This window comes from Nitratireductor sp. ATLC21 (assembly GCF_057196525.1).
Window position 1 is genome coordinate 553,064 of sequence record NZ_JBXUOU010000003.1, and the last position, 57,085, is coordinate 610,148.

Annotated in this window: 50 protein-coding genes, 1 tRNA gene and 1 pseudogene (2 of these 52 cut by a window edge); 33 read left to right on the forward strand and 19 right to left on the reverse strand. The window is 61.2% G+C overall.

The genetic code is table 11. The features are described 5' to 3' along the window. From AC2CHD_RS17195 to AC2CHD_RS17205, 3 genes and pseudogenes are all read left to right on the forward strand, one after another. On the forward strand, window positions 1-220 hold the end of the coding sequence (locus AC2CHD_RS17195) for a dihydroxyacetone kinase subunit L (protein WP_484554643.1). The gene continues 389 nt to the left of window position 1, outside the view; the window shows 220 of its 609 coding nt (coding positions 390-609); its start codon lies beyond the left edge, outside the window; the stop codon is at window positions 218-220. A gap of 167 nt (window positions 221-387) precedes the next feature. Further along, complete coding sequence (locus AC2CHD_RS17200) at window positions 388-1,836, forward strand: SLC13 family permease (protein WP_484554644.1); 1,449 nt, start codon at window positions 388-390, stop codon at window positions 1,834-1,836. Window positions 1,837-1,869: 33 nt separating this feature from the next. Further along, window positions 1,870-2,745: pseudogene (locus AC2CHD_RS17205) on the forward strand (LysR family transcriptional regulator). 12 nt (window positions 2,746-2,757) lie between these two features. Here the strand turns inward: AC2CHD_RS17205 and AC2CHD_RS17210 are convergent. The 8 genes from AC2CHD_RS17210 to AC2CHD_RS17245 are packed head-to-tail and all read right to left on the reverse strand — an operon-like array spanning window position 2,758 to window position 11,204. Beyond that, window positions 2,758-3,486, reverse strand: a complete 729-nt coding sequence (locus tag AC2CHD_RS17210; RefSeq protein WP_484554645.1) for an SDR family NAD(P)-dependent oxidoreductase — start codon at window positions 3,484-3,486, stop codon at window positions 2,758-2,760. 4 nt (window positions 3,487-3,490) lie between these two features. Continuing rightward, window positions 3,491-4,294 carry a cyclase family protein gene (locus AC2CHD_RS17215; protein ID WP_484554646.1) on the reverse strand — a complete coding sequence of 268 codons (804 nt, stop codon included), beginning with the start codon at window positions 4,292-4,294 and terminating at the stop codon, window positions 3,491-3,493. Then, entirely contained in the window at window positions 4,291-5,550 is a 1,260-nt protein-coding gene (locus AC2CHD_RS17220) for an SDR family NAD(P)-dependent oxidoreductase (protein WP_484554647.1), read from the reverse strand. The genes AC2CHD_RS17215 and AC2CHD_RS17220 overlap by 4 nt, the downstream gene beginning before the upstream one ends. Next, window positions 5,547-6,731, reverse strand: a complete 1,185-nt coding sequence (locus AC2CHD_RS17225) for a thiolase family protein (protein WP_484554648.1) — start codon at window positions 6,729-6,731, stop codon at window positions 5,547-5,549. The genes AC2CHD_RS17220 and AC2CHD_RS17225 overlap by 4 nt, the downstream gene beginning before the upstream one ends. Next, window positions 6,731-8,371: an AMP-binding protein gene (locus AC2CHD_RS17230; RefSeq protein WP_484554649.1), complete on the reverse strand. Its 1,641-nt coding sequence runs from the start codon at window positions 8,369-8,371 to the stop codon at window positions 6,731-6,733. The genes AC2CHD_RS17225 and AC2CHD_RS17230 overlap by 1 nt, the downstream gene beginning before the upstream one ends. Before the next feature lie 13 nt (window positions 8,372-8,384). Further along, window positions 8,385-8,867, reverse strand: coding sequence for an aromatic-ring-hydroxylating dioxygenase subunit beta (locus AC2CHD_RS17235; RefSeq protein ID WP_292897927.1), 483 nt, complete (start codon window positions 8,865-8,867; stop codon window positions 8,385-8,387). Further along, a complete protein-coding gene (locus tag AC2CHD_RS17240; RefSeq protein ID WP_484554650.1) occupies window positions 8,867-10,198 on the reverse strand; it encodes an aromatic ring-hydroxylating dioxygenase subunit alpha in 1,332 nt (443 codons plus the stop codon). Before AC2CHD_RS17240 ends, AC2CHD_RS17235 begins: the two co-directional genes overlap by 1 nt. Before the next feature lie 40 nt (window positions 10,199-10,238). Beyond that, the gene (locus AC2CHD_RS17245) at window positions 10,239-11,204 is read right to left on the reverse strand and encodes a PDR/VanB family oxidoreductase (protein ID WP_484554651.1); all 966 of its coding nucleotides are present in this window, start codon (window positions 11,202-11,204) and stop codon (window positions 10,239-10,241) included. A 207-nt stretch (window positions 11,205-11,411) separates the two neighbouring features. On the opposite strand from AC2CHD_RS17245, the gene AC2CHD_RS17250 reads away from it, so the two are divergent. The 13 genes from AC2CHD_RS17250 to pbpC all read left to right on the forward strand — a co-directional run bounded on the left by AC2CHD_RS17250 (window position 11,412) and on the right by pbpC (window position 28,686). After that, complete coding sequence (locus tag AC2CHD_RS17250; protein WP_484554652.1) at window positions 11,412-12,437, forward strand: TRAP transporter substrate-binding protein; 1,026 nt, start codon at window positions 11,412-11,414, stop codon at window positions 12,435-12,437. Further along, the gene (locus AC2CHD_RS17255; RefSeq protein WP_007009257.1) at window positions 12,437-12,946 is read left to right on the forward strand and encodes a TRAP transporter small permease; all 510 of its coding nucleotides are present in this window, start codon (window positions 12,437-12,439) and stop codon (window positions 12,944-12,946) included. The genes AC2CHD_RS17250 and AC2CHD_RS17255 overlap by 1 nt, the downstream gene beginning before the upstream one ends. Beyond that, window positions 12,946-14,232: a TRAP transporter large permease gene (locus tag AC2CHD_RS17260; RefSeq protein ID WP_484554653.1), complete on the forward strand. Its 1,287-nt coding sequence runs from the start codon at window positions 12,946-12,948 to the stop codon at window positions 14,230-14,232. Before AC2CHD_RS17255 ends, AC2CHD_RS17260 begins: the two co-directional genes overlap by 1 nt. 12 nt (window positions 14,233-14,244) lie before the next feature. After that, on the forward strand, window positions 14,245-14,781 hold the full coding sequence (locus AC2CHD_RS17265) for a MarR family winged helix-turn-helix transcriptional regulator (RefSeq protein ID WP_484554654.1): 537 nt from the start codon (window positions 14,245-14,247) through the stop codon (window positions 14,779-14,781). Beyond that, window positions 14,778-15,203, forward strand: coding sequence for a RidA family protein (locus tag AC2CHD_RS17270; protein WP_229449724.1), 426 nt, complete (start codon window positions 14,778-14,780; stop codon window positions 15,201-15,203). Before AC2CHD_RS17265 ends, AC2CHD_RS17270 begins: the two co-directional genes overlap by 4 nt. A gap of 46 nt (window positions 15,204-15,249) precedes the next feature. Further along, window positions 15,250-16,326: an NAD/NADP-dependent octopine/nopaline dehydrogenase family protein gene (locus tag AC2CHD_RS17275; protein WP_229449725.1), complete on the forward strand. Its 1,077-nt coding sequence runs from the start codon at window positions 15,250-15,252 to the stop codon at window positions 16,324-16,326. Further along, window positions 16,326-17,309 (forward strand): 3-hydroxybutyryl-CoA dehydrogenase, encoded by a 984-nt coding sequence (locus AC2CHD_RS17280; RefSeq protein WP_484554655.1) that lies wholly within the window; start codon window positions 16,326-16,328, stop codon window positions 17,307-17,309. The genes AC2CHD_RS17275 and AC2CHD_RS17280 overlap by 1 nt, the downstream gene beginning before the upstream one ends. Before the next feature lie 59 nt (window positions 17,310-17,368). Beyond that, window positions 17,369-18,382, forward strand: a complete 1,014-nt coding sequence (gene dctP, locus AC2CHD_RS17285; RefSeq protein WP_484554656.1) for a TRAP transporter substrate-binding protein DctP — start codon at window positions 17,369-17,371, stop codon at window positions 18,380-18,382. A gap of 61 nt (window positions 18,383-18,443) precedes the next feature. Then, on the forward strand, window positions 18,444-18,941 hold the full coding sequence (locus tag AC2CHD_RS17290; protein WP_484554657.1) for a TRAP transporter small permease: 498 nt from the start codon (window positions 18,444-18,446) through the stop codon (window positions 18,939-18,941). Further along, entirely contained in the window at window positions 18,941-20,257 is a 1,317-nt protein-coding gene (locus AC2CHD_RS17295) for a TRAP transporter large permease (RefSeq protein ID WP_223005484.1), read from the forward strand. Before AC2CHD_RS17290 ends, AC2CHD_RS17295 begins: the two co-directional genes overlap by 1 nt. A 4-nt stretch (window positions 20,258-20,261) precedes the next feature. Next, window positions 20,262-21,035, forward strand: coding sequence for an aspartate/glutamate racemase family protein (locus AC2CHD_RS17300; protein ID WP_484554658.1), 774 nt, complete (start codon window positions 20,262-20,264; stop codon window positions 21,033-21,035). A 91-nt stretch (window positions 21,036-21,126) separates the two neighbouring features. Next, a complete protein-coding gene (locus AC2CHD_RS17305; RefSeq protein WP_484554659.1) occupies window positions 21,127-26,589 on the forward strand; it encodes an alpha-2-macroglobulin family protein in 5,463 nt (1,820 codons plus the stop codon). Window positions 26,590-26,616: 27 nt separating this feature from the next. Next, entirely contained in the window at window positions 26,617-28,686 is a 2,070-nt protein-coding gene (pbpC, locus tag AC2CHD_RS17310; protein WP_484554747.1) for a penicillin-binding protein 1C, read from the forward strand. Window position 28,687: 1 nt separating this feature from the next. Here the strand turns inward: pbpC and AC2CHD_RS17315 are convergent, their stop codons facing one another. Together AC2CHD_RS17315 and AC2CHD_RS17320 are read right to left on the reverse strand one after the other, a co-directional pair. Continuing rightward, the gene (locus AC2CHD_RS17315) at window positions 28,688-29,611 is read right to left on the reverse strand and encodes a sugar kinase (RefSeq protein ID WP_484554660.1); all 924 of its coding nucleotides are present in this window, start codon (window positions 29,609-29,611) and stop codon (window positions 28,688-28,690) included. Between the two features lie 99 nt (window positions 29,612-29,710). Then, a complete protein-coding gene (locus tag AC2CHD_RS17320) occupies window positions 29,711-31,072 on the reverse strand; it encodes a sugar transferase (protein WP_484554661.1) in 1,362 nt (453 codons plus the stop codon). Between the two features lie 298 nt (window positions 31,073-31,370). Here AC2CHD_RS17320 and AC2CHD_RS17325 point away from each other — a divergent pair, with 298 nt between their 5' ends. Then, entirely contained in the window at window positions 31,371-32,282 is a 912-nt protein-coding gene (locus tag AC2CHD_RS17325; protein WP_229449733.1) for a DMT family transporter, read from the forward strand. Between the two features lie 35 nt (window positions 32,283-32,317). Here the strand turns inward: AC2CHD_RS17325 and serA are convergent, their stop codons facing one another. Both serA and AC2CHD_RS17335 read right to left on the reverse strand, forming a co-directional pair. Continuing rightward, a complete protein-coding gene (gene serA, locus AC2CHD_RS17330) occupies window positions 32,318-33,916 on the reverse strand; it encodes a phosphoglycerate dehydrogenase (protein ID WP_484554662.1) in 1,599 nt (532 codons plus the stop codon). 65 nt (window positions 33,917-33,981) lie between these two features. Continuing rightward, window positions 33,982-35,157: a phosphoserine transaminase gene (locus AC2CHD_RS17335; protein ID WP_484554663.1), complete on the reverse strand. Its 1,176-nt coding sequence runs from the start codon at window positions 35,155-35,157 to the stop codon at window positions 33,982-33,984. Window positions 35,158-35,395: 238 nt separating this feature from the next. On the opposite strand from AC2CHD_RS17335, the gene AC2CHD_RS17340 reads away from it, so the two are divergent. After that, window positions 35,396-36,694, forward strand: coding sequence for an adenylosuccinate synthase (locus AC2CHD_RS17340; RefSeq protein WP_223021876.1), 1,299 nt, complete (start codon window positions 35,396-35,398; stop codon window positions 36,692-36,694). A gap of 74 nt (window positions 36,695-36,768) precedes the next feature. Then, complete coding sequence (locus AC2CHD_RS17345) at window positions 36,769-38,253, forward strand: hypothetical protein (RefSeq protein WP_484554664.1); 1,485 nt, start codon at window positions 36,769-36,771, stop codon at window positions 38,251-38,253. A 118-nt stretch (window positions 38,254-38,371) separates the two neighbouring features. Here AC2CHD_RS17345 and rpoH read toward each other — a convergent pair whose 3' ends face one another. After that, entirely contained in the window at window positions 38,372-39,295 is a 924-nt protein-coding gene (gene rpoH, locus AC2CHD_RS17350; protein ID WP_229449738.1) for an RNA polymerase sigma factor RpoH, read from the reverse strand. Window positions 39,296-39,493: 198 nt separating this feature from the next. Next, complete coding sequence (locus tag AC2CHD_RS17355; RefSeq protein WP_484554748.1) at window positions 39,494-40,501, reverse strand: RluA family pseudouridine synthase; 1,008 nt, start codon at window positions 40,499-40,501, stop codon at window positions 39,494-39,496. Window positions 40,502-40,569: 68 nt separating this feature from the next. Between AC2CHD_RS17355 and AC2CHD_RS17360 the strand changes: the two genes are divergently transcribed. The 10 genes from AC2CHD_RS17360 (at window position 40,570) to phoB (ending at window position 51,726) form a co-directional block, all read left to right on the forward strand. Beyond that, window positions 40,570-40,944 (forward strand): fimbrial protein, encoded by a 375-nt coding sequence (locus AC2CHD_RS17360; RefSeq protein WP_229449739.1) that lies wholly within the window; start codon window positions 40,570-40,572, stop codon window positions 40,942-40,944. Further along, a complete protein-coding gene (locus AC2CHD_RS17365; protein ID WP_484554665.1) occupies window positions 40,941-41,351 on the forward strand; it encodes a VOC family protein in 411 nt (136 codons plus the stop codon). The genes AC2CHD_RS17360 and AC2CHD_RS17365 overlap by 4 nt, the downstream gene beginning before the upstream one ends. 51 nt (window positions 41,352-41,402) lie before the next feature. Continuing rightward, window positions 41,403-41,478: transfer RNA gene (locus AC2CHD_RS17370), tRNA-Glu, on the forward strand. Window positions 41,479-41,718: 240 nt separating this feature from the next. After that, window positions 41,719-44,988 (forward strand): response regulator, encoded by a 3,270-nt coding sequence (locus AC2CHD_RS17375; RefSeq protein ID WP_484554666.1) that lies wholly within the window; start codon window positions 41,719-41,721, stop codon window positions 44,986-44,988. 523 nt (window positions 44,989-45,511) lie between these two features. Further along, window positions 45,512-46,549: a substrate-binding domain-containing protein gene (locus AC2CHD_RS17380; protein ID WP_229449742.1), complete on the forward strand. Its 1,038-nt coding sequence runs from the start codon at window positions 45,512-45,514 to the stop codon at window positions 46,547-46,549. Window positions 46,550-46,653: 104 nt separating this feature from the next. Then, on the forward strand, window positions 46,654-48,126 hold the full coding sequence (gene pstC / locus AC2CHD_RS17385; protein ID WP_484554667.1) for a phosphate ABC transporter permease subunit PstC: 1,473 nt from the start codon (window positions 46,654-46,656) through the stop codon (window positions 48,124-48,126). Next, window positions 48,123-49,439, forward strand: a complete 1,317-nt coding sequence (gene pstA, locus AC2CHD_RS17390) for a phosphate ABC transporter permease PstA (protein WP_484554668.1) — start codon at window positions 48,123-48,125, stop codon at window positions 49,437-49,439. The genes pstC and pstA overlap by 4 nt, the downstream gene beginning before the upstream one ends. A 14-nt stretch (window positions 49,440-49,453) precedes the next feature. Next, window positions 49,454-50,269 (forward strand): phosphate ABC transporter ATP-binding protein PstB, encoded by an 816-nt coding sequence (gene pstB / locus AC2CHD_RS17395; protein WP_484554669.1) that lies wholly within the window; start codon window positions 49,454-49,456, stop codon window positions 50,267-50,269. Window positions 50,270-50,291: 22 nt separating this feature from the next. Beyond that, the gene (gene phoU, locus AC2CHD_RS17400; protein ID WP_229449746.1) at window positions 50,292-51,002 is read left to right on the forward strand and encodes a phosphate signaling complex protein PhoU; all 711 of its coding nucleotides are present in this window, start codon (window positions 50,292-50,294) and stop codon (window positions 51,000-51,002) included. 37 nt (window positions 51,003-51,039) lie between these two features. Then, window positions 51,040-51,726, forward strand: coding sequence for a phosphate regulon transcriptional regulator PhoB (phoB, locus tag AC2CHD_RS17405; protein WP_025030226.1), 687 nt, complete (start codon window positions 51,040-51,042; stop codon window positions 51,724-51,726). Window positions 51,727-51,776: 50 nt separating this feature from the next. Here the strand turns inward: phoB and AC2CHD_RS17410 are convergent, their stop codons facing one another. The 3 genes from AC2CHD_RS17410 to AC2CHD_RS17420 form a co-directional block, all read right to left on the reverse strand. Then, entirely contained in the window at window positions 51,777-52,103 is a 327-nt protein-coding gene (locus AC2CHD_RS17410; RefSeq protein WP_229449747.1) for a hypothetical protein, read from the reverse strand. 90 nt (window positions 52,104-52,193) lie between these two features. Further along, window positions 52,194-52,361, reverse strand: coding sequence for a DUF1328 domain-containing protein (locus tag AC2CHD_RS17415; protein WP_229449748.1), 168 nt, complete (start codon window positions 52,359-52,361; stop codon window positions 52,194-52,196). 127 nt (window positions 52,362-52,488) lie between these two features. Next, entirely contained in the window at window positions 52,489-53,283 is a 795-nt protein-coding gene (locus AC2CHD_RS17420) for a response regulator (protein ID WP_229449749.1), read from the reverse strand. Between the two features lie 202 nt (window positions 53,284-53,485). Between AC2CHD_RS17420 and AC2CHD_RS17425 the strand changes: the two genes are divergently transcribed. Next, window positions 53,486-53,689, forward strand: coding sequence for a NepR family anti-sigma factor (locus tag AC2CHD_RS17425; protein WP_484554670.1), 204 nt, complete (start codon window positions 53,486-53,488; stop codon window positions 53,687-53,689). 5 nt (window positions 53,690-53,694) lie between these two features. Further along, window positions 53,695-54,246, forward strand: a complete 552-nt coding sequence (locus AC2CHD_RS17430) for a sigma-70 family RNA polymerase sigma factor (protein ID WP_229450089.1) — start codon at window positions 53,695-53,697, stop codon at window positions 54,244-54,246. Here AC2CHD_RS17430 and AC2CHD_RS17435 read toward each other — a convergent pair. Further along, window positions 54,243-54,641, reverse strand: a complete 399-nt coding sequence (locus AC2CHD_RS17435) for a response regulator (protein WP_484554671.1) — start codon at window positions 54,639-54,641, stop codon at window positions 54,243-54,245. The genes AC2CHD_RS17430 and AC2CHD_RS17435 overlap by 4 nt on opposite strands. A gap of 140 nt (window positions 54,642-54,781) precedes the next feature. On the opposite strand from AC2CHD_RS17435, the gene AC2CHD_RS17440 reads away from it, so the two are divergent. After that, on the forward strand, window positions 54,782-55,531 hold the full coding sequence (locus tag AC2CHD_RS17440) for a Crp/Fnr family transcriptional regulator (protein ID WP_229449752.1): 750 nt from the start codon (window positions 54,782-54,784) through the stop codon (window positions 55,529-55,531). Here AC2CHD_RS17440 and AC2CHD_RS17445 read toward each other — a convergent pair. Further along, window positions 55,461-56,654 carry an AI-2E family transporter gene (locus AC2CHD_RS17445; RefSeq protein ID WP_229449753.1) on the reverse strand — a complete coding sequence of 398 codons (1,194 nt, stop codon included), beginning with the start codon at window positions 56,652-56,654 and terminating at the stop codon, window positions 55,461-55,463. The genes AC2CHD_RS17440 and AC2CHD_RS17445 overlap by 71 nt on opposite strands. A 152-nt stretch (window positions 56,655-56,806) precedes the next feature. On the opposite strand from AC2CHD_RS17445, the gene AC2CHD_RS17450 reads away from it, so the two are divergent. Continuing rightward, window positions 56,807-57,085, forward strand: the 5' portion of a protein-coding gene (locus AC2CHD_RS17450) for an ElaB/YgaM/YqjD family protein (protein WP_229449754.1). 60 nt of this gene lie beyond the right edge of the window; only the first 279 of its 339 coding nucleotides appear in the window; it begins with the start codon at window positions 56,807-56,809; the stop codon falls past the right edge of the window.

Sequence of the window (57,085 nt, forward strand, 5' to 3'; positions counted from 1 at the left end):
CGATGCCGTTGCCAGTGCGCTTGAGGGAACTTCACCGCAAGTGATGGTCGAGACGACGATCAAAGCAGCCGGGGACACTGTGGAGCGCTATCGGGATCTGCCGAACAAGCTGGGGCGCGCGCGCATGTTCGGTGAAAAGAGCGTCGGTTTGCCGGATCCCGGACAACTCGCATTTCTCCGTATTGTGGAAGGACTGCGCAACGAGGCTCACGGGAGCTAGATCCGGATTTCTTCGTCACCCGCGTCCTTACAGGGGAAGCTGCCATATCCGTGGCGCTTCCCTCTGTTTTTCTGAGGGCACACATTTCAACAAACGATTGGATCGGAGAAGGGGGAAGAGAGCAATGTCTCCCACAAGACATTGCTTCCCGGAGGTCTCCTCATCTCATGAACGAACAATCGCCCCTGCCACTCCCGCGTTCTCTCGCGGGGCTTTCCAGGTTGGCCCCGCAAGGGGATGGGCAAGCGGGGAATATTCTGAAATCGGCGGGTGTTTTTGCTGTCGCCGGTGCTGTCGGATTGGGCACCAGCCTGTTGTTACCGGCGCAAATGGCGCTTGCGGCGGGGCTTGCCGTCTTCTGCATCGGCATGTGGGCGACAGCCGCGGTCCCCGAATACTGGACCGCGCTGATGTTCTTTCTCATCGCCATGCTTTCCGGTATCGCCCCGGCGCAGGCGGTATTTTCCGGCTTCTATTCATCGACCTTCTGGCTGCTCTTCGGGGGCATCATTCTGGGGGTGTCGATCCGTTACACCGGCCTTGGCAAACGCATGGCGGCAGTGCTCGCGGGCATGCTCGGCACGCGCTATTTCACCGTTATTGCGGGCGTGACCGGCTTCAGCCTGGCGCTGGCCTTCGTCATGCCGTCGTCTATCGGGCGCATCGTGCTGCTTCTGCCGATCGTCGTCGCGCTCGCCGATCACATGGGATATGGCAAGGAGAGCAACGGGCGGACCGGCATGATTCTGGCCGCAGCCTTCGGAACCTGCCTGCCGGCCTTCACCATCCTGCCGGCGAACGCACCCAACATGATCCTGGCCGGTATGGCCGAGACGCTTTATGGCGCGCGCATTTCCTACTGGTCTTATCTGACCATTCATTTCCCGGTTCTGGGCCTTCTGAAGGCGGGCGTGCTCGTCGTGCTGATCCTGAAGATGTTTCCCGATGGCGATCCGCAGCGCCAGCCGGAGGTGCCGACAGACCAGCCGGGGATGTCCCCGGCGGAAAGGCGGCTGACAATGGTGCTGGGGCTTTGCCTTGCCCTGTGGCTGACCGATACGCTCCATCATATCTCGCCGGGCTGGATCGCGCTCGCCGCCGGTCTCTATTGCCTGTGGCCCGGGTCCGGGCTCACCTCGAAAAAATGCATCAATGAGGACGTGAACTACGCCTCGCTCTTTTTCGTTGCCGGCATTCTCGGTCTTGGCACGGTGCTTTCGTCGACCGGGCTGGGCGAAGTGGTGGTGGAAAATCTGAGCGGTCTTGCCGGATTTCAGGCAGACCGGCCTTTCTGGAACGTCGCCATGCTGACGGGCATTTCGACGCTGGTGGCGATGATCACGAACCTGCCCGGCGTGCCCGCGATCATGACGCCGGTGGCGGAGAACCTTGCGACACTGACGGGGCTGCCGCTCACCACGGTGCTGATGACGCAGGTGCTGGCCTTCTCCAACGTGTTTCTGCCCTATCAGGCACCGCCGCTGATAACGGCAATGCAACTGGGCGACCTGCCGACAGGTGCGGTGGTCCGGCTCTGCCTTGTGATGTTCGCCATCGGCGCGCTCGTGCTCATGCCGCTCGATCTCCTGTGGTGGTATGCTCTTGGCATGGTGTAGACATGCGTCTGGCGACCGAGCGATGAGGCGGGAATGGATATTCAGCAACTGAGAACCTTCGTTGCCGTTGCTCGCGAGGGGAGCATTACGCGGGCCTCCGAGCGCATCCATCTCAGCCAGCCTGCCGTCAGCGCACACATTAAGGCGATGGAGGAGACGCTTGGGCTTTCCCTCTTCGAGCGCGCACCGCGCGGCATGATCCTGACGGGGGATGGCGAACGCCTGCTTGCGAGGGCCGAACAGACGCTAGGTGCCCACCGTGAACTGCTTGAGGAGGCATCCCGCCTCAAGGGCAGCCTCACCGGACGCCTGCGGCTTGGCATGGGCTGCAACTCGGGGCCTGAGGCGCTGGGGCGGCTGATGACGGGCTTTGCCGAGCGCTATCCGCAGGTGGATGTCGTGCTGCGGCATGGAACCTCACGCTCCATTGCCGAAGGCATTCGCAATGGCGGGCTGGATGCCGGGTTTTACAATGAGACAGGCGAACCCGGCGACGACCTGGCTGCGGTCGATGTCTTGCGCTTTGCGATCTATCTTGCCGTTCCGCCCGGGACCGTGGACGCGAAAGACAAGCCCAACTGGCAGGAACTGGCGGAGATGCCGTGGATTTGACCGGCCCCTGACACGTGTTGCGGGGAAGCGGCCGAGGCGCTCTTTCGCAGGCATAATTTTCGGCCCACCCGCATCATCAGCGTTGACCGGGAGCAGGTCACGCGCACATTGATCGCGGGCGGGGTCGGCGTCGGCCTGCTGCATGCAGAAGCTGCGCGCTCGGCCGAGGCGGACGGCGAGGTGGACCTGATCTGCAAGGCGCATGCTGCCGCGCGGCTGGTTTTCGCATACTTGAAAGAGAGGGACGACGACCCGCTGCTTCAGGCGGCGCGCTCCATCGTCACTGCCAGTAGCTGACGTGGGTCGCTGTCAAAGCTGCATGCTGCCGACGCTTGCACCACCGCAGACATAAAGCGTCTGGCCGGTGACGAAGCTGGCCTTCGGGTCGGCGAAGAACATGAAGGCGTTGGTGACGTCTTCCACCGCGCCGAGCCGGCCAACGGGAATGCGTTTGGCAAGCTCTGCCTCGCGCTCGCTGCCCTTGGGGATGATGCCCCAGAAATTGTCGGTCTGGATCGGGCCGGGCGCCACCACGTTTACGGTGATGCCGTGGGGGGCGAGTTCCAGCGCCCAGGTTCGCGCCATGCCCACCATGCCGGCCTTGGATGCGCCATAGGCGGTGCGGGTCTGTGCGCCCAGTGCTGCGCGCGATCCATTGAAGAGAACACGGCCGAAGCGGCGTTCCTTCATGGCAGGCAGGAAGGCTTTCAAAAGCGTGAGGGCGGAGCCAAGGTGAAGCTGGGCGAGGCCGGTGATGTCCTCGGCGCTGGCGTCTTCGATGAGATTCGGCCAGATGAGGCCTGCATTCTGCACGAAATGGGTGACGTCGTGCCTGCCGGCGATCTCGGCTGCGGCCGCGCTGACGGCTGTGTCGTCCAGCAGGTCTGCCTCGACCGAGCTCAGCCGTTCATGCGAGAACTCCGGCGCGCGGCGCGCGACCGAGATGACGCGGTAGCCGGCATCCAGCATGGTTCGGGCGAGGTCCGCGCCGATGCCCTTGTTGCCGCCGGTGATGACGGCTGTCAGCTCTTTTTCCATCGGGTCAGGTCCTGCCGGGTACAAGCGCCACCACGCGCAGCGGGCTGCCAGTGCCGTTCTTGATCTTGAGCGGGGTCGCGATCAGCATGGCCCCGGTGGGCGGCAGCCGGTCGAGATTGTTGAGGCATTGCAGCCCGTAGCGCCCCGCGCCATGAAGATAGAAATGGGCCGGGTAGGGCGGCGTGTAGTGCGATCCCTGACCGGCGTCGGTGCCGACGGTCTCGGTGCCGAAACCGCGGATGCCGCGTTCGTCCACCAGAAGCCGGATTGCCGCCGGTGTGGGGCCGGGCGAATGCGCGCCATCCTCACGCATGTTGAGATAGGCCGCGCCCCGGCGCTTTGACCAGTCGGTGCGCATCAGAACCCAGCTCTCGGCGGGAATGCGACCGTGCTCGGCCTCCCACGCCTCGATGACCTTCGGCGTCAGCTCGAAATCCTCATCGGCGGCAGCGCCTTCGGAGCAGTCGATCACGCAGACCGGGCCGATAAAGCGCTCGGCGGGAATCTCGTCGACGCTGCCATTGGGCACGTCGCGGCCGGAGATCCAGTGCGAGGGCGCATCGAAATGGGTGCCGGTGTGCTCGCTGCAGGTGAAATTGTTCCATTTCCACGCCGGGCCGCGATGGTCATAGGCGGACACTTCTTCCATGCGGAAGCGGGCGCACTGGCCGAATTCCGGTGGCAGCACGATGACCGGAAAATCCTGATCGAGCGTGTGGGTGAGGTCCACCACCTCGATTGCGCCGGTGGCGAGCGCCTCCGCCAGATTGCCCAGAAGGGCGGATGGGTCGGTTGCGTGGACGTTCATGCGCCGCCTCCGTCGGTTTCGCTCATCTCGCGCTCCAGCACTTTTGCACCGGCGCGCCAGCGCTCGATCAGGTCCTTCGCCACATCGCCGACGAATACATCTTCCAGCCCGTCCTTGAGGCCGGAGACGATGGCTCGGGCAAGGGCTGCGGGCGCGACCTTGGGCGGCGGCAGGGGCTGGTGCCATGCGTCGTCCGTCGGGCCGGTATAGACATTCATCATGCGCACGCCGCCGGGGCGCATCTCAGCGCGCAGGCACTGCGACAGCGAGTAGGCGGCGGCATTGGAAGCCGAGAAGGCGCCAAAGGCCGGCATGTTGGAATAAGCGTAGACCGACAGGATGTTGACCCATGCGGCGGCGCTGTTGTCGCCGTCCGCGCCGCGCCCGCGCATGGCCGGGCCGAAGGACTGGGCAAGCCGCATCAGGCCGAGATAGTTCACCTCCATCTCGTCGCGGGCGAACACGGTGTCTCCACGGTCCATGATGCCGCCCGGGCGCACGAAGCGGGCATTGTTGACGAGAATGTCCGTCTTGCCGCCGATTTCGCCGGCCAGCTCTGCGACCGATGCGGTGTCGGTGACGTCGAGCGGCACGATCTGGACATTGGGGATCGCCTCAAGTGCTGTGCGGTGCGGATAGGGCCGCCAGCCTTCCGGCTCACCGATGAAGATGATCGACGCGCCGGCCTTTGCAAAGGCCTCGGCCAGCGCCACGGCGTTTTCGCTGCGTGCATCGGTGATGAGCACACGGCGGAATTTGGGATCGGCGGTGATTTCGCGCAGTTGCGGATCGTCTTCCATGTTGGGCGTCCCTTCGGGAGGCAGGGCGTAGAGAACGCCCTGGCCCGACTTGTCGAGCCGGTTGATGATGCGCACCCGTCCGCCGCGCGGCACATCGCCATGGACATGGCACATGACGGAGGGGCCGGCGTCGAGCCGGACGGTGCCGACACGCCATGGGGTGCGTTCGCGGAAATAGGTGTTGGTGCTGGTGCGCACCGTGGTTTCGGCGATGAGCTCGCCCGCCGGGTCGATGTCGCGCCAGGGGAGGTCGGTCGACAGGCAGGTGGAGCAGGCGTCGCGCGGCGGATATTGCAGCGCGCCGCATTCGCCGCAGACCTGCAGCATGAAGCGCCCCTCGGCGGCAGCCGCCGTGAGCCCCAGCGCCGCGCGGCTTCTGAGGCCCGAGGGCAGTGTCTGTGTGCGGGTGCGCTTTTGCGGGTCTTTCTTCGGCGGCGGCAGGATGGCGTCGGTCATGTGCCCGCTCCCGAAATGATGGCGGCGCTGGAACAGACGCCACGGTCGTAATTGATCATGCCGAAGCCCGAGACCATGGCGGTCGTCGCACCTTCCACCTGGGTGGGACCGGCTCTGCCAGTGACCTGGCGGATGGCCTCGACCATGCCGATGAAACCGCCGGCGGCTCCTGCCTGTCCGGCCGAAAGCTGACCGCCCGACGTGTTGTGCGGAAAATCGCCGGCAATGGTGAGATCGCGCTCGCGCACGAAGGCCGGGCCCTCACCTTTCCCGCAGAAGCCCAGATCCTCGAACTGCATCATGGAGATGACCGGGTAATCGTCATAGGTCTGCAAGAGGTCCATGTCGTCGGGCCTGGCGTCGGCCATGGCGTAAAGCTCGTCGATATCCATGGCCCAGCCGCCGCGCATCTGGATCGGGTCTTCGGGGAAGGCGTTGTGGCGTTCGATGCTGCCGCGAATATGCGCGTAGGCAAGGCCGGCGGCGCGGGCGTCTTCCTCACGCATCACGAGAAACGCTTCTGCGCCGCTGACGGGCATGACGCAATCGAACAGCGCGATGGGATCGGAGATCATGCGCGCGGAAAGATACTGATCCATGGTGAGCGGCTTTTTCATCACCGCATGCGGGTTCTTCAGCGCATTGTCGCGCTGGGCGACGCAGATGCGGCCGAAATCCTCGCGGGTCGCACCATAGGCGCTCATATAGTGGTCGGTCAGGAGCGCGAAACAGGCATTCGGCCCGCCTGCACCATAGGGATAGGAGGCGTCCTGCGCGAAGCGGCTGAAGCTTGAGAGCATGCGCCGGAAACTGTCGACATGGTTGGTATCGCCGGCGACACAGGCAACGATGTCGGCGTCGCCCGCCTGCACCGCGCGGGCGGCGCGCCTGAGCGCCACGACGCCGCTCGCCCCGCCCATGGGGATGTGATCGAGCCAGCGCGGGGTGAGACCGAGATGCTGGGTCAGCCCCACCGCCGTGTCGGGAAAGAGCGTGAAGCTTGAAACCGAGAAGCCGTCGACATCGCGGGGGCTGAGGCCGGCACTTTGAAGCGACTGGCGCAGCGCGCGGGCGATCCACCAATGCGCCGTTTCCTTGGAAAAACGCTGATAGGGCGTGGTGGCGGGCGCGGCGAGCACCACGCCCTCATAGCCCATCCGTCTTGAGGTGCGACCCGCCATCAGGCCGCGCGCCTTTTCTTCAGGGCGCGTGTGTCGACCGTTGCCGGATCGGTGAGAAGCCGGGCGACCAGTGTTTTCAGTTCGCCGCGCTGGATCTTCTGCGTGGAGGTCAGGGGCAGGGCGTCGACAAAGGCGATGTAGCCCGGAACCTTGTAATAGGCGACACGGTCCAGACACCATTCGGCGATCTCGCGGGCGCGCGCCTCATCGCGTTCGCCGCTCTCGACCACGAGACAGGCGAAGACCTCGTCGCCGCGCAGCTCGTCGGGTGCTGCTGCGACTGCTGCGGCCTTGATGTCGGGATGCTGCATGAGGAAGGATTCCACTTCCACGGCGGCGATGTTCTCGCCGGAACGGCGGATCACGTTCTTCTTGCGGTCGACGAAGAAGAAGTCGCCATCGGCGTCGCGCATGACGATGTCGCCGGTGTGGAACCAGCCGCCTTCCCACGCCTCGGCAGTGGCCTCGGGGTTGGCGTAATATTCGGAGAAGAAGCCGAAACGCGGATCTTCGCCCGCATGGCGTACCAGGAGTTCGCCGGGTTGGCCGGGGGCTGCATCGCTGCCATCGTCGGCGACCACGCGGGCCTCGATGTCCGGGCCGGGCTGGCCAAGGCAGTTCGTGCCGCGCTTGCGGGGCTCGTGATTGGCGACGATGACCGCGCCAGCCCCCGTCTCCGTCATGGCCCAGCCTTCGATCAGCGGAATGCCGAAACGCTCCTCGAATGGGCCGTGCAGCTTGGGATCGATGCCCGCGCCGAAACCGAAGCGCACATTGTGCGCCTTGTCCTCTTCCGTGGGTTCGGCCTTCATGAGAATGGACGGCATGACGCCCAGATAATGCAGGCAGGTGGCCCGGCTGTCACGCACGCTCTGCCACCAGCTGCGCGGGTGGAAACGGTCGAGCGCGATGAGGCAGCCGCCGACCGTGATCATCGCCATCAGCGAATAGGCCATGGCGTTCATGTGGAAGATCGGCAGCGGCGTGATCATGCGCTCGCCGTCTTCGTTCATGGCGCAAAGCCCGCCCGCCTTCGCGTACCAGCGGCCCGAATGCAGGAAATAGAGGTTCGACAGGACGCAGCCCTTGGGCTTGCCCGTTGTGCCGGAGGTGTAGAGCATGGCCGCTTCGCGGGTGAGCGGCGCGCCCTGCGGCGTCTCCATGTCTGCAAAGCGCGGATCGAGCGGCGGGGTGTCCGCCTCGGGCGTGACGACCGGAAAGCCGACGCCGGAGGCAGTTGCAGCCTGCTCGAGATCCGCCACGCGGCTCGCGATGGCCACCGCCAGAACCGGGCGCGCGTGGCCGGCCATGTATTCCAGTTCGGCCGATTGCAGGTCGGGATTGACCGGCACGACCGAAAGCCCCAGCGCATTGAGGGCGAACCAGTGCAGGAAGAAGCCCGGCCGGTTTTCCATCAGGAGCATGACGCGCATGCCGGTGCGATAGCCGCCGGCGGCATAGGCGTTTCTCAGGCGTTCAATCTCGGCAAGTGCGGCGCCATAGGAGAGTTCGCCGGCGGGGATGTCGTAGACCGTGGCCGTCTCCTCCAGCACGTGCAGGAAGGGGCGGTCCGGCCAGCGCCCGGCGGTGTCGGCAAAGGCCGCGAACACGGTGTCGAACGGCGGGATCTGCGATTTCATCTGCTGCGCGCTTTCAAAGGAACATCTGGATATTGCCGAAGGCGGCATCGGAATTGAGCAGATCGACGCGCTTGTGGGTGATCTTCAGCTTTCCCTCGATGAGTTTCAACTCGTGACGTGCCGTGGCGGCGAGCAGGATCTGGTCGTCGAGCCGCGTCTCCACATAGTGGAATGCCGTGTGGGTGACATACTCACCCTTCTCCTCGTCCATATGGTCGATGAAGGGGCGGTTCAGAACGTGGTGGCAGCGGGTCTTCGGCTTTTGCGAGAAGGTGCGCTCGCCCTTGAAGCGCTCGACGCGCAATTTGCGCATGAAGGCATCTTCATGCAGCAGCGAGGTGACGTGCTTGGCGTCTTCCTGATTGTAGTCGAGGGGCATCCAGTAATAGCTGTCGTGGGTCCACAGATCGAGCCATTCGTCAAAGCGCCCATCGTCCAGCATGCGGGCTTCTTCATAGACGAAGTCGATCAGGTCGTCGCGGGTGGGAGCCTTCATTACGCGTCTCCTTCCATCGTCATCGTCATGTATTTTTCCCACGCGTGGAACTGGTTGCGCATCTGGCGCTCGGTGGTGCCGTTTTCGACGGCGATCTCGTCGAAATTCTCGCCTTCCTGGTAAAGGCGCTGGACATTGACCCATTCCAGCCCGTCGGAATGCAGGCCCTCCTGCGCGCGCTCATACATTTCCAGATCGTCATGGCCGACCATGGAGGTGGGCGCGTTGATCATGCGGTTGTACATGGCGGTGCGCTCCAGAAGCATGTCGGGCGCGCCCACCAGCCGGTAGATATAGCTTTCGACAAGCGTCTTGTCGGCGGCGATGGGGGTGAACAGCCGCAATTGCTGGATCGGCCCTTTGATCATGATGTTGGGGAAATAGACCGTGTTGTGCCGGTTCTCGCCGAGGATCGCCTTTGTGCGCTCCTCGCCATAGGCCTCGACCATCTGCTCGTAATAGCCGGGAATCGCTGAATAGTCGGAGTGGATCGAGTGATGCACGCCGGTGTGGCCGTGACCGTTCGGCCAGGTGCGGATGCCCATGTTCTCGAAGAATTCATAGGGGCTCATGAAGGGGGCGATCACCTCCATGGCCATGGGCTTCTTCGTGCCTTCGGGCTTGTCCATCTTCTCCCACAGGTCGATGGCCGTGCCGGCGGAGCTTTCATGCGCGACCATGGGATGGCAGGTGTCGGTCTGGTTCTCGACCAGCATCTTCCAGTTGCAGCGATGCATGTAGCGCAGCGGCGGGCCGGCCACTTCCAGACGGCCCTCGGGAGAGCGGTCGACCATATTGTCGAAGGAGCTCAGCGATTCTCCGAAGAAGCTTTCGAAGTCCGGGCCTTCCTTGTTGAGGCGGGCGAAGATGAAGCCGCGATAGTTTTTCACCGCACCGACGGAGGCGAGGCCGTGCACGGATTCGCTCTCTTCGAGGCCGGTGTCCTTGTAGCCCTTGCGCAGCGGGATGGCGAGCAGGCAGCCATTCGTCTTGAACGACCAGGCGTGATAGGGGCAGCGGAAGAATTTTCCGGTGTTGCCTGTCCGGTCGATGGCGATCTTCGTGCCCTTGTGCGGGCAGCGATTGTGCAGGACGTAGATCTCGTTGTCGGAGTGGCGCACCATGATCACCGGCTGCGTGCCGATCTCGGTGGTGAAATAATCGCCCTTGTTGGGCGTCTGGCTCTCATGGCCGACAAAGACCCAGGTGTTGGCAAAGAGATGTTTCATCTCCAGCTCGAACACTTCCTGATCGATATAGACGTCGCGGTGGACTTCCGTGGGCCGGATCAGATTTCTGATCGCCTGGGGGTTGTTCGCGTAACGGCTCATGGCTTGCTGCTCCCTTGCTGGCCGCCGTCCAGTCGGTCTCCTAGAGGTCGAGGACGAGCCGGTCGGATTTTGCGCGTGACACGCAGATCTGCATGACGTCATTTGCCGCGCGTTCATCGTCGGTGAGGATGACATCGCGGTGGTCGGGAATGCCGGACAGGACCGTTGTCTGGCAGATGCCGCAATCGCCGCGCTGGCAATCATAGATCAGGTCGACGCCTTCCTCCTCGAGCACTTCGATGATGGACTTGCCCGGCGGGATGGTGAAGACCTGACCTGTGGAGCTGATCTCGACCTCGAAGGGCTTGTCGCCCGCTTCGGCCTCATGCGCCTCGAACAGTTCGAAATGCACGTGATCCTTGGCGATGCCACGGGCATGGGCGATCTCGCGCACCGCCTCGATCATGCCGCGCGGGCCGCACACATAGATGTGGCCTTCCGCCGGCGCCTTGCCGATCAGCGCCTTCAGGTCGATGCAGGTTTCGGGCTCGTCGTCGCAATGGATGGTGAGGGCATTGGTTTCGATGGCCTCAAGCGCATCGACAAAGGCCAGAAGCGTGCGCGAACGGCCGGCATAGTGAAACGAGAAAGGGCGGTCCTTCGCCTTGAGTTCGGCAGCCATGGAGATGAGCGGCGTGACGCCGATGCCACCGGCGATGAGAAGGACAGGCGCTTGTGCATCGACCAGCGCAAAATCGTTGCGCGGCGCGGAGGTTTCGATGATGTCGCCCTCTTTCAGCCCATGCATGAAGCGGGAGCCGCCCTTGCTGTCCTCCTCCAGGCGCACGCCGAGGCGATAGGTGGTGGGTGCGTCGGTGGCGCCGGGCTGAACGCTCGCATTCACGAGAGAATAGTGCCGATCCGAGCCATCGGGCAGCGTGACGCGGATATGCGCGCCGGCTGAAAAGCCCGGCAACGGGCCGCCATCGACCGCCTCCAGTTCGAGCGCCCGGATCTGCGGTGTGAGTGCCTCGGATTTGCGTACCTTGAGCTTCAACTCGCTCATTGGCGATCTCTCCTCCTGCGACGGCCCTTCCAAATCTTCTTGTTGGTTGTGAGCGGTGGCCACGCTTTGCGATTAATATGAATTCGCATATTTTTCTCTGTCAAGCTTCAAACCTAAAAAAGTGAAATTTCATCTTTTTAAGCTTGAAGAGCATGAAAACTTATGGAAGCCTCATGCACAGGAGGAGGCCGTCATGGAGAAAAGACAATGACGCGCATGCTAAAAACATTTGTAACTGCATCTATTCTGACGACAGTCATGAGCTTCGGCGCGATGGCGCAGGAGACAGTTCTGCGCATGTCGAACTGGCTGCCACCATCTCATCCGATCGTCCGGGACATGATGATCCCATGGGCGGAGAAGCTGAAAGAGGCCAGCGACGGCCGTATCGAGGTGCAGATCCTGGATGCGCCGCTCGGGCCGCCGCCGGCACATTTCGATCTTGCCGCCAATGGCGCCGTGGACCTGACATTCGGCGTGCATGGCTATACGCCGGGGCGTTTCACCCTGACCGAAATCGCCGAAATGCCGTTCTTGGCCGATACGTCGGAGAGCCTTTCGGTGGCCTTCTGGCGTGTGTTCGAGAGCGATCTGGCGCAGGCCGAAGAGCATCGCGGCACCAAGGTGCTGGGCGTCTTCGGGCATGGGCCGGGGCTGCTGTTCACCAAGGGAAAGCCGGTTTCGCCTCTTTCGGACCTGTCCGGTGCCAAGATCCGCGTTGCGGGCAACATCACCAACAAGCTTGCCGAAGCGATGGACATGGTGTCGATCCAGGCACCGTCTCCGCAGTCCTATGAGATCCTGTCGGGCGGCATCGCCGACGGTATTTTCTTCCCCGTCGAATCCGTGCCCTTCTTCAAGCTGGAAACGCTGGTCGACAAGGCGCTGCGTGTGCCGGGCGGTCTCTACAATGTCTCGTTCTTCTTCGTAATGAACAAGGCGAAGTTCGACAGCCTGTCGGATGAGGACAAGGCGGCCATCGAAGAGGTTGCCGGCGAAGCGTTCTCGCGTATGGCGGGGCAGGCCTGGGATGCGGCGGATGCAGCCGGCATGGAAGTGATCGGCTCGACCGTCGACTTCCACGATGCGACCGAGGAAGAGCTTGCGACGCTGCGTGAGAAGACGCAGCCCATGTTCGACGATCTGGCCAAGGCCTATGAGGCCAAGGGACTCGATTTCGACGTCGTGATGGGCAAGCTCAAGGACGAAATCAAAGCGGTGGCGGCTGAATAATGGCCGCCTCCTCCGAGCGGATCGCAATGCGGGCTCGGCGGTGGCTAAGACTGGCGACCGCCGTGCTTTGCGGCGCGTTTCTGGTGGCGCTGACGCTGGTGACGGTGGTCGATGTGATCGGCCGCTATCTCCTGTCGTCGCCGCTGCCGGGTGCCGCGGAATATACCGAAATCCTCCTGATGGCGATTGTGTTTGTGGGGCTGCCGGCAGTGTGCCTGGATGACGGGCATGTGAGTGTTGATCTGCTCACGGCCGGCCTCAGGGGCGTGGCTGAGAGAATTCAGCTCAATCTCGCCCGGCTTGTGGTTGCCGTGGTTCTGGGGCTCGTTTCCTGGCAGCTCTGGAACCATGGGGCCCAGCTCGACAGCTACAATGAGGTGACGGTGTATCTGCGTGCGCCGCTCGGGCCGTTCGCCAAGGCGACGGCAGTCATCACCGGTGTCTGTGCGGTGATCACGCTTGTCATGGCGGTGCTGCGCCTGCCCAAAAGCGATGGCGGGGGCGTTTGATGGCGTGGCCAATCGGAATGGCGCTGCTTCTGGCGCTCATCTTCGCGGGCGTGCCCATCGCATTCGCGATGACTGCGGTGGGACTGATCGGCGTTGTCTCGATCGTTGGCTGGCATCCGGCGCTGGCGATGCTGGGGCAGGTGTTCTTCGACAGTGGCAGGAGCTATACGCTCTCCGTCGTGCCGCTGTTCCTTCTGATGGGCAATCTCGTGGTTCAGTCGGGCGTGGCGGGTGACCTCTACGCGGCGGCCAATGCCTGGCTGCGCCACCGCAAGGGCGGGCTTGCCATGGCGACCATCGTCGCCTGCGGCGGGTTCTCGTCGGTGTGCGGCTCGTCGCTCGCCACCACGGCGACCATGGCCCGCATCTCGCTGCCGGCGATGCGCAAATATGGCTATTCGGACCGGCTGGCTGCCTCATCCATCGCAGCGGGCGGTACGCTCGGCATTCTCATTCCGCCGTCCGTCATCCTTGTTATTTACGGCATTCTCACGCAGCAGAACATCGGCAAGCTGTTTCTGGCCGGCCTTTTGCCGGGGCTGATCGGCGTGATCGGCTACATGATCGCCGTGCGTCTGTCGCTGGTGGTCTATCGCGAACATCTGGAGACCCAGCCCAAGCTGCCACTGATCGACCGCATTCGCGCTTTGCGCGGTGTGGTCTGGGCGCTGGCGCTTTTCGTGTTCGTTCTGGGCGGTATCTATCTCGGCGTGTTCACGGCGACGGAAGCGGCGGGCATGGGCGCGGGCGGGGCGTTTCTTCTCACCTTCATGCGCGGACGGCTGACCCTGCGGGCCACGCTTTCCACGCTGTTCGACACGGCAAAGACCACGGCGGTGATGTTCTTCATTCTGTTCGGGGCGCTCTACTTCCTGAACTACGTGAACTTCTCCGGCCTGACGGGTGACCTGCGCAACTGGATCAACGCTTTCGGCGTCGGCCCGTACCCGGTGATCTTCATGATCGTGCTGATCTATCTGGTGCTGGGCTGCCTGCTTGAAAGCATCTCGATGATCACGCTCACCGTGCCGATCCTGTTTCCGATCGTCACCGGTCTTGGCTTCGATCCAATCTGGTTCGGCATCTTCGTGGTGATCGCCACCGAGCTGAGCTTCATCACGCCGCCCATCGGCATGAATGTCTTCGTCATGCGCACGGTGGCGCCCGACATTCCGCTGGAGCGCATCTTTGCCGGCATCCTGCCCTTCGTGGCGATGGATTTGGTGCGGCTTGCGCTTCTGATCGCGCTGCCGGCGATGGCGCTTCTGATCCCCAATTCGATGTGACCGGACGATATGATGGCGAGTGAAGACAACAGAATAGAGATCGACATAGAGATCGACCGGGATGCGGGATTTGTGGGCGACTATCTGCTCTATCTGCTTGCCGCCGCCAGCGACGCAGCCAGTGCCGATTTTCACGCCCATGTGCGCGAGCAGGGGCTGCGTGTGCCCGAATGGCGCATCCTGGCCTGCCTCTGCGACGAGGATGGCCAGATGGTGACGCAGCTTGCCCAGCTTGCGTTGATGGAACAATCGCACCTGACCAAGATCGTCGACCAGATGGCGACGAAAGGGCTTGTCAAACGCCGCAGTGACGAGCGCGACCGGCGGCGTGTGCGCGTCTATCTGACCGCAGCCGGGCGGGTGCTCGGAACAGGCTTGGTGAAGAAGGCGAGAGAGCATGAAATGTCGATCGTTTCGCGCCTGGGCGCCACCGACGCAGCGCGCCTGAAGGCGGCGCTGAAGGACATACACGCAATTTGCCGGGGAGGGGATGACGCTGCGGGCAGGGCTTCGTCAGCGCCGGCAGAACTGGAGGCAAGCCTTTCATGACGGAAAACTCCGAACGCACTCTGCTGCATGAGACGGTGCACCCCGAGGGCTGGCCCCAGCCGAGGGGCTATGCCAACGCGGTCAAGACGGATGGCGGCATCATCTATACGGGTGGCCTGGTCGGGTGGGACCGGGAGGGGCGCTTTCCGAAAGGCTTTGTCGCGCAGGCTCATCAGACGTTCCGCAACATTCGCGATGTGCTGGAGGCGGCTGGAGCGGGGCCGGAGCATCTGACGCGTCTTACCTGGTATGTGACCAATGTTGAAGATTATCTCGCCGACCCGAAAGGGCTCGGAAAGGCGTATCGCGATGTCTTCGGGCGCTGTTTTCCGGCCATGGCGACCGTTCAGGTGACGAGACTCGTGGAGCCTGAGGCTGTCGTGGAGATCGAGGCGACGGCGGTCTTGCCTGCTCAAAAATAGAACAACCATCCGCAAGAAAATGCGCGGCAATGAGGGGAGTACAGGAATGAAAGTAGCGGTTCTGGGCGGAGGCAACGGGTCTTATGCGGCTGCGGCGGATTTCGCCGAGGCGGGCCATGATGTCCGCTGGTGGCGGCGCGACCGCGCCAGTTTCGCCGATGTCGAGAAGGCAGGCGGCATCACCCTGACCGACCACGAGGGCAGCCGGAAGATCGCGGTCGTGCCGACCGACGATCTTGCTGCAGCGCTCAAGGGAGCGGAGCTGATCGTTGCGCCAACGCCGGCCTTCGCGCAGGAGGATATTGCCACGAAGCTCGCCCCGCATCTGGAGGACGGGCAGGTGATCTACCTGCCGCCGGGCACGTTCGGGTCCTACCTGATGATGAAGCGGATTCGCGAAGCGGGCTCGAAGGCCGACATCGCGATTGCCGAAACGGGCACGCTGCCATGGCTGACGCGCAAGCAGGGGCCGCTCGAGGTGCGCGTGACGACGCGGGCCTCGCGCCTGCCTACGGGCGTGCTGCCGGCGCGGCATACGGATCATGCGATAAAGGCGATTGCAGCTGTATTCCCGGCCTCCATCGAGCCGGTCGAGGATGCGCTGTCGGGCGCGCTGATGAATGCCGGCCCGATCATTCACCCGCCGCTGATCCTCATGAATGCCGGTCCCATCGAGCATTTTGATCGCTGGGACATTCACAATGAAGGGACGCAGCCCTCCATCCGCCGCACGCACACCGCGCTCGACAATGAGCGCATGGCGATCCGCGAGGCGCTCGGCTATGGCGCGCCGCATTTCCCGCTCGCTGATCACTACGAGACCAGCAACTGGATGTATGGCAATCTGGCCCATGACAAGCTGGTGGATTCCGGCGACTGGCACGAGAAGCTGGACCTGAAATCGCACCGCTACATGCTGGAGGATGTGGGCATGGGACTCGCCTTCATGGTTTCCGTGGGTGAATGGGCAGGTGTGCCCTGTCCGGTGGCGACCGGCCTTCTGGCGATTGCCGGTGCGGTGGCCGAGCGCGATTTCCGCGCAGAGGGCCGCACGATGGAAAAGATCGGTCTTGCCGGTGAAAGCCGCGAGGCGGTGCAGACGATGCTGCGCGAGGGGCTGTGATGGCAGATGACGTGACCATCGCCTGCATCGGTGCCGGTCGCATGGGGCGGGGCATTGCGCAATGTGTCGCCTATGCCGGCCACGCGGTGCGGCTGATCGATGCCAAGGAGCGTGACGCCGACGCCTTCGCAAAACTGCGCGACGAGGCGCTGGACGAGATCCGCACGGCGCTCGCCTCCATCGCAGCACTCGGTGCTTTCAAAGTCGATGCCGTTCCGCAGATCATGAAGCGGGTGAGCATCGTGCCGCGCGGCGAGGCGGCAGCGGGCCTTTCCGGCGCGCGGATTGTGTTCGAGGGCGTGCCGGAGGTGACGGACGCCAAGCGCCATGCGTTTGCGCTGTTCGACGCCCATGCCGATGGCGACGCAATTCTGGCCTCGACCACCTCGACCATGCTGTCGACGGAACTGGCGGGTTTCACCTCTGCGCCCGAGCGCTTTCTCAATGCGCACTGGCTGAACCCGGCCTTTCTGATGCCGCTGGTGGAGCTCAGCCCGGCCGATGAGACGGATGCGGAAACCACCGCATTCGTGCGCGCCTATCTTGAAGGCATCGGCAAGGTGCCGATCGTCTGCAAGGCTTCGCCCGGTTACATCGTGCCGCGCATTCAGGCGCTCGCCATGAACGAGGCGGCGCGGATCGTGGAGGAGGGCGTTGCGAGCGCCGAGGATGTCGACAAGGCCGTGACCTATGGGTTCGGCCTGCGTTTCGGCGTGTTGGGTCTTCTGGAATTCATCGACTGGGGCGGGGGCGACATTCTCTATTATGCAAGCCGCTATCTCGCCGGGGCTTTCGATGACGAGCGTTATCAAGCGCCGGAGATCATCAGTCGCCACATGGAAGAGGGACGTATCGGTTTGAAGACCGGCTCCGGCTTCTTCGATTATTCCGACATGGATGTCGATGCCTATCGCCAGCGCCGCATGGCCGCCTTCCTGAAGGCGCTCGACAATGCGGGGCTTGTGCGGCCGCCAAAGCTTTAGGGAGCAGTTGAAACCAAAACCGGGTGGAACAAGCCCGGACAACCAGAGAGGACGAAGAAATGAACCAAGCCAAGACCAGATCGATCGCCAGGACCATCCGAAACGGCCTTCTTGCAACGGCGCTGACCAGCATCGCCTTTGCCGGACAGGCCAGTGCGGAAGAAACGCTGAAGGCGATTTCCGCCTTCCCGCAGTCGCTTGCCTTCTCGCAGAGCTTCAAGGGCTTTGTCGATCTCGTGAACGAGCGCGGCAAGGGCGTCATCCAGATCAACTATGCGGGCGGGCCGGAAATGTTTCCGCCCAACCAGCAGGTGGATGCCGTGCGCCGTGGTGTCGTTGACATGCAGTATGGCCCCGCCTCCTACTATCTCGGCACAATGCCGGAGGCGGATGCCTGGGTCGGCTCGACGGTGACGGCGGCGAAGGCGCGCGAGAATGGCGGCTTCGGCATCATGCAGGAAGCCTTTTCCAAGAAGCTCGGCGTGAACCTTTTGGCTCACCTCGACACGGGTGTGAAATTCTACATCTACACGATCAATGAGCCAAAGCGGACCGACGATGGCGGCATCGATCTCGACGGTCAGCGCATCCGCTCGCAGCCGATCTACAACTCCTTCTTTGAAGCGCTGGGGGCCATTCCGGTCTCCGTTCCGGTGCCGGATGTCTATACCGGTCTGGAGCGCAGCACGTTCGACGGATCGGGCTGGCCGATTGTCGGCATTCAGGATCTCTCCTGGGACAAGTTCCTGCGCTACCGCATCGATCCTGGCTTCTTCCAGACCGACCTCGCCGTGGTGGTGAACCCGGCGAAATGGGACAGCCTGAGCGATGAGGCCAAGAAGATCATCAACGATGCTGCCGCCGAATATGAGCAGACATCCTATGAGAACTTCCAGAAGGTGATCGAGGAGACCGACAAGGCAGTTCGCGAGAACGGCATGGAAGTGATCACGCTCGAGGGGGAGGCAGAGGCGAAGTTCCTTGATCTGGCCTATGACAGCGCCTGGAAGCGGATGAAGGATTCCGGATCGGAATATTACGACGCATTGCGCGAAGCGTATTACGACCGCTGATCCCGCACCGGCGGGGGGCTGACCGGCTCCCCGCCACACTCGCTTTGAAAAGCCGCGCGCCATGTTTCTGATACGTCTCTACAACCGGGTCATCACCGGGCTGGCCGTGCTGGGCGCCGCCAGTCTCGTTTTCATTTCGCTTGCCATCATTGTCGATGTTGTCTTGCGCAACACCGGGTTTCGCCCGTTCCAGTCGACCAGCGCCATCGTTGAATATGTGATGCTCTTCTCCACCATGGCGGCCGCCCCCTGGCTGGTGCGCAACAATGGCCATGTGGCGATCTCTTCATTCGTGGGAGCGCTGCCGGAAACGATACGCCTGGTGGCGGGGCGGGTCGTGCTGGTTCTCGCCATCCTGACGCTTGCACTCCTGTGCTGGCGCTCGGCGGCGGTGGGGCTGGAGATGGTGCAGTCGCGCGCGGTCGACATGCGCTCCATCAACATCCCGTCCTGGGTTCTCTACGCCATGCTTTCCGTAGGCTTCGGCCTGATGGCGCTGGAGTTCCTGCGCATGCTGGTGCGGGGCGAAACCTATACGGGCAGCGGGGGAGCGCACTGATGGCCTGGTATGAAGCAACCCTTCTGATGATCGGCGGGCTGCTCGCGCTGATGTTCTTCGGCATGCCGGTGGCGATTGCCTTTCTGGCGATCAACATTGTCGGCGTTGTCATTTTCATGGGTGGCATGATCGGCATCGATCAGCTGGTCGCCAATGCCACCACATCGGTGACGAGTTTTGCGCTGGTGCCGGTGCCGCTCTTTCTCATCATGGGCGAGCTTCTGTTTCACACGGGGCTTGCCATTCGCGTGTTCGATGCGCTCGACAAGTGTTTTGGCGGCATCAAGGGGCGGCTGTCCTATCTGACAGTAGGCGGCGGCACGATCTTCGCCACCCTGTCGGGCTCCTCCATGGCCAACACGGCGATGCTGGGCACCACGCTGATGCCCGACATGATCAAGCGCGGATACAAGCCGCACATGATCATGGGGCCGATCCTGGCGACGGGCGGTCTGGCCATGATCATTCCGCCATCCTCGCTGGCCGTGCTGCTCGGGTCTCTCGCGCGGATCGATGTCGGTGCCCTGCTGATCGCGGGTCTGGTTCCGGGTCTCGTTTTGGCGCTCATGTTCCTTGCCACGATCCGCATCCAGATCGCGCTCGATCCCGAGGCGGCACCCGGCTATGCGGCGGAACGGGCAAGCGTCTCCGAGATCGTTCGGGCGCTTGCTGTCGACGTGCTGCCCATGGGCATCGTGGTCTTTGCCGTGGTCGGGCTCATCCTGCTCGGCTGGGCGACGCCGACCGAATCCGCCGCCTTCGGGGCGCTTTCGGTGGTGGTGCTTGCGGCCTGTTATCGCACGCTGAGCTGGGAAGCCGTCGTTCGCTCGCTCACCGGCACGCTGAAAGTGTCGGCCATGATGCTGATGATCATCGTGGGCTCCACGACCTTTTCGCAGATCCTTGCCTTCTCCGGCGCGTCCTCCGGGCTGATCGCGTTTGCCACCAGTTTCGAGCTGAACGCCTACGTGGTGCTTGCCATCATGTTCCTGGTGCTTCTGCTTCTCGGCATGTTCATGGATCAGCTCTCGATCATGATGTTGACGCTTCCGATCTTCATGCCGCTGGTGGCACTCTACGGGTTCGATCAGATATGGTTCGGCGTGGTGATGCTTCTGGCGCTGGAGCTCAGCCTTGCGACCCCGCCCTTCGGCCTTCTGCTTTTCGTCATGGTGGGCGTGAGCCCGGCCGGCACGACCATCGGGCAGGTGGCGCGGGCCGCGCTGCCCTACATCGCCTGCACACTTTTGCTGGTGGTCTTGCTGGCGCTATTCCCGCAACTGGCCCTCTGGCTGCCGGGCCTCATCAGGAGCTGACCGCATGAAGATCTGGTATCAGAGCTATGTCGATTACCAGAACGGCGCGGGCTACTGGGATGAACTCAGAAAGCATCTCGATGCGATTGTCGATCCCGGCACCGAGATCGATATCAAGGGCATCACCCCGCATGACAGCTACGCCCACGCCATCGTGGAGTTTCGCTGCGCGCGCGAGGTGATCTGCAATGCGGTGCGGGCCGAGCGCGAGGGCTATGACGCCTTCATCATCGGCCATTTTCAGGATGCCGGCCTCTATGAGGCGCGGTCGGTGGTCGATATTCCGGTGCTGGGCATGGGCGAGGCGTCCATGCTGCATGCCTGCCAGCTTGGCCAGCGCTCGGGCATCGTCACCATCAACCGCCGCTACATTCCCTGGTTTCATCACCAGATCGGCAAATACGGTTTGAGAGAGCGGGTGACCGGCGTGCACGCCATGGATTTCGAGCCGGGGCAGATCCTTGCCGCCTTCGGCTCCGACGAGCGGCTTGAGACGGTGCGCGCGCTGTTCGAGGAACAGGCAAGACCATTGGTGCGCGACGGTGTGGATGTGCTCATCCCCGGTGGCGGCATACCCATGCTTTTATTCTCGCAATTGCAGGCACACCGGGTGGATGGCGCGCCGGTGATCAACGGCATTCCGATTGTCGTGAAGCTGGCTGAAATGGCCGTGAAGTTGCGGGCGCTGACCGGCCTTGGCGTGAGCCGCACCTCGGACTTCGTGAAACCGCCCGAGGAAATCATCGAAGAGTTCATGACCCATCCGAAGGGACTATAAGGGAAGCGATAATTCTCCAGGTCTGTTGACTGGCTTTTGCAAAGCTCCCCCCATATCGTGGGAGGATGTCGGCAGCGCCTGGAGGATTGCCATGTTTGGGGCACGCGTACTCTCCCTGTTTTTGCTTTTTCTTCTCGGGTTTGCAGCAATGGCTGCCGCGCAGGATGCGCGCCGGATCGTGACCAGCGAGAACGCCGATTATTTCGGCTTCGACCTGCGCACCGAAAAGGATGTGACGCTCGACCAGTGCAAGGCGGTGTGCCTTGCCGATCCGCAGTGCCGGGCCTTCACCTACAACACCAGCGCGCAATGGTGCTTTCTGAAGTCGGACTTCAATCGCCTCAATGCGTTTGACGGCGCGGTGGCCGGCAAGGTTGTGACCGGTGGAGACACACCCGATATCGGAGCGCCGCCTGCGCTGCGCTTCGTGCCCGAGCACATCCAGCGCGAGGCTGGCGAGTATCGCGCCGAGATACTGCGCGCGGTGCGTCTCGAGACTGCAGGGTTTGTTCAATTGAGTGCGGCGGGCGGGCAGGCGCTGGCAAATGGTGATCCGTTCAATGCCATGCAGGCGTTTTCAACCGCGCTCCTCATGGAGCCGCAGAATGTGGGCCTTTGGTTGGAACTTGCGCGTGCCGCGACCGCCTCGCAGCCCGTGGGTGACATGAACCTGTATCGGCTTCAGCGCGCCGGCACCGGCGCTGCGATCAATGCCTACAATCTGTCGCGCAGCACCGATGACCGTGCCGAGGCGCTGGCCGTTCTTGCGCCTGCTCTTGAGCGGCGCAACCTGTTCCGTCCCGCGCTCAGCGCCTATGAGGCGAGCCTTGCGCTCAGGACCGCGCGCGATGTGCAGGAAGCCTATGCCGATCTCAAGCGCCGCAAGGGGTTCCGGGTGATCGACCATTCGGTGGATTCCGACAGCGCCACGCCGCGCGCCTGCGTGCAGTTTTCCGAGGAGCTGGTGAAGAGCGGCGTCGACTATGCCCAGTTCGTGACCGTCGACAATCTGCGCTCCTTCGCCGTCGATCGCAGCGACAAGGAGCTTTGCGTCAGCGGCCTGAAGCATGGCGAGCAGTATCGCATCGTCATCCGGCAGGGCCTGCCGGCGGCCATTGGCGAGGTGATCGCCGAGCCGGTGCCGCTGGAAATTTACGTGCGGGACCGTGCGCCTTCACTGCGCTTTACCGGCGAAAATTTCGTGCTGCCGTCCTCGGCGCGCCGGGGCATTCCGTTCGTTTCGGTCAATGCCGACAGTGCGAAACTCTCCGTCTATCGCGTCGGTGAACGCGCTCTGGCGCAGCTGTTTAGCAAGGGGCAGTTTCTGCGCCAGCTCAATGAATATGGGGCCAATGAGGTTGGCGATGACATGGGGGCGCCGGTCTTTGAGGGTACCATTGAGATCAAGGCGGAACTGAACAAGGATGTCGTCACCAGCATCCCCATCGATGAGGCGGTGCCGGAGCGTAGGCCCGGAGTCTACATGATGACGGCGGTGCCGGAAGGCGACACCAGCCAAAGCTGGGACAACCGCGCCACGCAGTGGTTCCTTGTCTCCGATATCGGGCTTTCCACTTTTGCCGGCGAGGACGGGCTTTCGGTCTTCGCGCGCTCGCTGGCGAGCGCGAAGCCGCTGGAGGGGCTGAAGCTCAGGCTGGTGGCCCGCAACAATGAGGTGCTCGGCGAGGCGGAGACCGATGGCGATGGCCATGCGCGCTTCGATCCCGGACTGGCGCGCGGTTCCTCCGGTCTCGCACCGGCGGCGATCATCGCTGAAAATGGGACTGAGGATTTCGTCTTCCTCGACATGACGCGCGCTGGCTTCGACCTCTCGGATCGCGGCGTGACGGGGCGTCCTTCGCCCGGACCGCTTGACGTGTTCGCCTGGACGGAGCGCGGCATCTATCGCGCCGGCGAGACGGTTCATGCGAGCGCGCTCACGCGCAATCCCGCTTCGGATGCGGTGGAGGATCTGCCGCTGACCTTCATCTTCCGCCGTCCCGACGGTGTGGAGGACCGGCGCGTCGTTTCCGATGGCGCGGCGCTTGGCGGTCATGCGGTGGCGCTTGATCTGCCTGAAAGCGCGATGCGCGGCACCTGGGTGCTCGGCATTTATGCCGATCCGAAAAAGCCGGCGCTGGCCGAGAAGAATTTTCTGGTCGAGGATTTCGTGCCCGACCGCACCGAGTTCGAGCTTGCGAGCGCGGATGAGACCGTGCCGGTCGGTGGTGCGACGGATGTGACTGTAGATGGCCGCTATCTCTATGGCGCGCCGGCAGCGGGGCTTGCGCTTGAAGGCGAACTGACGGTCGCGCCGACGCGCGAATGGAAAGCCTTTCCCGGCTATGTCTTTGGCCTCGATGATGAAGAGGATGTGGAGGCGCTGCGCGTCTCGCTGCCCGGCCTGCCTGAGACCGATGCGGAGGGGCAGGCGCGGTTCCCGGTGGCGCTGGATGGCGCGCCTTCGACCACGCGTCTCCTGAGAGCGCAGGTGAGCGTGCGCATGCGCGAGGCCGGTGGCCGCGCCGTGGAGCGTGCGCTGGAGATCGATGTCGAGCCGGAAAGCGCAATGATCGGCCTGAAGCCGGAATTCACCGGCGGGCGCGTTGCCGAGGGAGCGACGGCGAACTTCCGCGTGATCGCGGTCGATCCGAAGGGCGAGCGCATCGCCATGGACGGCCTCGCATGGAAACTGCTGAAGGTGGAGCGGCACTATCAGTGGTATCGCGATGGCGGTTCCTGGAACTATGAGCCGATCACCACGACGAGCCTCGTGCGCGAGGGAACTGTGGACGCGAAGGCCGACAGCGAGCCGCAGATCAGCGTTTCCGTGGACTGGGGGCGCTATCGCCTCGAGGTGGAAAGCCCGGATGCGGGTGGGCCGATCACCAGCGCGGCGTTCGATTCCGGCTGGTATGTGGAGGCCGGCTCCACCGAAACGCCGGACGGGCTGGAAGTGGCGCTCGACCGTGACGCCTATGCGGTGGGCGAGACGGCGAAGCTGAAGATTTCGCCACGCTTTGCCGGCGAGGTTCTGGTGACGGTGGGCTCTGAGAGCCTCATCGAAACTTTCACCGCAAAGGTGCCGGAAGCCGGTGCGACCGTGGACATTCCGGTGACCGACGCACTGGGGGCCGGGGCGTATGTGACCGCAACGCTGTTCCGCCCCGGCGACGATGCCGAAAATCGCCTGCCCATGCGCGCCATCGGCGTGCGCTGGCTCAAGGTCGATCCGGGTGCGCGCGATCTTTCGGTTGAACTCGGCGTGGAGGAACAGGCGCGTCCCGATGAGAGCCTTTCCATCCCCGTCAGCGTTGGCGGGCTAGAACCGGGCGAAGAAGCCTATGTGACTGTTGCGGCGGTCGACGTGGGCATTCTCAACCTCACGCGCTACGAACCGCCACAGCCGGACGCCTGGTATTTCGGCCAGCGCATGCTGGGCATCGAGATGCGCGACATTTACGGGCGGCTGATCGATGGTTCGCTCGGCGCGATGGGACGGTTGCGTACCGGTGGCGATGGCGGCGGCATGACGCCCACCGGCAGCGCGCCGACACAGAAGCTGCTCGCCTTCTTCTCCGGCATCGTGAAGGTGGATGATGACGGGAAGGCAGAGGTCTCCTTCGATATTCCGCAGTTCAATGGCACGGCCCGCATCATGGCGGTCGCCTGGTCGAAGAAGGGTGTGGGCAGCGCGCAGCAGGACGTGATCATCCGCGATCCGGTTGTGTTGACCACCAGCCTTCCGCGCTTCCTGGCTCCGGGCGACGAGGCGCGGCTTCTGCTTGAAATCGCCAACACGGATGGCCCGGCCGGCGACTATCGCCTTACGGTGATGGCCGAGGGGCCGGTAGACACCGATCTGCGGTCGCTCTCCGATACGGTGGCGCTTGAGGCGGGCGGCAGGGCCACGCTTTCCGTGCCCATCTCGGCGACGAACCAGACGGGCGAGGGTGCGCTGACGGTGGCGCTTGCGCATGAGAGCGGGCTTGCCGTGGAGAAAAGCGTGTCCCTGCCGGTGCGGCCTGGCGTGATGCCGGTCGCCACCCGCAGCACGGTGACGCTTGCGGCCAATGGTGGCAGTGTCACGCTGGACGGTGCGCTTCTGGAAGAGAGCTTCGCCGAGAACGCGTCGGTGAGCCTCAACATTTCGCGGGCCGACGGGTTCGACATTCCCGCACTCTTGATGTCGCTCGACCGCTACCCTTATGGCTGCACGGAGCAGACCACCAGCCGCGCGCTGCCGCTGCTCTATGTGAGCGAGCTTTCAAAGGCTGCGGGGCTGGAAGACGATCCGGCGCTGAAGGGGCGCATCGAGGACGCCATCACAAGCGTGCTTGCCGCACAGTCTTCGTCCGGCGGTTTCGGTCTCTGGGGACCGGGATCGGGCGATCTGTGGCTTGACGCCTATGTGACGGACTTCCTCACCCGCGCCGGCGAGCAGGGCTTTGCCGTGCCCGAGGCGGCGATGAGCCAGGCGCTGCAGAACCTCTCGAACACGCTCGCCTATGACACGGATGTCTCCTCGCGCGGCAGCGAGATCGCCTATGCGCTCTATGTGCTGGCGCGCAACCGCAAGGCTTCCGCTGGCGATCTGCGCTATTATCTCGACACGCGGCTTGATGAATTCTCCACACCGCTGGCGCGCGCGCAGCTTGCCGCGGGTCTCGCGCTCTATGGCGATGCGGAACGTGCGGAGCGGGGCTTTGCCTCCGCCTTCCGTCTCGCTCAGGGCATGAGCGGGCGCTACACGGCGCGCTCCGACTACGGGTCGCGTCTGCGCGACGGCGCGGCGATGCTGGCGCTGGCGGCAGAGAGCCGGCCCGAACCGGCGCTGGTGCCGCAGATGGTGCAGCTTGTCTCCGATGTGCGCGGTGACACAAAGCACATGAGCACGCAGGACGAGGCGTGGATGCTGCTTGCCGCCCGCGCGCTGAGCCAGTCGAGTGACGATCTGAGCCTGACCGTGGACGGCAATGCGCATCAGGGCGCATTCTCGCGGCGGCTATCCGGGCTGGAGATCGAGGCTGCGCCGCTGACGGTGGCCAATCAGGGCCATGAACCGGTCGATGCGGTGATGACAGTCGTTGCCGCGCCGCAGCAGCCTTTGCCGGCGGGCGGCGAGGGCTTCACCATCGAGCGGCGCTACTACACGCTCGACGGCAGGGAGGCGAATGTCTCCGAAGCGCGCCAGAACGAGCGCTATGTTGTGGTTCTGGAGATGATGGAGCAGAACGCCTGGCCTTCACGCGTGCTGGTGTCCGACCTGTTGCCGGCAGGCTTCGAGATCGACAACCCGCGCCTTGTCGGCAGTGCGGATCTCGCCAATTTCGATTGGCTTGGCGAGACGGATGCGGTTCATACCGAGTTCCGCGACGACCGCTTCATCGCAGCCTTCGACCGCCACGGGGGTGGCAAATTCCGGCTCGCCTATGTGGTGCGTGCGGTGACGCCGGGCGTCTACACGCATCCGGCGGCGAGCGTTGAGGACATGTACCGTCCGCAATTCTCCGCCCGCACGGCCATCGGCTTCATGGAAATCATGGGGCAGTAGGCGGCGGCGATGAAAACGCGTCGACATATGCGCCGGGTCGCCATGGCCACTGGCCTTGTGGCCCTGCTCGCCATCGGCGGGGCGGTGACGCTCGACCGGCTGGACGCGGCCTATCCGCCGCCGCTCGATCCCGCCCCGCTTTCGGTGGAGGTGCTCGACCGTGACGGCGCGCTGTTGCGCGCCTATGCGGCATCTGACGGGCGCTGGCGTCTTCCGGCGGATATAGACACGCTCGACCCGCAGTTTCTCAAGATGCTGGTCGTCTATGAGGACAAGCGCTTCTGGTCGCATCCGGGTGTCGACATGCGCGCGCTTGGCCGGGCCGCATTGCAGCTTTTGTGGAACGGGCGCATCGTCTCGGGCGGGTCCACACTGTCGATGCAGCTTGCACGCCTCACCGAGCCGCGCGCGGCGCGCAGCTTCAGCGCCAAGTTCCGGCAGATCGCGCGGGCGCTGCAGATTGAGCGCAGGCTTTCCAAGCGGGAGATACTGGAGCGCTATCTGACGCTCGCGCCCTATGGCGGCAATCTTGAAGGGGTGCGCGCGGCGAGCCTCGCCTGGTTCGGCAAGGAGCCGCACAAGCTGGGGCTGGAGGAGGCCGCTCTTCTGGTCGCCCTGCCGCAATCGCCGGAGGCGCGCCGGCCCGACCGTCATCCGCAAATGGCAAAAGCCGCGCGCGACCGCGTGCTGGCGCGCATGGCGGGGGCTGGCGTCATCATCGAAAGCGAGGTCGCGCGCGCGTCTGAGGCGAAGCTTGCCGGGCGTCGCCTGCCCATGCCGGCCTATGCCGCGCATCTGGCCGATGCGGTGGTGCGGAAGGAGCCTGAAAAGCGTGTGCATCGTCTAACCGTCAGTCGGTCCGCGCAGGCCGATCTGGAAGCCGTTGCCGCAAAAGCCGCGCGAAAGCTTGGACCACGCGTTTCCGTGGCGATGGTGCTGGCGGATGCGCAGACCGGCGCGGTGCTCGCGCGGGTCGGATCGGCGGGCTATTTCAACGCCGCGCGCGCCGGCTGGATCGACATGAGCGTGGCGGAGCGCTCCCCGGGCTCCACGCTCAAACCCTTCATCTATGGCCTTGCGTTTGAGGAGGGGCTGGTGATGCAGGAAACCATGATCGAAGACCGGCCCGGCAATTTCTCGGGTTATCGCCCGCGCAATTTCGACATGGCCTATCAGGGCGATGTTTCGGTGCGCACGGCCTTGCAGATGTCGCTCAACGTGCCGACGATCCGGCTGCTTGATGCGGTGGGGCCGGTGCGGCTTGTGGCGCGCATGCGGCAGGCTGGCGTGCCGCCCGCTCTGCCGCCCGGCGAAACACCCGGTCTTGCCATCGGGCTTGGCGGTGCGGGGCTGACGCTGGAAGGGTTGGTGCAGCTTTATGGAGGGCTCGCCAATCGGGGGCGGGTGCGCCCGCTGCACCATCTGAACGATGCAGAGATTGCCGCGCATCCCCCTTCCGTTCTGACGCCGCAGGCCGCCTGGCAGATCGCCGATATTCTTTCGGCGATTGCACCGCCGGAAGGTGCGCCGCGCCTGGGCATCGCCTACAAGACGGGCACGTCCTATGGCTACCGTGATGCGTGGTCGGTGGGCTATGACGGGCGGCATGTGCTGGGCGTGTGGGCCGGGCGGCCCGATGGCGGCTCGGTGCCGGGGCTGACCGGCTATCTCGCCGCCGCCCCCATTCTGTTCGAGGCGTTTTCGCGCTCGGGCGTGGGCATCGTTCCATTCCCGCCTGCGCCGGCAGGCGCGATCCGGCTTGCCGCGTCCGATCTTCCGTTTCCCATGCGGCGGTTCTCCGTCTCGGGCGGCGGGTTTCGCGCAGGCGCGCCGGTGGAGCCCGCGCCGGAAATCGTGTTCCCGCCGCACGGTGCGCGCATCGATGTGGGGCTTGCGCGTGGCGCGCGGGTCATGCCGCTGGCGCTCAAGATCAATGGCGGCCGCGCGCCGTTTCGCTGGCTGGCCAATGGCGAGCCGCTGCCGGAGGCCTATCGCCGCCGCAGGGCAAGCTGGATGCCCGATGGCGGCGGCGCTTCGACGCTGACGGTGATCGACGCGGCTGGGCGAACCGCCAGCGTGGATGTTTTCCTGGAGTAGTTCAGGCCGCGTCGGCGAGTGCCTTTAGAACCGCCTCACGCATGGGCATCGGAGCGACCGCGCCGAAACCCTGTGTGGACAGAGCAGCGGCCGCATTGGCGTAGCGCGCTGCCTCGAACGGGTCGCCATGGCGATTGAGCTCGGCGAGAAAATTGCCATCGAACGTGTCGCCTGCGCCAGTGGCGTCGACGGCGCTGACCTTGATGCCGGGCACGCGGCGGCGCTCGTCCGGCGTGGCGACGAGGCAGCCATCCTTGCCGAGCGTCAGCGCGACGATGCCGGCGCCAAGACCCAGATAGTGATCGGCGATGGCGTCCGGATCGCTGATGCCGACCAGCTGTTCGGCGTCTTCCAGACCGGGAAGCGCGATGTCGGCCTTGCGCATGGCGGCTTCGGTCAGCGCGCGGGCGCGCTCGAGCGGCCACAGTTTCAGGCGCAGATTGGTGTCGAAGGAGATTTTGGTTCCAGCTGCGCGCGCGATGTCGATCGCTTCGAAGGCGGTGTCGCAAGCTTCTGCGCTGATCGCCAGAGAGATGCCGGACAGGTGGAGAATGTCGGCGTTCTGGATAGCGCTTTGGGGCAGGTCGCGCGGGGTGATGCGGCTTGCCGCCGAGCCCTTGCGAAGATAGGAAAACACATGCCCGTTCTCGCCATGGCTGACGAAATAGATGCCCGTATGGGCGTCCGGATTGCGCAGGACGTGGCTGGCATCCACATTATTGTCGGCCCAGAGTTGAATAAGGCTGTCGCCGAACTCATCCGCGCCGAGGCCGCTGAAGAAGCCGACAGAAGCCCCGGCACGCGCTGCAGCGATGGCACAATTCGAGGTGTCGCCGCCGTGACCGAAGAGATAGTGGCCCGTGGCGTCGACCTGATTGAACTCGATGAGCGGTTCGCCCATGCAGATGATTTTAGGATCGCTCATGATGTTGTGTCTCTCCCTGGCGCAGCGTGTGCTTCTCTTTAGGCGATTGTGCGCCAGTGGTGAATATCCGACTGGAGAAGCGCCTGTGCTGAGATGAGCTTATCGGGCGCCGCGTCCAAAAAGAACGGTGCTCACGGTCGAAAAAATGATCAGGAGGTCCAGGTCGAACGAAAGATGTTTGATGTAATAGAGATCGTAGGAGAGCTTGTGAATCTCTTCGTGCGTGTTGCCTGCGTATCCGGAGTTCACCTGGGCCCAACCGGTGATGCCGGGCAGGACCATGGTGCGGTGGATAAATTTCTTCTCCGCAGTCTCGCTTTCCTGCGCCACATATTCAGCGACAGGGCGTGGCCCGACCAAGCTCATTTCTCCCCGCCATATGTTGATCAGCTGCGGCAGCTCATCCAGCCTTAGACGACGCAGGAACGCACAGCCGGTGATGATCCGCTCGTCATTGGTCTGCGTCGCCCCTCCTTGCTGGCCACGATACATGGTGCGGAACTTCAACATGTTGAAGGAGCGGCCACCATATCCGCGCCGCGCCTGAACGAAAATTGCGGGGCCACCATCAAGCAACCGGATATAGAGCCACAGAGCCAGTCCCAAAGGGATTGTTATCGGCGCTGTGAGGACCACGGCAAAGAGGTCGAGCGCGCGCTTTGCTTTGGAGTAGTAGATTTGGCTGGGGGTGTAGGCGAGATGCGATACGTCAAAGGTGTCGACGTCCACGCGTCCTTCACGCAGTTCAAGAAAATTGAACCAGGGCGTGACGTCGATGCCGACCATGTAAGCCTTTGTAAGGAAGGCCGACCATTCCGGGTTGTGATGCGTCCTGGTGTCGATCAAAAGTCGGTCATAAGCGCCGATGTCTGCGGTCTTGTCACTGATCACGGCCACGTGACCGGCGAGCCTTGCGGCAACTTCTTCGGCCTTTGGGAAATCCAAGAGCGCCACACGATCTTCCAATGACCGATGGAGCCTGAGATTGGCTATGATCATTGCTGCGGTGGCGATCAGATAAGCGGTCAACAGGGCCGTGTAGCTCACCGGAATGCGCAGCCCAGACAAGACTGCCACGGCGACGTTGAAGCAGACAAACGTTACAAAAATCGCGATGGAGAACGTGTTGCGCTGCCGGCGAAAGCCCAGGAGCGCCAAGGCAATGGCGAAAGGCAATGCAAACAGCACAGTGCATACGATCGCGAGATTGTTCCAGTCGTTTCGCGATGCATTCAAAATGAATGCCGTATAGACGACGCATTGCAGAAACGAAGCCGCGAGAATCTCCGGGAGCATGGGGCGCAGATTGCGCAAGAGCCGCCTTTTGCGCAGAGAGGCTCCGTGTTGAAGAACGTCTTCAAGATCGGGACTCGTTTCAGCCAGGCTACGCTTCAGGACGCGCCTTGCTTTGCGAATGTCTGGGCGGTCTTCCTCGCCCGGTGCTTTTGACCCGTCGTTCAACGTTACTTCCTGCCGCCCAGTAAGAGCTCGTACAACCGCGCTTTGCCATGCAAAAAACGGAAGCGCAATCAATGATTGTTCGCACGTCCACAGACGACCTCCACGGAGGATTGTGAACCCACAGCGATTCGACTGACTTTAGACCGGTTCATTGTTTCAAGGAAACGCGCAACCGCAGGCCATTCTCTTGGCCTGCGCCCTTGTGCCGTATTTAGAATGTCGATTTATGACGCTGGCATTTACGATTTCGGCTCGAGGCTCTATCAGGCGAGGTCAACACTGTTGTGACTGTGATCCCATGTACCGCCAAGCCTATCTCTTTCTCTGCCTGACCACGCTTTTCTGGGGCGGCAATGCTGTGGCCGGCCGGCTGGCTGTGGGCCATGTATCGCCGATGATGCTGACAACGCTTCGCTGGATCATCGGCTGTGTGTTGCTTGCCTCCGTCGCATGGCCCCATCTGCGGCGCGATTGGCCGGCGATCAGGCCGAGACTGCCCCTGCTGGCTGCCCTGGGCGCTCTTGGCTTTACCGGGTTCAACGCGGTTTTCTACAGTTCGGCCCAATTCACGTCCGCCATCAACATCGCCATCGAACAGGGCGCTATACCGATGGTTATTTTCCTCGCCAATTTTGTCCTGTTTCGCCAGCGCGTGAGCTTTCTGCAGATTGCCGGTTTTGTTCTGTCTCTCGTCGGCGTCGCGCTGGTCGCCAGCCATGGCGAATTTTCCCGCCTCCTGGAACTGGACGTGAATTTTGGCGACGCGCTCATGCTTGTCGCCGTGTTGCTCTATGCAGGCTACACGGTCGGGCTCCGGCTGAAACCGGCTATCCATTGGTTGAGCCTGATGTTCATGCTTTCGGTTTTTGCGCTTCTGGCCTCGTTGCCACTGGTGGCGTGGGAGGCCGCGACGGACCGGCTCATCGCGCCCGATCTGCAGGGCTGGATGGTGGTCTTTTACGTGGCGCTCTTCCCCTCGATCTTTGCTCAGACGCTCTACATTCGCGGCAATGAGCTGATCGGCGGAAACCGCGCCGGTTTGTTCATCAATCTGGTGCCGATCTTCGGAACGCTGCTGTCGATCGTCATTCTGCGCGAAGCGTTCTTCACCTATCACGCGGTCGCGCTGGTTCTGGTTCTGGGTGGGATATGGCTGGCTGAACATGGCGGCCGGAAGCTGGCATCCAGACAGGCAAATGCCGGCGCATGACGCCGGCATTTCATGTTCAACAGATTGTGTGACGCCTACGCTGCCACGTCGAAGGAGAGCGGTTTGGCTGACAGGATCACGTCGGTGGCACGCAGCTCCCGCAGAACTTCCGACGGGAAGGGCGCATCGAGATAAAGCAGCGCGATGGCATCGCCGCCCTGCCGGTTGCGACCGAGCTGGAAGTTGGCGATGTTGACCTGGTGCTTGGCGCAGATCGAGCCCAGAAGGCCGATAATGCCCGGCACGTCGTAATTGGTCGTGTAGAGCATGTGCTGGCCGACCTCGGCATCGAGATTGATGCCCTTGATCTGGATGAAGCGCGGCTTGCCATCCGAGAACACTGTGCCGGCAATGGTGCGCGTCTTCTCTGAGGTTTTCACCGTCAGCTTGATGTAGCCGTCGAACACGCCTGACTTGTCGCGCTTGACCTCCGACAGGATGATGCCGCGCTCCTTGGCCATGATCGGGGCCGAGACCATGTTGACGTCGGCCACCTGGGGGCGGATCAGGCCGGCGAGTGCCGCGCTGATGAGCGCCTTGCGGTTCATCTCGGTGGTGGAACCGTCGAACAGGATCTCCACTTCCTCGATGGCCTCGTCGGTCACCTGGCCGACGAATGCGCCCAGCACTTCCGCGAGCTTGATAAAGGGTTTGAGGCGCGGGGCTTCTTCGGCGCTGATCGAAGGCATGTTGATCGCGTTGGTGACCGCACCCTTGGTCAGGTAATCCGACATCTGCTCCGCCACCTGGATGGCGACGTTTTCCTGGGCCTCGCTGGTAGAGGCGCCAAGATGCGGCGTGCAAACCACGTTGGGCATGTTGAAGAGCGGATTTTCGGTTGCCGGCTCCGTCTCGAACACGTCGATGCCGGCACCGGCCACCTTGCCGGACTTCAGACCTTCGACGAGATCGGCCTCGACCACGAGCCCGCCGCGCGCGCAGTTGATGATGCGCACGCCCTTCTTCATCTTGGCGATCGCATCCTTGTCGATCACGCCACGGGTCTTGTCCGTCAGCGGCGTGTGCAGGGTGATGAAATCGGCGCGCTTGAAAAGTTCATCGAGCTCGACCTTCTCCACACCCAGCTCCGAGGCGCGTTCCGCCGAGAGGAACGGGTCGAAGGCCACCACATGCATCTTCAGGCCGATGGCCCGCATGGCGACCACGGAGCCGATATTGCCGCAGCCGATGACACCCAGTGTCTTGCCGGTGATCTCGACACCCATGAAGCGGTTCTTCTCCCACTTGCCGGCATGGGTAGAAGCGTTGGCCTCCGGGATCTGGCGTGCGACCGCAAAGAGCATGGCAATCGCGTGCTCGGCCGTGGTGATGGAATTGCCGAAAGGCGTGTTCATCACGATGATGCCGCGGCGCGATGCTGCCGGAATGTCGACATTGTCGACGCCGATGCCGGCGCGACCCACCACTTTCAGATTGGTGGCGTTGTTGATGAGCTTTTCGGTGACCTTGGTCGCAGAGCGGATGGCAAGGCCGTCATACTGGTCGATGACGGAAAGAAGCTTTTCCTTGTCCTTGCCCAGATCGGGCAGGTAATCCACCTCGACGCCGCGATCCTTGAAGATCTGAACGGCAGTGGGCGACAGTTTGTCGGATACGAGTACGCGGGGCGCCATGGCGGCCTCCTGTTTCAATAAAATGAATTGGGGGGCGGCTCCGATTGTAGAGCCGCTGTTCAGTGTCAGGCCGCGGCCTTGAGCTGCGCCTTCTGGGACTGGAACGCCCAGTCGAGCCAGGGCATCAGTGCTTCCAGATCGGACGCTTCAACCGTGGCGCCGGCCCAGATCCGCAAGCCAGACGGTGCGTCGCGGTAATGGCCGATGTCGAAGGCAACCTTCTCTTTGGCCAGCGCGGAGACCATTCCCTTTGCAAAAACCGCCTGTTCGCTCGCATCGAGTGCGGCGATCTCGGGATCGACGATCGTCAGGCACACGGATGTGTTGGAGCGCGTGGCCGGCACTTTCGCCAGATGGTCGAGCCAGGGCGTCTTGCGGACGAACTCATCGATCACGGCGAAATTCGCATTGGCGCGGGCGACGAGACCGTCGAGGCCGCCAATGGATTTCGCCCAGTTCAGCGCGTCCAGATAGTCTTCCACGCAAAGCATGGAGGGTGTGTTGATCGTCTCGCCCCGGAAGATGCCCTCGATCAGCTTGCCGCCCTTGGTCAGGCGGAAGATCTTTGGCAGCGGCCATGCGGGCGTGTAGCTTTCCAGCCTTTCCACCGCGCGCGGCGAGAGGATGATGACGCCGTGTGCGCCTTCGCCACCCAGCACCTTCTGCCAGGAGAAGGTGACCACGTCGAGCTTGTCGAAGGGCAGGCGCTGCGCGAAGGCCGCAGACGTTGCGTCGCAGATGGTCAGGCCCGCGCGGTTCGCGGGAATGAAATTGCCGTCGGGCACGCGCACGCCGGAGGTGGTGCCGTTCCAGGTGAACACCACGTCACGGTCGAAATCGATGGAGCCGAGATCCGGCAGATCGCCATAATCGGCTTCGATGCGGCGCACATCATCGAGTTTCAGCTGCTTGACCACATCGGTGACCCACCCGGCACCGAAAGATTCCCAGGCAACCATGTCGACGCCGCGCTCGCCCAGAAGCGACCAGAGCGCCATTTCCACCGCGCCGGTGTCGGATGCAGGAACGATGCCGATGCGGTAATCGGCGGGAACCTGCAGAATTTCACGGGTAAGATCGATGGCCTCTGCCAGTTTCGCCTTGCCGATGGAAGAACGATGCGACCGGCCAAGTGGAGCGTCGGCAAGCGCGTCAAGCGACCAGCCGGGACGTTTTGTGCAGGGACCTGAGGAAAAATGCGTATTGGCCGGACGGAGATCCGGCGTGGGGAGTGTGCTCATGATATATCCTATCCTTCCAGATAGCACGCCTCTCGGTGGGGAGAGGTGGCCCACGGACGGAGTTACGCTGATCCGCTTTTTCCGTCAAGTGCGATATGAGCGCCATTCGCTGCGGAAATCGGTTTGGGAGAGTTCGAGATGGTTCCCACCGGAGCTCTGAGGCTCTATAGAGGCCTTTCGATTTCTTAGATCATCCAGGCGGGGGACCCGCCGGACGTTGCGCCGGAAGGACATTTTCATGGCAAATGTGGTGGTTGTCGGCTCACAGTGGGGCGACGAGGGCAAAGGCAAGATCGTGGACTGGCTGTCGGAGCGTGCCGATGTGGTGGCGCGCTTTCAGGGCGGGCACAATGCCGGGCATACTCTCGTCATCGACGGCGTGAGCTACAAGCTGTCACTCCTGCCTTCGGGTGTGGTGCGCCCCGGAAAGCTTTCCGTCATCGGCAATGGTGTGGTCTTCGACCCGCATGCTTTTGTTGCGGAAATGGGGCGCCTCGCCGAGCAGGGCGTGGAGGTGACGCCTGATCGGCTGAAGATTGCCGAGAACACGGCACTGATCCTTTCGCTTCACCGCGAGCTTGATGGTTTCCGCGAGGATGCCGCTTCCAATTCGGGCACCAAGATCGGCACGACGCGTCGCGGCATCGGGCCAGCCTATGAAGACAAGGTGGGCCGCCGCGCCATCCGCGTCATGGACCTGGCCAACAAAGACACGCTGCCGATGAAGATCGACCGCCTGCTCACGCATCACAATGCGCTGCGTCGTGGTCTTGGGCATGAAGAAGTCACGCATCAGGCGATCATGGAAGAGCTGACGTCGGTCGCCGACAAGATTCTTCCCTATGTCGACCGCGTCTGGAAAATTCTTGAAGATGCGCGCCGGGCCGGTCAGCGCATATTGTTTGAGGGTGCGCAGGGCACCATGCTCGACATCGACCACGGCACATATCCGTTCGTGACATCTTCCAACACCATCGCAGGGCAGGCGGCGACCGGCTCCGGGCTTGGACCAGGCTCGATCGACTATGTGCTAGGCATCACCAAGGCCTACACCACCCGCGTGGGCGAAGGGCCGTTTCCGACCGAGCAGAAGAACGAGGTCGGTGAATTCCTTGGCACACGCGGTCATGAGTTCGGCACCGTGACCGGACGTCAGCGGCGCTGCGGCTGGTTTGACGCTGTTCTGGTGCGCCAGGCCGTGGTTACCAATGGCATGAATGGCATCGCGCTTACCAAGCTCGACGTTCTTGATGGTATGGATGAGATCAAGATCTGCACGGGTTACAAACTGGATGGCGAGCTGATCGACTATCTTCCGGCCGGTCAGGGTGCTCAGGCGCGTCTTGAACCCGTCTATGAGACGCTGGAAGGCTGGAAAGGCACCACCAGGGGCGCGCGTAAATGGACCGATCTGCCAGCGCAGGCCGTCAAATATGTGCGCCACGTGGAGGAATTGATCGGCGCGCCGGTGGCAATTCTTTCCACCAGTCCCGAACGCGAAGACGCCATACTTGTGACAGATCCTTTTCAGGACTAGTTTCGCGTGCAAAATTGCGTTGCGTGCTATTCAGATGAGTGCGCGTTCTGGAAGTAACACAGGTTTGATACGGCATGGCGGATTTTTCTGCAGTTCTGAAGAAGACGATCGACGCATTGTCGGAAAACACTCCGGCGGCGCGCGAGCGGATCTATCAGAAAGCCCGGGCGACGATCGAGAACAAGCTCAAGGCCATGGACCCGGCTCCGTCTGCCGCCGTTGCCGACCGCCAACGCAAGCTGCTCGAGGACGCAATCGCCCGGGTCGAAGCCGAGTACGCGCCTCCGCCACAGCCTGAAGAACCCGCGCAGGACGAGCTCGACCAGATCTTTGCCGAGCTGGATGTTGATCCGGCAAAGCCGCGCGATCCTGTCCCTTCAGCCTTTCAGTCTCAGCCAGCGCCGCCTGAACCTGCTTCTTTCGACGTCGGGACACCACAGAAGACCGGGTCTGAGACAGCGGATGGAGAAGCGGACCAGGCCACGCGGGGTGATGCGCCATCGTTTTCGGCAGCGGAACCTGCTCTCGAAACCCCACCACCGCCACCGCGCAGCAAATCAGGCAAAGGTGGCGCAACCGGGTTGATTGCGGGCGTGGTCCTGCTTCTTGCTGTACTCGCGGCCGGGGCCTGGTTCTTCAAAGACGATCTCACACGTCTCGCCGGTTTTGAGAGTGCGGAGCAAACGGTTGCCGAGAGCGGTGAACCTGCGGCGAATTCCGGCGATGAGACACCCGCCAATAATGAGAGCGCCGCCCCTGCTCCTTCGGAGACAAGCGACACGAGCGCGAGCCAGCAGCCGGCTCAGCCCGAACCGGTGCGGAAATTCACCCAACGTCTGCTCGCAGACGGGCGCGAGGTCGACGAGGGCCCGGCTGGCGGTGAGCCTGGTCTGGGTGAGGGAACCTCGGTCGCACAGGCAACCGTGCCGAGCGATGGAGAAGCAGCCCAGCCCTCATCGTCTCAGAACGGTCAGTCAGAGAGCCCCGGAGCCAGCGAGGCGCTGCCTGTCGGGCAAAAAGCCATTTACTATGAAGAGCGGACGAGCGTTTCGCAGGGGTCGGCCGATCTCGGCGCGGTTGTCTGGTCGGTCGTTCAGGAATCGCCGGGCAACGACCTCCCACCGGAACCGGCCATCCGCGCCGATGCGACCATTCCGGAGAAGAATCTCCAGCTGAAGATGACGATTCGGCGCAATGCCGATGAGTCCCTGCCCGCCAGCCATATTCTCGAGATCATCTTCCTGACGCCGGATGATTTTGATGGTGGTGGGATAGACAATGTTCTGCGGGTTTCCCTGAAACGGTCCGAGCAGGATACGGGCAACCCGCTGCTTGGCATCCCGGCCAAAATTGCCGACGGCTTCTTCCTGGTGGCGCTGAGTGACAGCACTGCGGATACAGAAACGAATATGCTTCTGCTGCGCCGCCAGAGCTGGATCGACATACCGGTGGTTTACAAATCGGGGCGGCGTGCGCTCATCACGATTGAGAAAGGCATCCCGGGAGACAAGGTGTTCAACGATGTTCTCAACGCCTGGCAGGCTGCGACGAGCGGCTGACAGGCATCCATCTTACAGGCACCCATCTTCATGCATGAACGCAAAAAAGCCGGCGGTATTCCGCCGGCTTTTTGATTGTAGACCGCTCCCGATCCCGGGGGGCGTATCAGGGGGCGTATCAGGCGCCTGCCTGCCGGTGAGCCTCAGCAGCCGTGGCCTTGGCGGCCATCGCCTGCTGACGGGCGGAGTTCTGCACGGCTTCCTGCACCTTCTCGAATGCGCGAACCTCGATCTGGCGCACCCGCTCGCGGCTGATGTCGAACTCGCCTGAAAGCTCTTCCAGGGTCATCGGGTCCTCGGAAAGGCGGCGTGCCTGAAAGATGCGCTTTTCACGGTCGTTGAGCACGGACATCGCGTCGCCGAGCATGCGGCGGCGGGTTTCCAGTTCGTCCTGCTCGACCAGTATGTCTTCCTGGCTTTCGCCATCGTCGACCAGCCAGTCCTGCCATTCGCCCGATTCACCTTCCGTCGCCCGAATGGGCGCGTTGAGCGAAGCGTCGCCGGAAAGACGGCGGTTCATGGAAACCACCTCTTCCTCGCTCACATTCAGGCGGGTGGCAATCTCCGTAACCTGCTCCGGGTTCAGGTCGCCGTCGTCGAGCGCCTGAATCTTGCTCTTAACCTTGCGAAGGTTGAAGAACAGGCGTTTCTGGTTCGCCGTGGTGCCCATTTTCACCAGGCTCCACGAGCGCAGGATATATTCCTGGATCGAGGCCTTGATCCACCACATGGCGTAGGTGGCGAGGCGGAAGCCGCGTTCCGGTTCGAATTTCTTCACGGCCTGCATCAGGCCGACATTGCCTTCTGAAATAACCTCGCCGATCGGCAGGCCATAGCCGCGGTATCCCATCGCGATCTTGGCCACGAGGCGCAGATGGCTCGTAACGAGTTTGTGGGCCGCGGCCGTGTCGTCATGCTCGGAATAACGCTTGGCGAGCATGTATTCTTCCTCAGGCTGAAGCATGGGGAAGCGGCGAATCTCCTCCAGGTAGCGGGTCAGTCCGCCTTCACCTGAAGCGATGCTGGGTAATGTCTGGGCCATTTAAGCACCCTCCTTTGCCGGATATGCCCTCATGCGGGGACGCCTTGAAAACCTGGCGTTTGCTGGAATGAGAGACAGTGCGACCATCTTTGATGCATCGCACCATATCCTATGTAGGAACGAATTCCGATGGTTAAAGTTTCATTCTGCTGTCAACATTATGTCACCAGACGGTGAACAATATTATTGTACCGATAATTACAAAATATCCAGCGCCTTTGTCAATGCCGTCATGTCAGGAGGCGGTTCAGCCTCGAAACGCATGACATCACCGGTCTCCGGATGACGGAAAGCCAACAGGCGCGCATGAAGAGCCTGACGCGAAAAAGCGGCGACTGTGGGGCGTATCTCTTCCGGCAATCGGTTGACCTTTGTTCGGAATGCGCGGCCATAGTCAGCGTCACCGATAAGCGGGTGGCCGATATGAGCCATGTGGACACGGATCTGATGCGTGCGACCCGTTTCCAGCCTGCATTCAACTTTTGCGGCAAATGCCTTGCCGCTGCCATCGGTTCCGTAGCGTTTCTGCACCTGGTAGCGGGTCACCGCGTGGCGGGCATCGCTGCGCCCCGCCGGCACGACGGCGCGCAAGGTTCTGCTTTGCGCATGACGACCGAGCGGCGCGTCGATGGTCCCGGCCATCCGTTCGGGGGCACCCCAGACGAGGGCGACATAGGCGCGCTCCAGGTCGCCGCTGCGACCATGGTCAGCAAAGCTCTCTGAAAGAAGACGATGGGCATTGTCCGTCTTGGCGACGACCATCACGCCGCTGGTATCCCGGTCGAGCCGGTGGACGATACCCGGCCGGCGTACACCGCCAATGCCTGAGAGAGAAGCACCGCAATGATGCAGAAGCGCATTCACCAGTGTGCCCGACCAGTTTCCCGGAGCAGGATGAACGACAAGCCCTGCCGGCTTGTTGATGACAATCAGGGCGTCGTCTTCATAAAGCACATCAAGTGGGATCGCTTCGGCTTCAGGCTCGGCCGGCTCCGCTTCGGGGACGGCCAGTGTATAAACCTCACCTTCCGCGATCTTGTGCTTGGTTTCGGTGAGAGGTTTTTCACCCAGCATTACCGATCCGGCGCGAATGAGCGCCTGTAGCCGGCTGCGTGAAACCGACGCGCCCAGGCGGCCTGAAAGCCAGCGATCCAGCCTTTCTCCCGCGTCTTCTGCCTCGACGGTAAATGCTTTGCACGTGTTCATGGCTTCCCATTCACGGTGGTCTTCGGTATCAGGATCGCCCATTGGAACTGCTTTCGTAACGGTGAGACATGGCCACGCCACAAGAACAGGAAGACCTGGAGCAGGAAGAGCTTGACCCGGCGGCCGAGCGTGTGCGCCGCAAAATGGTCCGCTTTATGGCTATCAACCTGGGCATTCTGTTCGCTGCGGTTATGGCTGTCGTGCTTGCTTTTGTCTACAAGACCCTTAGCAGCGCACCTGAAGAACCTGCGGCGACGATTGCGTTGCCCGGCGATGCGGTCGAGGGCCGGATTGATCTGCCGCAGGGAGCCCGCATCCTCTCTCAGTCGCTCGATGGTGTGCGGGTGTCGCTCCATCTCAGGTTGGCGGATGGTGCGGAGGAACTGCGTCTTTTCGATCTCACCAGCGGTCAGATGATCGCCCGGTTCGTTCTGGAGCCGTGACTTTGCCAGGCCGCCGGATCGCTCTGACGACACTTGTCGTGCGTGACTATGACGAGGCGATTGGCTGGTATCGCGACAAACTGGGCTTCCACCTTTTGGAGGACACTCCGCTTTCACCCGGAAAGCGCTGGGTGGTCATGGCGCCGGAAAATCGTGCGCCCGGTGCCTTGCTTCTGGCGCGCGCTGCGAGCGAGGAGCAGTCTGCTGCTGTCGGCAATCAGGCGGGTGGACGCGTATTTCTGTTTCTTCATACCGATAATTTCCAACGCGATTATACTGCCATGCGCGAAGCGGGCGTCATGTTTCATGAAGATCCTCGTGAGGAGCCCTATGGCACAGTGGCGGTCTTTTCGGATCTCTACGGCAATCTCTGGGATCTTTTGCAGCCGAAATCACAGGTAACGTAAAACCGCTGTTGCATTTGCCGGCGAAGGCGACTATATCGCCGCAATCGCTGCGCTCCCATCGTCTAGCGGTCTAGGACGCCGCCCTCTCACGGCGGAAACAGGGGTTCGAGTCCCCTTGGGAGTGCCATTCCTTCTTCTCATGTTTATTTTCCGGGATTGCTGTCATCTGTCCAGCGACGGGCAAGTTCCGTCTGGCAGGGTGGGCTGCGAACACATCTTATGCTTTGCAAATCGTTAAGCCTTGGGCACCAAACTGAGGCTGATGCGTTGGGAACACGAGAAGGTTCGATAGTGCCTTTCTGGGGAGCGTGCGGTTTTGGGAACCGGTGAGGGGTCAGATGTTGAGGAGCGATTTCGCGGTGAAGCGTTGGCCGCGTTGCTTCGATCTGCCTCCGGTTGGGTGTGGGAAACCGACGAAAACCATCGCCTGACCTGGATTTCGAAAGAATTTCAGACTGTTACAGGGCTCGATCCGAAGCGTTTCATCGGCAGGTCACGTATCACCCTTGCGCGCAATGCCTTCCATCCCGTTGGCGATGTGGAAGCGCATGAGAGGCTTCTTGCTCAACGCCAGCCATTCGGACAATTCGTTTACGACCTCGAAGGCGGTCCGCAGGACTGTCGCTGGATCTCCGTTTCAGGCTTCCCGATATTCGATGAGGAACACCAGTTCTGCGGCTATCGGGGTGTGGCGCAGAATGTCACTCCGATTATGGGTCTTCTGCGTGATGCTGATCGTTCGAATGACGAAACGGATCCGAAAGAGCGTTACCCGGGCAGTGGCGGCCACTTTGCCAGGTTGATGACCGCGCTGGATGTCACCCGAGATGCTTTGTGCTGCTACGATGCGGATGATCGGCTTGTGCTGAGCAACCAGGCAATGCATGTGATGTACGCCGGTCTCGAGGATTTCATTCGTCCTGGCACATCTTTCGAGGCACTCCTGCGTGCGGGGGTGGAACGCGGAATCCTCTCAACCGAGGGTGCCGACCCCGAAGTCTGGCTTCAGAAGGTCCTTGCGCTGCGAAGTTGTGAAGATGCATTTGAAAGCGTTATCCGCTTCACGGATGGCCGCTGGATCATGCATCGGGAGAAGCGGACCGCCGATGGCGGCACGATCGGCATATGTACCGATATAACCCGGCTCAGGCGTCATGAGGATGCGCTGGCGGCAGCGCTGGAGAAAGCGAAACTTGCCGAGGCAATTCTCGATGAACTGCCAAATCCTGTTTTTGCAAAAGATCAGGACCTCCGGTTCGTTCTGGTCAACAGGGCGTTCAAACGAACGCTTGGCGTGGAGGTTCCTGACATACTCGGACGGCGCGCGACAGATTTCACGTCGCCTGAACTCGCCGAAAGCTTCGAGAGAAGCGAACGTCATGTGCTCGAGACGCATGAGGATTTTGAAATTGAGGAGGATTTCGACCAGCCGGGCATCGGCAAGTATCGTATCGTGCGCAAGTGTCGTGTGGAGACGGAAAGCGGAACGCCCTACGTGGTGGGTGCCCTGTTCGATATCTCCGATATCCGCAAGCGCGAAAACGATGCCGAGGATGCCCGTCGGCAGCTTGCAGAAGTTCTGGAGACGCTGCCGGCCGGTGTCGTCATCTACGATCGTGACGATCGCTATGTTCTTGCCAACCGCAAGATGCAGGAAGCTCTGCCGGCCATGATTCCGGCCATGCGGCCGGGCAAGTCCTTGCGGCATGCGGTCGAGCTTGCCCACGACGCCGGATATTTCCGGCAAAGCGGTGATGCAGAGCTTGATGCATTATACGATACTGATCGAGAAGCGTGGATCGAAGGCTATCTCAAGTCCTATCAGGTGCGCCATCGCATCTTTGAGCGCAGTCACGCAAATGGTCGCTGGGTGAAAGCCATTGACACCCGGACAGAGGATGGGACCTTTGTCGGTGTGCGGGTGGATATAACCGAGCTGAAACAGCGGGAGGCCGAGTTGCAGGCGGCGCGGGAAGAGGCCGTCCTCGCCGACCGGGCAAAATCCGAGTTCCTTGCCAATATGAGCCATGAAATCCGAACGCCGATGAATGGCGTTCTGGGCATGACTGAGCTGTTGGCAAAAACAGATCTCACAGCCAAGCAGAAAACCTTCACGGATATCATCCTGAAGTCGGGAAACGCGCTCCTGACCATCATCAACGACATTCTCGATTTTTCGAAGATCGATGCCGGACACATCGTCCTCGAAGCGGAGCCGTTTTATCTTGGGGAAGCCGTCGGTGACGTGGCGACTCTCATGTCTTCCCGGGCGAAGGAAAAAGACATCGAGCTGATCGTCCGGGTGGATCCCGGGATCACGCGGGCCGTGGTGGGTGATGTCGGGCGCGTTCGCCAAATACTCACAAATCTCGTGGGCAATGCCGTCAAATTCACCGAAAAAGGTCATGTTCTGGTGAATGTGAGCGGCAGCGATACCCCGGAGGGTGAACTCGCACTGCAATTCAGTGTGACGGACACGGGTATCGGTATCCCGAAAAACAAGCTTCATTTGGTCTTCGACAAGTTCAGCCAGGTTGATGCGTCGTCGACCCGGCGTCATGAGGGGACCGGTCTCGGGCTCGCCATCACGTCGCGTCTCGTTGGCCTTATGGGTGGCCAGATCGGTGTCGAGAGCGTTGAGGGGCGGGGGTCGACCTTCTGGTTCACACTGACGCTGCCCAAGGCCGCTGGCGTCACGCAGCAGCCGCTGGCCCCACGCGAAGTGAAGAACGCCCGCGTGCTCGTCGTGGACGACAATTCGGTCAATCGGATGATTTTGCGCGAGCAGATGGAGTATTGGGGCTTTGATGCCTGCGTCGCCCGCAATGCCCTTGAAGGGCTGGAAGTGCTTCGTGCCGTGGCGCGAATGGGGTTGCGGGTCGACTGTATGGTCGTCGACTATCAGATGCCGGGCATGAACGGGCTGGAGATGGTGGAAGCGATCCGCGCCGAACCCGAGATCGCCGAGGTGCCGGTGGTTTTGCTCACCTCTGTCGATCAGTCTCTGTCTGGTTTCGGTGCGCGCGAGCTTTCAATCGCAGCGCATCTGATCAAGCCAGCGCGGTCCTCAGCGCTTCTCGAGGCGATGATCACGGCGATGCAGACCACGGTGGACGGCCCCACGACGGGCAGCCTCTCAGGAGGAGACACAGCGGCGACCGCGGTCGGGGATGCGGGAGAGCTCCCCGAAACGCTTCGGGAGGTGGAGAAGGTGTCACCGGATGATGATGGCACCTCCCCTGGCATCGATGTTTTGGTTGCAGAAGACAATGAGGTTAACCAGCTCGTCTTTCGGCAAATTCTCAGCGAAGCGGGATTGCAATTCGAAATCGTGGAAAACGGTCGACGTGCGCTCGAAGAATGTGCGCGCAAGAAACCCCGACTGATTTTAATGGACGTTTCCATGCCAGAGATGAACGGGCTGGAAGCGACAAGGGAGATTCGCCAACGTGAAACTGGCGCTCGCACACGTGTCCCTATCATTGGCGTGACCGCTCATGCATTGAAGGGCGATCGCGAATTGTGCCTGGAGGCGGGGATGGACGATTATCTTTCCAAACCGATCAGTCCCAGGGCGCTTTTGGAGAAAATCAACTCCTGGGTGAATTCCCTATCCGTAAAATCAATTCAGAAATGAGTAAGAATTTCTTGCAAGCTTTTGATAAATAATGATTTTTCAACCAAACATGCGCATTTCGTATTACTAGCGTGATCGCACCATTTAGGGAAAACGATGCTCTCATTAAAGTTGAGACAAATGGTCAATGCTTGGCCATGGTTTTTCCGGGCGGGTGGAGGTCCACAGGCCATGGGTGGTCCAAACGAGCCCCAACAGGATCTATCCGGGTTTTAAACCCAGCCCAGTGTGATTTGCCATTCAATATGGTCTTTCCCCCGCCCGGCTTTTTCTGATCTCAAGAGATGTGTCTTAGAGCTGAGCGGCGGCCCGGTGTCAGCGCTCCTGGTGTCGGGGGCTGGCGAATGGATATGCCCGCCCATCGTGCCCTTTTGCATCCCTGCCGATTTAAGAAGGCGACGCTGATTTCCGTTCGTAATCAGGCTGACACGGAACTGTCATGGAACTGTTACACAGAGTTGTTATTCCGCTCCCCGACGCCGGCAGGGCGTCTGACCGAATTCCGAACAGGGAGCTGTCTCCAATGAAAAAATTCCTTCTTACCGCTTCGGCGGCCACGATCGCCCTTGCCGGTGCGGTCGGTGCAGCTGCGGCCCGCGATCAGGTTCAGATCGCCGGCTCTTCGACCGTTCTCCCCTATGCGAAGATCGTTGCCGAAAACTTCGGCGAAACCTTCCCGAACTTCAAGACGCCGGTCGTCGAGTCGGGTGGTTCGTCCGCTGGCCTGAAAGAGTTCTGCAAGGGCGTCGGTGAAGCCACGATCGACATTGCCAATGCATCGCGCAAAATCCGCGAAAAGGAAGTTGCAGCCTGCGCCGAAGCAGGTGTAACCGAAATCCAGGAAATCCAGTTTGGCTATGACGGCATCGTCTTCGCCACGGATATCCAGGGTCCGGATTGGGCGCTCGAGCCTGTTGATGTCTACAAGGCACTGGCGGCGAAGGTCGCAGTCGACGGCAAGCTGGTCGACAATCCCTACAAGAAGTGGAACGAAGTGAACCCGGATCTGCCGGATTGGGACATCGCTGCTTACATCCCCGGTGAAAAGCATGGCACCCGCGAAGTCTTCGAGGAGAAGGTGCTTGCAGCCGGTTGTGAGGTTGCTGGTGGTCTCAAGGCTGCCGAAGAGGCTGGCCTCGACGAAGACGCTGCCGAAGCCGCATGCATCGCGGTTCGCAAGGATGGCGGCGCGGTCGACATCGACGGCGACTACACCGAGACGCTCGCCCGCATCGACGCCAACAAGACCGGCGTCGGCGTGTTCGGCCTCTCCTTCTACGAGAACAATGCCGACAAGCTGAAGGTCGCCACCATCAACGGCATCACGCCGTCGGTCGACACGATCTCCACCGGCGAATACCCCGTGTCGCGCCCGCTTCAGTTCTACGTGAAGAAGGCGCATATCGGGGTCGTTCCTGGCCTGAAGGAATATGTCGAGTTCTTCCTCGACGATCAGATGGTCGGCCCGGAAAGCCCGCTCGCCGATTACGGTCTGGTTCCGGCTCCGGATGCGGAGCGTGATGCTCAGCGCAAGGCTTTCGAGGCTGGCGAAACCATGTAATCCGGTTTCCGCATGACAACGCAGGCGGCTCAAGCCGCCTGCGTTCGATCGTTGCGGAGAGATTGTGAACTGGACGCCCGGCCAGGTGCCGGAGAGGGGGCTTCGTGGCCTGGGGACTTCTCCTTACCATCATCGTTTTCATTGGCGTTGTCGGATACGTTCTCGGCAGTGCACGTGCGAAGAAGCAAATTGTCTCGTCGGCCGAGAAGCCGCATTCGCGTGCACATTATCATGGCTGGTGGGTGTTCCTGCTTGCTGTTTTGCCGGCGGTGTTTTTCATGGCGGCCTGGTCTGCCGGTAGCTATGCCTATGTGGATCGCGCAATCAGCGAGCGGATGCCCGAGCAAACGGCGGACAGCGCGATCGCAAGCCGTTCTCTGGCTTTGGGGATGGTGCGCAATCTTGCAGCCGGCATGCGCAGGCTCGAAACCGATCCGGCCATTGCCGAAGTGCCGGAAAGTTTTGAGGAACTGCGTCCTGTCCTTGCAGAGCGCGGTGTTGCGCTGGCTTCGGATACGCAGGATTACATGATCCCCATTGCGGCCGAGCTTAACGCCATGCAGGACAATGCAGCGTGGATCGGCACGGTAATCGCGATCCTGCTGTCGCTGGGAGGCGCGGTACTCGGCCTACGAAGTGTTCGACCTCGGGGCCGGGCCAGGAACAATGTCGAGCGCATCATTACCTTGGGCCTCTTGGCCGCATCCACCATCGCCATCCTGACGACGGTGGGCATCGTCTTTTCCATGCTGTTCGAGACGATCCATTTCTTCCGCTCGGTGTCGCTGAGCAACTTCTTTTTCGGAACCGTCTGGGACCCGCGCTTCGCTGCGGCCGGTGCGGAGGCGCAGGAGGGGCAGTTCGGTCTCATCCCGCTGCTTGCCGGTACGATCTATATTGCTTTCGTGGCGATGCTGTTTGCCGTGCCAGTGGGGCTAATGGCGGCGATCTACATGGCCGAATATGCCTCCAAGCGTGTGCGCTCAGTGGTCAAGCCCCTGCTTGAGGTTCTGGCCGGAATTCCGACCATTGTCTACGGTTTCTTCGCCCTGGTTACGGTCGGTCCATTCCTGCGCGATATGAGCGCGGCGATCGCTGGCGGCCCCGGCTTTATTCAGGCGCAAAGCGTTCTGACAGCAGGTCTCGTTATGGGGATCATGTTGATCCCATTCGTCTCGTCGCTGTCGGATGACATTATCACAGCGGTGCCGCGTGCTATGCGTGATGGTTCGCTTGGTCTCGGCGCGACGCGCTCCGAAACGATCAAACGGGTTATCCTGCCAGCCGCGCTGCCGGGCATTGTCGGGGCATTGCTGCTGACGGCTTCCCGCGCCATCGGCGAAACCATGATCGTTGTGCTGGCCGCCGGTGTTGCGGCCAACCTCACGCTCAACCCATTTGAGGCGATGACGACCATCACCGTGAAGATCGTCAACCAGCTTACGGGTGACCTTGAATTCACCTCGCCTCAAACGCTGGTTGCCTTCGCGCTGGGCATGACCCTGTTTGTGCTCACACTCGGCATGAATGTTTTCGCGCTCTACATCGTGCGCAAATACCGGGAGCAATACGAATGACCGATGCTGTCTACAAAGGAGGGGATGCTCCCCGCGCATCTGTGCGCCGCGATATCGGTATCAAAAAGCGTTATGCGGCAGAACAGCGTTTCCGGATGTATGGAATCATTGCGATTGCCATCGGCATCTTCTTTCTGGCTGCGCTTTTATGGTCGGTGATCTCCAACGGCTACACCGCCTTTTGGCAGACATCCATCAATCTGGACGTCACCTTCGCCGAGAATATCATTGACCCGGATAATGAGCGTGCGACCGACCCCAACACGCTGCTCACCGCCAATTACCCGAAACTGGCCACCGATGCCCTGGCGGCAAAGCTTGGCGTCGATCCGGAGAACCGGCGATTGGTTCGCGAGGTGGGCGGCTTGATCTCAAATGGTGTACGCACGCAACTGCGTGACCTGGTGATAGCCGATCCTTCGATCATTGGAACGACACAGAATGTCTGGGTCCTGGCGAGCGGAGACGTTGATTCCGCTCTCAAGGGGCAGGTCAATCTCGAGGTGGAGGAAAGCCGCCGCAAGGTCTCCGACCAGCAGCTCGAATGGATGCGCGTCATGGAAGCAGACGGCGTTCTGGAACAGCGCTTCAATACAGGGCTTTTCACCCGCGGTGCCTCGAGCCGGCCTGAAACGGCAGGTATGGGGGTGGCCATCGTGGGCTCGCTCTACATGATGTTGATCGTGCTCCTTCTGGCGCTGCCGATCGGCGTTGCCGCCTCGATTTATCTTGAGGAGTTCGCGCCGCAGAACAAGCTGACCGATCTGATCGAGGTCAACATCAACAATCTGGCGGCCGTGCCGTCCATCGTCTTCGGTCTCCTCGGTCTCGCCGTGTTCATCAACTTCATGCATCTGCCGCGCTCTGCGTCTCTTGTGGGCGGTCTGGTGCTGACGCTGATGACATTGCCGACGATCATAATTGCGACGCGTGCAGCGCTGCGCGCCGTACCGCCCTCGATCCGCTCGGCAGCTCTCGGCCTTGGTGCCTCGCGCACACAGACGGTGTTTCACCATGTGCTGCCGCTGGCTGCGCCCGGCATTCTGACGGGCACGATCATCGGCCTGGCCCAGGCACTCGGCGAAACGGCCCCGCTGCTTCTGATCGGCATGGTGGCTTTCGTGGCCGACTACCCCACCACGCCGCTCGATCCTGCTACGGCGCTGCCGGTACAGATCTATATGTGGGCGAACGAAGCCGAACGCGCCTTTGTCGAGCGTACCTCGGGCGCTATCATCGTATTGCTGCTGTTCCTCGCCGTGATGAACATCACCGCCATAATTCTGCGGCGGCGCGTCGAGCGTCGCTGGTAACGGAGTGGAAGGACATGAATATGCTCACTGATGCTGCTGTCGAAGAAGCACTGGATGCGAGCCAGAAGCCAAAACCTCTCAAGATGCGCGGTGAGAATGTGCGTGTCTTCTACGGCGAGAAGCAAGCGCTTTTCGATGTGAATCTGGATGTTCTGGAAAACCAGGTGACGGCGCTTATCGGCCCTTCGGGCTGTGGAAAGTCCACGTTTCTGCGTTGTCTCAACCGCATGAATGACACGATCGATATCTGCCGGATCGAAGGCAAGATCACGCTTGATGATCAAGACATCTATGATCCTAAGATCGATGTGGTGGAGCTGCGTGCCCGTGTTGGCATGGTTTTCCAGAAGCCTAACCCATTTCCCAAGTCGATCTATGAGAACATCGCTTATGGGCCGCGCATCCATGGCCTGGCTTCCAAAAAGAATGAGTTCGATGAAATCGTCGAGTCCAGCCTGCAGAAGGCCGGCCTCTTCAACGAGGTGAAAGACCGTTTGCATGAGCCCGGCACAGGTCTCTCCGGCGGCCAGCAGCAGCGTTTATGCATTGCGCGCGCCATCGCGGTTTCGCCCGAGGTGATCCTCATGGATGAGCCGTGCTCGGCTCTTGATCCCATCGCCACCGCCAAGGTGGAGGAGCTGATCGACGAACTGCGCGAGAACTACACGATCGTCATCGTTACGCACTCCATGCAGCAGGCGGCGCGCGTTTCGCAGCGCACGGCCATGTTCCATCTGGGCAACCTTGTCGAGGAAGGTCCGACGGACAAGATGTTCACCAATCCGGATGACAAGCGGACCCAGGATTACATCACCGGTCGCTTCGGTTGACGCACAGATAAGGAACCAGATCATGGGCGAGCACACAGTCAGCTCCTTCGATGAGGAACTCGGTGAGATCGACCGCCTCATTCGCGATATGGGCGATCTCTCCGGTGCGATGACCCGCGCCTCCACCAATGCCCTTCTTCATTCCGATACCGCGCTGGCGCAGCGCGTTATCTCCGATGACACGATCATGGACGCCAAGCAGCGCGATCTCGACGAACGCGCCATCACACTGATCGCCAAGCGCCAGCCGATGGCACAGGATCTGCGCAGCGTTGTGGGTGCCATTCGCATGGCAGCCGACCTGGAGCGTATCGGTGATCTTGCGAAGAACATTGCCAAGCGCGTCAGCGCGGTGGGCCAGAGCGCTACACCGCGAACACTAGCGCATTCCATAGATGCCATGGCAGGCCTGGTGCTGCAGCAGGTTAATGCTGTGGTCGAGCATTACGTGAAGCGCGATGCCGATGCCTTGATCCAGTTACGCGACGACGACGAGAAAATCGACATTCAGTATACGTCGGTGTTCCGGGAATTGCTGACTTATATGATGGAAGATCCGCGCAACATCACCTCGTGCACGCATCTTCTCTTCTGCGCGAAAAATCTGGAACGCATTGGCGATCATGTGACGAATATCGCCGAGAATGCCTATTATGTGGTGACGGGGGAGCAGCTTCCGGTCCAGCGGCCGAAGCTTGATGAAACACAGATGACGGTCGATACGGATGCCTGAACGGCCGTAGCAATGCTTTAGGAGAATGCCTTCCATGATTGCCCCCAAGGTCATGGTCGTTGAAGACGACGAACCGCTCTGCGTCCTGTTGAAATACAATCTGGAGGCGGAAGGGTATCAGGTAGAGATGATCTCGCGCGGCGATGAAGCCGAGGTGCGGTTGCAGGAGAATGTCCCGGATCTGCTCGTTCTGGACTGGATGGTTCCGGCCGTATCAGGCATCGAACTGTGCCGCCGGCTGCGCATGCGTCCTGAAACCGAGCGTCTTCCCATTATCATGCTCACCGCGCGCGGTGAGGAAAGCGACCGCGTTCGCGGTCTTTCCACCGGTGCCGACGACTATCTGGTCAAGCCGTTTTCGACGCCGGAATTCGTCGCGCGTGTGCGGGCGCTCCTGCGCAGAGCCAAGCCTGAGGTTCTCTCAACGGTGCTGTCTGTGGGCGATATTGTGCTCGACCGCGAATCGCATCGCGTTTACCGGCGCAAGAATGAGATCCGTCTGGGGCCGACAGAGTTTCGCTTGCTGGAATTCATGATGCAGCATCCGGGGCGGGTCTTTTCGCGCAGCCAGCTGCTCGACAATGTATGGGGTGAGACGATTTACATCGACGAGCGCACCGTGGATGTCCATGTGGGCCGGTTGCGCAAGGCCGTGAACCAGGGGCGGCTTCCCGATGTGATCCGCACCATTCGCGGTGCAGGCTACGCCATTCGAGAAGCCTGAGACAAAAACCCCGGCACTTGGCCGGGGTTTTTGCTGAAGCTGTTGTCTGATTACTCGGTGAAAATGTTCTTCTGACGCGCATGCTCATTGTGAGCGACTGCGAAGCTGTTGACCGGTTCCAGAGAGGCCGTCAGCTTCCCGTCTTTGGTGATGTCCCACTCCAGCACAGCGTCATCGTAGACGAGTGCAGGATCCACAAAGACGCACGTTGCCATCACCCGTGGCGCCTCACCTTCAAGCTCGCGCAGGGAAATGGGCTTCTCGGCCTCGCACTCCTCAAAGGTTTCGTAAATCGGAGCGGGGGCGGGAAGTTCGCGGCATTCAGCCATGTTGCCGGAGCAGCCGACAACCAGAAGAAGCGCAGCGATATGTTCCATGGCGTTCTCCTTTCACTGTCTGCCCGACGCGGAAGCCATGGATGGTCCGCATCGTCGGATGCCGCATTCGTTTACGTCAGATGTACTCGTTTAACCGCGCCCTCTAATCAGTCCCATGACCAGAGAAATCACGAGAAGGGCGAGAAAGATGTAGAACAGGATCTGTGCGATCCCTGCGGAAGCGCCTGCAATACCGCCAAAACCAAGGGCGCCGGCGATAAGAGCGACGACGAGGAATATAAGTGCCCAGTAAAGCATTCTGTCTCTCCGTTTAGTTATGGCAGTTAAACGCTATCCACGGAGATTGGTTCCCGGAGAAAGAAAACCGGCAAACAAAAAGGCCGCCCGAAGGCGACCTTTTTCATCAGAAAGGTGTTGCGCTGCCTCAGGCCGCCGCGCGAGCCTGGTGATCGAAGAAAAGCGCCTGGCTGATCAGCGCTTTGACCATCTCCGGGCTGAAAGGCTTCGTCACAAGGAAAGTCGGCTCCGGGCGCTCGCCAGTCAGCAAACGCTCCGGGAAGGCTGTGATGAAGATCACAGGGACTGTCGCCCCTTCAAGAATCTCGTTCACCGCATCAAGGCCCGAGCTTCCATCTGCAAGCTGAATGTCTGCCAGCACCATTTTGGGCTGGGTTTTGGCAAACATCTCGACAGCCTGCTTGTGGGTGCGGGCGTTGCCGACGACGCGATGACCGAGGCTTTCGACCATCTCCTCGATATCCATGGCGATCAAGGGCTCATCCTCGATGATGAGGATGTCGGTGGCCACCTGACGGGAGATTTCCTCGCTGGCCTCGTGCAGCATCGCATTGATGCCATTCATGTCGGTTTCCAGAATTTCCGCCGCTTCCTCCGGACGGAAGTTTTCGACAGCCACCAGAAGGAACGCCTGGCGTGGGCGGGGTGCAAGTGACGACAAGTTTCTCGAAGCGCGTTCCTCCCAAGCGGATGTCGGGGCACTTTCGGGGATGCGCACATCGAGCGTTTCAAAGAGCGATGTGAAAAGCCTGAAGAGCGCGATTTTGTCCGTTGACGCTTCGGGGAAAATGCTTGTGTCGGCAATCAGCGCTTCAAGCGCCGCGGCCACCAGGGCGTCACCGCTCGTCTGGGAGCCGGAGACGGCTCTGGAAAAGCGCCGCAGATATGGAAGGTGCGGTGCGATACGCGCTGACAAGGTCATGGATTTCAGGTCTCCCTCGTAATGTGGCAATGGGAATAATGCATATTTATGAGGTCAAAACGCCTGTTGTGCGAAAATGTTCCATAAGCAGGGAACGATTTCTGCTCGGTGGCGTTCTGTTTCGTATGGAAGAGTGGTGGCGCGGGCGATATCGATGTGCCCGCTTCATTGGGAGACAAGATTATATGGACGAAGATAGGGCATGAATTACGGCAAACCCAATACCCATAGGGGCCAGGAGAAGCGCGGAAAGGACAGCGATCCTCTCGGTGCAAATTCCGAGATCGGGCGCAAGCTCAGGCAGTATTACGACGATTTGATAACGGAAGACATTCCGGACCGCTTCAGTGATCTTCTCAACCAACTGGAACAGAAGAGCACTGAGACCGCCGGGAACAAGGATTGATGTCGATGAGTGTATATCCTGGCTTTCGTGATGATCTTCTCGCCACCGTACCGAGTTTGCGTGCGTTTGCAGTCTCACTTTCAAAGAACGCTGACCGAGCCGATGACTTGGTACAGGAGGCGCTTGTCAAAGCGTGGGACAAGCAGGCGAGCTACCAGCCGGGCACCAACCTGAAGGCATGGCTCTTTACGATTCTGCGTAATGAGTTCTATTCCCAAATGCGAAAGCGCAAGCGGGAGGTGGAAGACAGTGACGGGGCCATCACCGGGCGTCTGTCCGTACATCCAGCTCAGGAAGGCTCTGTCGATCTCAAAGACTTTCGCCGGGCGCTGGAGCAACTGCCAGAAGATCAGCGTGAGGCGATCATCCTGATTGGTGCCTCGGGCTTTTCCTATGAAGAGGCAGCAGAAATCTGCGATTGTGCTGTCGGCACCATAAAGAGCCGGGTCAGCCGAGCGCGTACGCGTCTACAAGAGATTCTGGGCATCACCGGCGAGAACGACTTCGGTCCGGATGCAATTTCCGCCCAGATAACGAATTCTGTCTTCACCGCTTAATCCGAGCGGGAACCATTTTCATTCGAAGAGCCAATCGCCTGCGCCAAAGCTTGGATCAGGTCGCTGTCCTTGTACGGTTTTTCAATAATGGTAATGCCGTTAAAGGGCTCAAAGACCTGATGGTTGGCGGCGTAGCCCGTGGCAAAAATAAAGGGAATTCGCCGGCTTTGTAGAAGGTGGGCGAATTCGTTTGTCCAGTTGTCGGAAATTTTGATGTCGAGGATTGCGGTCGAAATTCGCCCGGTCTCGAGAACGTCGGGATTTAGCGCGTTGAATGAGGTTACGGTTACGACGTCCTCTGCGCCATGTTCCTTGCAGAGCTCTTCGATGCTCATGGCAATCAGGGCTTCATCTTCGACCAGAAGTACACGAGCCCCGTCGAGGGTTTTTTTCAAATGGGCATCCTTCCGAAACCAGAGAAATTTTCTCCTGAAATCTCATTAGTTGACTGACTTGTCATTAAAAAAAGACATGGTACCAAATAAGCCGAAGGGATCGGCGGACATGCTTCCGGATCCGCGGATCGAGGCAAGCTGTGACAAAAGAACAAGAACGCGCTCACGCCAGTCTACCGTGTGAAAAATGCCCCTTGAGGAAACGCGAGCTTTTTCGTGATTTTGATGCATGTGAGCTCGAGTTTATCGGTCGCTTCAAAAAAGGTGACCTGGCTGTCAAAAAGGGCGCGACTGTATTGGTCGAGGGCGCACATAACCCGCACCTTTACACCGTTCTTTCCGGATGGGGATTTCGATACAAACTGCTTGAAGATGGCCGCCGGCAAATCGTCAATTACGTAATGCCCGGCGATCTTGTGGGTTTGCAGGGCAGCCTGCTGGGCGAGATGAAGCACTCGGTCGAGGCGCTCTCAAACATGGTTTTGTGCGTGTTTGAAAAAGCCGAGCTTTTTTCCCTCTACCGGGAGTTTCCTGAGCTGGCCTACGATATCACCTGGATCGCCTCGCGTGAGGAATGCATGCTCGACGATAACCTTCTTACGGTTGGTCGTCGTACCGCGTTGGAAAAAGTAGCCTATCTTTTGATGTTCATCCTGGAACGAAGCCGGCAAAGCGGTCTGACCAGGAACGGCACGGTGTCGCTCACGCAGCAGCATGTGGCTGACACGCTCGGCCTCTCTCTTGTTCACACCAACAAAACCATTGCCCGTCTCGCCGAGCGGGGTCTTTTGAAGTGGGAGGATGGCGGCTGCCGGATACTCAATCCGGAGGCCTTGGCCGAACTGGCGGACTGGACGGCCGAGAAAGTGGCGAAGCGGCCTTTTCTATAGGCGGTTTTGGGTGGATGGACCGCTTTGACACGTGCGGTTTGGCAGGTGCAGGAGGCTCAATTCCCGGAATGATGTTGCCGGCTATCGCGTAAAGCGTCAGCAACGCGGGGATGGCGATGAAGCCGCCAATCGGGCCCCACATCCAAAGCCAGAACGCAATGGCAAGGAAAACAATGAACGGGTTAAGCGTCATCCGGCGGCCGATCACGGTGGGAGTGACGAACTGCGCCTCGATAGCATTGAGTCCCAAATAGGTAAGAGGCGGAAGAAAACTCGCTGTCAACGTGTCGAAAGTGCCAAGGCCGACAGCCAGCAGAACGCAGGCCATGACGGCGGGGCCGATGTAAATCACGAAATTGAGCAATGTCGCCATTGCTCCCCAGAGCGCGGGGGAGGGAACGCCAAGCAGCCACAATGCGATGCTGACAGCGATGCCCAGTCCAATATTGATGATCGTGATCGACAACAGGTAATCCGAGACCGCGTTTTCAACATCCCGGAAGATGTGCGCGACCCGCCAACGCAAACGACGATTGAAGCAGAGGCGCAATATCGCCGCTCGCGTCTCGTGCCGTGTGGCCACGAAGAAATAAAGGCTCGCAAAGAAAATGAGCAGTTGCGCCAGCAAAGACGGTGCAAGCACCGCCACACTTTCCACCGTGGTGTCTTCCTTTACGGCGACTGTCACGCTGGAGCCGCCGGTAGCGGAGCGGATCTGCTCTTGAAGATCCTTTATCGTGCCAAGAGGCTGTCTCAGGCTCGAGAGCTGCAACTGCAATTCGTTCCAGATCTGGGGTAGACGGTCGGCCCAGGCCGTCAGCGGAGCTGCGATCGCTGTCAGGAAACCGCCCACGAGGCCGATGAAGATCAGCACCACCGCTACAGCCGACACCGCTGGCCAAATGCCCATTCGCTCCAGGCGGGTGGCGATGGGCCCCAGCATCAAGCCAATGAAGATCGCGAGTGACATCGGCGCCAGCAGAAATCGCCCGAAGTGCAACGCCACGATCAGCGCCAGCAGACCCAGAAGCAGAACAGAGCCTTGCGCGCCATAGGTCAGCGCCATCTCGAGAGTCATGATGTGCGAGCGTTTGCGCGTGGTGTTGAGAGACTTGTGATCCATCCGGTTATCCGCCGACGTTTCCAGTGGAAAGCGTGCTGGCGGGCAAATGGTTCCTTGGAGAAGGGAACTTCGTGGGATGTTTCGCGTTGGGCTGTGAGCAAAGCTTGCAAGAAACATGGCCCCGAACATGGCCGAACCATGGGAGACTGTACATGGCAACGACCACCGCGAAATCCGCTCGGTCCCAGAAAGACGATGCCGTAACGACCGGCGATCTGGAAAAGGATATTCAGCAGTTGCGCACCGATATGGCGCAGCTGGTGAGCCATCTCAAAGACATGGGTGGTCAATCCGGCGAGGCGGCGCGAAAGGCCGCTGGAGAGCGCATTGAGCAGTTGCGCGGTCAGGGCGAAGCCGCCTTGAACAGCGTTCGGGACAGCACGCAGGAGCTGGAGCAGGAACTGGCCCGCACGGTGCGTGAGCGTCCGTTC

What these genes read in the sequence shown, in the direction of transcription:
- AC2CHD_RS17200 (WP_484554644.1), top strand. Translation starts at nt 388, where the DNA reads ATGAACGAACAATCGCCCCTGCCACTCCCGCGTTCTCTCGCGGGGCTT.
- AC2CHD_RS17210 (WP_484554645.1), bottom strand. Translation starts at nt 3,486, where the DNA reads ATGGAAAAAGAGCTGACAGCCGTCATCACCGGCGGCAACAAGGGCATC.
- AC2CHD_RS17215 (WP_484554646.1), bottom strand. Translation starts at nt 4,294, where the DNA reads ATGAACGTCCACGCAACCGACCCATCCGCCCTTCTGGGCAATCTGGCG.
- AC2CHD_RS17220 (WP_484554647.1), bottom strand. Translation starts at nt 5,550, where the DNA reads ATGACCGACGCCATCCTGCCGCCGCCGAAGAAAGACCCGCAAAAGCGC.
- AC2CHD_RS17225 (WP_484554648.1), bottom strand. Translation starts at nt 6,731, where the DNA reads ATGGCGGGTCGCACCTCAAGACGGATGGGCTATGAGGGCGTGGTGCTC.
- AC2CHD_RS17230 (WP_484554649.1), bottom strand. Translation starts at nt 8,371, where the DNA reads ATGAAATCGCAGATCCCGCCGTTCGACACCGTGTTCGCGGCCTTTGCC.
- AC2CHD_RS17235 (WP_292897927.1), bottom strand. Translation starts at nt 8,867, where the DNA reads ATGAAGGCTCCCACCCGCGACGACCTGATCGACTTCGTCTATGAAGAA.
- AC2CHD_RS17240 (WP_484554650.1), bottom strand. Translation starts at nt 10,198, where the DNA reads ATGAGCCGTTACGCGAACAACCCCCAGGCGATCAGAAATCTGATCCGG.
- AC2CHD_RS17245 (WP_484554651.1), bottom strand. Translation starts at nt 11,204, where the DNA reads ATGAGCGAGTTGAAGCTCAAGGTACGCAAATCCGAGGCACTCACACCG.
- AC2CHD_RS17250 (WP_484554652.1), top strand. Translation starts at nt 11,412, where the DNA reads ATGACGCGCATGCTAAAAACATTTGTAACTGCATCTATTCTGACGACA.
- AC2CHD_RS17255 (WP_007009257.1), top strand. Translation starts at nt 12,437, where the DNA reads ATGGCCGCCTCCTCCGAGCGGATCGCAATGCGGGCTCGGCGGTGGCTA.
- AC2CHD_RS17260 (WP_484554653.1), top strand. Translation starts at nt 12,946, where the DNA reads ATGGCGTGGCCAATCGGAATGGCGCTGCTTCTGGCGCTCATCTTCGCG.
- AC2CHD_RS17265 (WP_484554654.1), top strand. Translation starts at nt 14,245, where the DNA reads ATGGCGAGTGAAGACAACAGAATAGAGATCGACATAGAGATCGACCGG.
- AC2CHD_RS17270 (WP_229449724.1), top strand. Translation starts at nt 14,778, where the DNA reads ATGACGGAAAACTCCGAACGCACTCTGCTGCATGAGACGGTGCACCCC.
- AC2CHD_RS17275 (WP_229449725.1), top strand. Translation starts at nt 15,250, where the DNA reads ATGAAAGTAGCGGTTCTGGGCGGAGGCAACGGGTCTTATGCGGCTGCG.
- AC2CHD_RS17280 (WP_484554655.1), top strand. Translation starts at nt 16,326, where the DNA reads ATGGCAGATGACGTGACCATCGCCTGCATCGGTGCCGGTCGCATGGGG.
- dctP (WP_484554656.1), top strand. Translation starts at nt 17,369, where the DNA reads ATGAACCAAGCCAAGACCAGATCGATCGCCAGGACCATCCGAAACGGC.
- AC2CHD_RS17290 (WP_484554657.1), top strand. Translation starts at nt 18,444, where the DNA reads ATGTTTCTGATACGTCTCTACAACCGGGTCATCACCGGGCTGGCCGTG.
- AC2CHD_RS17295 (WP_223005484.1), top strand. Translation starts at nt 18,941, where the DNA reads ATGGCCTGGTATGAAGCAACCCTTCTGATGATCGGCGGGCTGCTCGCG.
- AC2CHD_RS17300 (WP_484554658.1), top strand. Translation starts at nt 20,262, where the DNA reads ATGAAGATCTGGTATCAGAGCTATGTCGATTACCAGAACGGCGCGGGC.
- AC2CHD_RS17305 (WP_484554659.1), top strand. Translation starts at nt 21,127, where the DNA reads ATGTTTGGGGCACGCGTACTCTCCCTGTTTTTGCTTTTTCTTCTCGGG.
- pbpC (WP_484554747.1), top strand. Translation starts at nt 26,617, where the DNA reads ATGCGCCGGGTCGCCATGGCCACTGGCCTTGTGGCCCTGCTCGCCATC.
- AC2CHD_RS17315 (WP_484554660.1), bottom strand. Translation starts at nt 29,611, where the DNA reads ATGAGCGATCCTAAAATCATCTGCATGGGCGAACCGCTCATCGAGTTC.
- AC2CHD_RS17325 (WP_229449733.1), top strand. Translation starts at nt 31,371, where the DNA reads ATGTACCGCCAAGCCTATCTCTTTCTCTGCCTGACCACGCTTTTCTGG.
- serA (WP_484554662.1), bottom strand. Translation starts at nt 33,916, where the DNA reads ATGGCGCCCCGCGTACTCGTATCCGACAAACTGTCGCCCACTGCCGTT.
- AC2CHD_RS17335 (WP_484554663.1), bottom strand. Translation starts at nt 35,157, where the DNA reads ATGAGCACACTCCCCACGCCGGATCTCCGTCCGGCCAATACGCATTTT.
- AC2CHD_RS17340 (WP_223021876.1), top strand. Translation starts at nt 35,396, where the DNA reads ATGGCAAATGTGGTGGTTGTCGGCTCACAGTGGGGCGACGAGGGCAAA.
- AC2CHD_RS17345 (WP_484554664.1), top strand. Translation starts at nt 36,769, where the DNA reads ATGGCGGATTTTTCTGCAGTTCTGAAGAAGACGATCGACGCATTGTCG.
- rpoH (WP_229449738.1), bottom strand. Translation starts at nt 39,295, where the DNA reads ATGGCCCAGACATTACCCAGCATCGCTTCAGGTGAAGGCGGACTGACC.
- AC2CHD_RS17355 (WP_484554748.1), bottom strand. Translation starts at nt 40,501, where the DNA reads ATGAACACGTGCAAAGCATTTACCGTCGAGGCAGAAGACGCGGGAGAA.
- AC2CHD_RS17360 (WP_229449739.1), top strand. Translation starts at nt 40,570, where the DNA reads ATGGCCACGCCACAAGAACAGGAAGACCTGGAGCAGGAAGAGCTTGAC.
- AC2CHD_RS17380 (WP_229449742.1), top strand. Translation starts at nt 45,512, where the DNA reads ATGAAAAAATTCCTTCTTACCGCTTCGGCGGCCACGATCGCCCTTGCC.
- pstA (WP_484554668.1), top strand. Translation starts at nt 48,123, where the DNA reads ATGACCGATGCTGTCTACAAAGGAGGGGATGCTCCCCGCGCATCTGTG.
- pstB (WP_484554669.1), top strand. Translation starts at nt 49,454, where the DNA reads ATGAATATGCTCACTGATGCTGCTGTCGAAGAAGCACTGGATGCGAGC.
- phoU (WP_229449746.1), top strand. Translation starts at nt 50,292, where the DNA reads ATGGGCGAGCACACAGTCAGCTCCTTCGATGAGGAACTCGGTGAGATC.
- AC2CHD_RS17410 (WP_229449747.1), bottom strand. Translation starts at nt 52,103, where the DNA reads ATGGAACATATCGCTGCGCTTCTTCTGGTTGTCGGCTGCTCCGGCAAC.
- AC2CHD_RS17415 (WP_229449748.1), bottom strand. Translation starts at nt 52,361, where the DNA reads ATGCTTTACTGGGCACTTATATTCCTCGTCGTCGCTCTTATCGCCGGC.
- AC2CHD_RS17420 (WP_229449749.1), bottom strand. Translation starts at nt 53,283, where the DNA reads ATGACCTTGTCAGCGCGTATCGCACCGCACCTTCCATATCTGCGGCGC.
- AC2CHD_RS17425 (WP_484554670.1), top strand. Translation starts at nt 53,486, where the DNA reads ATGAATTACGGCAAACCCAATACCCATAGGGGCCAGGAGAAGCGCGGA.
- AC2CHD_RS17430 (WP_229450089.1), top strand. Translation starts at nt 53,695, where the DNA reads ATGAGTGTATATCCTGGCTTTCGTGATGATCTTCTCGCCACCGTACCG.
- AC2CHD_RS17445 (WP_229449753.1), bottom strand. Translation starts at nt 56,654, where the DNA reads ATGGATCACAAGTCTCTCAACACCACGCGCAAACGCTCGCACATCATG.